This window comes from Streptomyces coffeae (assembly GCF_016741875.1).
GTDB classification, from domain to species: domain Bacteria; phylum Actinomycetota; class Actinomycetes; order Streptomycetales; family Streptomycetaceae; genus Streptomyces; species Streptomyces coffeae.
Window position 1 is genome coordinate 285,255 of sequence record NZ_JAERRF010000006.1, and the last position, 56,291, is coordinate 341,545.

The 56,291-nt window shown below is 71.4% G+C and carries 54 protein-coding genes and 1 riboswitch (1 of these 55 only partly in view); of the genes, 26 read left to right on the forward strand and 28 right to left on the reverse strand.

What is annotated here, in order from left to right:
• Positions 1–354 carry the 3' end of an AAA family ATPase gene (locus JK363_RS12505; protein WP_201874806.1) on the forward strand. It extends 2,448 nt beyond the left edge of the window, so 354 of the gene's 2,802 nt are visible here — the last part of the coding sequence; its start codon lies beyond the left edge, outside the window; it ends in the stop codon at positions 352–354.
• Between the two features lie 70 nt (positions 355–424).
• Here JK363_RS12505 and JK363_RS12510 read toward each other — a convergent pair whose 3' ends face one another.
• The 5 genes from JK363_RS12510 to JK363_RS12530 form a co-directional block, all read right to left on the reverse strand.
• On the reverse strand, positions 425–1,555 hold the full coding sequence (locus JK363_RS12510; RefSeq protein ID WP_201874808.1) for an acyl-CoA dehydrogenase family protein: 1,131 nt from the start codon (positions 1,553–1,555) through the stop codon (positions 425–427).
• Positions 1,552–2,784 carry an acyl-CoA dehydrogenase family protein gene (locus JK363_RS12515; RefSeq protein ID WP_201874810.1) on the reverse strand — a complete coding sequence of 411 codons (1,233 nt, stop codon included), beginning with the start codon at positions 2,782–2,784 and terminating at the stop codon, positions 1,552–1,554. Before JK363_RS12515 ends, JK363_RS12510 begins: the two co-directional genes overlap by 4 nt.
• Before the next feature lie 268 nt (positions 2,785–3,052).
• Positions 3,053–3,487, reverse strand: coding sequence for an acyl-CoA thioesterase (locus JK363_RS12520; protein ID WP_201874811.1), 435 nt, complete (start codon positions 3,485–3,487; stop codon positions 3,053–3,055).
• A gap of 123 nt (positions 3,488–3,610) precedes the next feature.
• Positions 3,611–3,766: a P-loop NTPase family protein gene (locus JK363_RS12525; protein ID WP_201874813.1), complete on the reverse strand. Its 156-nt coding sequence runs from the start codon at positions 3,764–3,766 to the stop codon at positions 3,611–3,613.
• Positions 3,767–3,775: 9 nt separating this feature from the next.
• Entirely contained in the window at positions 3,776–4,330 is a 555-nt protein-coding gene (locus JK363_RS12530) for a CGNR zinc finger domain-containing protein (RefSeq protein ID WP_201874815.1), read from the reverse strand.
• Positions 4,331–4,386: 56 nt separating this feature from the next.
• Between JK363_RS12530 and JK363_RS12535 the strand changes: the two genes are divergently transcribed.
• A complete protein-coding gene (locus JK363_RS12535) occupies positions 4,387–5,754 on the forward strand; it encodes an MFS transporter (RefSeq protein WP_201874817.1) in 1,368 nt (455 codons plus the stop codon).
• On the opposite strand, the gene JK363_RS12540 is transcribed toward JK363_RS12535, so the two are convergent.
• Complete coding sequence (locus JK363_RS12540) at positions 5,714–7,951, reverse strand: ATP-binding cassette domain-containing protein (protein ID WP_236075739.1); 2,238 nt, start codon at positions 7,949–7,951, stop codon at positions 5,714–5,716. The genes JK363_RS12535 and JK363_RS12540 overlap by 41 nt on opposite strands.
• Positions 7,952–8,191: 240 nt before the next feature.
• Here JK363_RS12540 and JK363_RS12545 point away from each other — a divergent pair, with 240 nt between their 5' ends.
• Together JK363_RS12545 and JK363_RS12550 are read left to right on the forward strand one after the other, a co-directional pair.
• Positions 8,192–8,923 carry a MerR family transcriptional regulator gene (locus JK363_RS12545; RefSeq protein ID WP_201874821.1) on the forward strand — a complete coding sequence of 244 codons (732 nt, stop codon included), beginning with the start codon at positions 8,192–8,194 and terminating at the stop codon, positions 8,921–8,923.
• 57 nt (positions 8,924–8,980) lie between these two features.
• Positions 8,981–9,463 (forward strand): VOC family protein, encoded by a 483-nt coding sequence (locus tag JK363_RS12550; protein ID WP_201874822.1) that lies wholly within the window; start codon positions 8,981–8,983, stop codon positions 9,461–9,463.
• A gap of 69 nt (positions 9,464–9,532) precedes the next feature.
• On the opposite strand, the gene JK363_RS12555 is transcribed toward JK363_RS12550, so the two are convergent.
• Positions 9,533–10,498 (reverse strand): serine/threonine dehydratase, encoded by a 966-nt coding sequence (locus tag JK363_RS12555; RefSeq protein ID WP_307821697.1) that lies wholly within the window; start codon positions 10,496–10,498, stop codon positions 9,533–9,535.
• Positions 10,499–10,568: 70 nt separating this feature from the next.
• Here JK363_RS12555 and JK363_RS12560 point away from each other — a divergent pair, with 70 nt between their 5' ends.
• A complete protein-coding gene (locus JK363_RS12560) occupies positions 10,569–11,222 on the forward strand; it encodes a TetR/AcrR family transcriptional regulator (protein ID WP_201874826.1) in 654 nt (217 codons plus the stop codon).
• A 222-nt stretch (positions 11,223–11,444) separates the two neighbouring features.
• Here the strand turns inward: JK363_RS12560 and JK363_RS12565 are convergent, their stop codons facing one another.
• From JK363_RS12565 to JK363_RS12590, 6 genes are all read right to left on the reverse strand, one after another.
• Positions 11,445–12,500 (reverse strand): NAD(P)-dependent alcohol dehydrogenase, encoded by a 1,056-nt coding sequence (locus JK363_RS12565; protein ID WP_201874828.1) that lies wholly within the window; start codon positions 12,498–12,500, stop codon positions 11,445–11,447.
• Entirely contained in the window at positions 12,497–13,360 is an 864-nt protein-coding gene (locus tag JK363_RS12570; RefSeq protein ID WP_201874830.1) for a carbohydrate ABC transporter permease, read from the reverse strand. Before JK363_RS12570 ends, JK363_RS12565 begins: the two co-directional genes overlap by 4 nt.
• Entirely contained in the window at positions 13,357–14,283 is a 927-nt protein-coding gene (locus JK363_RS12575) for a carbohydrate ABC transporter permease (protein ID WP_201874832.1), read from the reverse strand. Before JK363_RS12575 ends, JK363_RS12570 begins: the two co-directional genes overlap by 4 nt.
• 2 nt (positions 14,284–14,285) lie before the next feature.
• Positions 14,286–15,758, reverse strand: a complete 1,473-nt coding sequence (locus JK363_RS12580; protein ID WP_201874834.1) for an extracellular solute-binding protein — start codon at positions 15,756–15,758, stop codon at positions 14,286–14,288.
• A gap of 203 nt (positions 15,759–15,961) precedes the next feature.
• On the reverse strand, positions 15,962–17,857 hold the full coding sequence (gene htpG / locus JK363_RS12585; protein ID WP_236075741.1) for a molecular chaperone HtpG: 1,896 nt from the start codon (positions 17,855–17,857) through the stop codon (positions 15,962–15,964).
• 200 nt (positions 17,858–18,057) lie between these two features.
• Positions 18,058–18,213 (reverse strand): hypothetical protein, encoded by a 156-nt coding sequence (locus tag JK363_RS12590; RefSeq protein ID WP_201874847.1) that lies wholly within the window; start codon positions 18,211–18,213, stop codon positions 18,058–18,060.
• Positions 18,214–18,353: 140 nt separating this feature from the next.
• On the opposite strand from JK363_RS12590, the gene JK363_RS12595 reads away from it, so the two are divergent.
• On the forward strand, positions 18,354–19,349 hold the full coding sequence (locus JK363_RS12595; protein WP_201874849.1) for an ornithine cyclodeaminase family protein: 996 nt from the start codon (positions 18,354–18,356) through the stop codon (positions 19,347–19,349).
• 94 nt (positions 19,350–19,443) lie between these two features.
• Here JK363_RS12595 and JK363_RS12600 read toward each other — a convergent pair whose 3' ends face one another.
• Positions 19,444–19,890 carry a nitroreductase family deazaflavin-dependent oxidoreductase gene (locus tag JK363_RS12600; protein ID WP_201874851.1) on the reverse strand — a complete coding sequence of 149 codons (447 nt, stop codon included), beginning with the start codon at positions 19,888–19,890 and terminating at the stop codon, positions 19,444–19,446.
• A 143-nt stretch (positions 19,891–20,033) separates the two neighbouring features.
• Entirely contained in the window at positions 20,034–20,648 is a 615-nt protein-coding gene (locus JK363_RS12605) for a TetR/AcrR family transcriptional regulator (RefSeq protein WP_201874853.1), read from the reverse strand.
• Positions 20,649–20,769: 121 nt separating this feature from the next.
• Between JK363_RS12605 and JK363_RS12610 the strand changes: the two genes are divergently transcribed.
• Positions 20,770–22,239, forward strand: coding sequence for a cytochrome P450 (locus JK363_RS12610; RefSeq protein ID WP_372444744.1), 1,470 nt, complete (start codon positions 20,770–20,772; stop codon positions 22,237–22,239).
• Positions 22,240–22,241: 2 nt separating this feature from the next.
• Positions 22,242–23,525 carry an APC family permease gene (locus JK363_RS12615; protein WP_201874863.1) on the forward strand — a complete coding sequence of 428 codons (1,284 nt, stop codon included), beginning with the start codon at positions 22,242–22,244 and terminating at the stop codon, positions 23,523–23,525.
• Between the two features lie 32 nt (positions 23,526–23,557).
• On the opposite strand, the gene JK363_RS12620 is transcribed toward JK363_RS12615, so the two are convergent.
• The 5 genes from JK363_RS12620 to JK363_RS12640 all read right to left on the reverse strand — a co-directional run bounded on the left by JK363_RS12620 (position 23,558) and on the right by JK363_RS12640 (position 27,230).
• On the reverse strand, positions 23,558–23,749 hold the full coding sequence (locus JK363_RS12620; protein WP_201874865.1) for a hypothetical protein: 192 nt from the start codon (positions 23,747–23,749) through the stop codon (positions 23,558–23,560).
• 121 nt (positions 23,750–23,870) lie between these two features.
• Entirely contained in the window at positions 23,871–24,839 is a 969-nt protein-coding gene (locus JK363_RS12625; RefSeq protein ID WP_201874867.1) for a DMT family transporter, read from the reverse strand.
• Positions 24,840–24,901: 62 nt separating this feature from the next.
• Complete coding sequence (locus JK363_RS12630; RefSeq protein WP_201874869.1) at positions 24,902–25,369, reverse strand: Lrp/AsnC family transcriptional regulator; 468 nt, start codon at positions 25,367–25,369, stop codon at positions 24,902–24,904.
• Positions 25,370–25,450: 81 nt separating this feature from the next.
• Complete coding sequence (locus tag JK363_RS12635; protein WP_201874872.1) at positions 25,451–26,242, reverse strand: maleylpyruvate isomerase family mycothiol-dependent enzyme; 792 nt, start codon at positions 26,240–26,242, stop codon at positions 25,451–25,453.
• Positions 26,243–26,504: 262 nt separating this feature from the next.
• The gene (locus tag JK363_RS12640) at positions 26,505–27,230 is read right to left on the reverse strand and encodes an SCO2207 family protein (RefSeq protein WP_201874874.1); all 726 of its coding nucleotides are present in this window, start codon (positions 27,228–27,230) and stop codon (positions 26,505–26,507) included.
• A gap of 432 nt (positions 27,231–27,662) precedes the next feature.
• Between JK363_RS12640 and JK363_RS12645 the strand changes: the two genes are divergently transcribed.
• The 14 genes from JK363_RS12645 (at position 27,663) to JK363_RS12710 (ending at position 42,707) form a co-directional block, all read left to right on the forward strand.
• On the forward strand, positions 27,663–30,470 hold the full coding sequence (locus JK363_RS12645; protein WP_201874881.1) for a SpoIIE family protein phosphatase: 2,808 nt from the start codon (positions 27,663–27,665) through the stop codon (positions 30,468–30,470).
• A gap of 439 nt (positions 30,471–30,909) precedes the next feature.
• On the forward strand, positions 30,910–31,587 hold the full coding sequence (locus JK363_RS12650) for a hypothetical protein (protein ID WP_201874883.1): 678 nt from the start codon (positions 30,910–30,912) through the stop codon (positions 31,585–31,587).
• A 139-nt stretch (positions 31,588–31,726) separates the two neighbouring features.
• Entirely contained in the window at positions 31,727–32,350 is a 624-nt protein-coding gene (locus JK363_RS12655) for a DUF4352 domain-containing protein (RefSeq protein WP_201874886.1), read from the forward strand.
• A 52-nt stretch (positions 32,351–32,402) separates the two neighbouring features.
• Positions 32,403–33,185 (forward strand): GntR family transcriptional regulator, encoded by a 783-nt coding sequence (locus JK363_RS12660; protein ID WP_201874888.1) that lies wholly within the window; start codon positions 32,403–32,405, stop codon positions 33,183–33,185.
• 157 nt (positions 33,186–33,342) lie between these two features.
• A complete protein-coding gene (locus JK363_RS12665; RefSeq protein WP_201874890.1) occupies positions 33,343–34,473 on the forward strand; it encodes a TIGR03364 family FAD-dependent oxidoreductase in 1,131 nt (376 codons plus the stop codon).
• Positions 34,474–34,478: 5 nt separating this feature from the next.
• Positions 34,479–35,180 carry a phosphonatase-like hydrolase gene (locus tag JK363_RS12670; RefSeq protein ID WP_201874892.1) on the forward strand — a complete coding sequence of 234 codons (702 nt, stop codon included), beginning with the start codon at positions 34,479–34,481 and terminating at the stop codon, positions 35,178–35,180.
• Between the two features lie 13 nt (positions 35,181–35,193).
• The gene (locus JK363_RS12675; RefSeq protein ID WP_201875064.1) at positions 35,194–36,330 is read left to right on the forward strand and encodes an ABC transporter ATP-binding protein; all 1,137 of its coding nucleotides are present in this window, start codon (positions 35,194–35,196) and stop codon (positions 36,328–36,330) included.
• A 19-nt stretch (positions 36,331–36,349) separates the two neighbouring features.
• Positions 36,350–37,192, forward strand: a complete 843-nt coding sequence (locus JK363_RS12680; RefSeq protein WP_236075742.1) for a 2-aminoethylphosphonate ABC transporter permease subunit — start codon at positions 36,350–36,352, stop codon at positions 37,190–37,192.
• Positions 37,179–37,976: an ABC transporter permease gene (locus JK363_RS12685; RefSeq protein WP_201874896.1), complete on the forward strand. Its 798-nt coding sequence runs from the start codon at positions 37,179–37,181 to the stop codon at positions 37,974–37,976. Before JK363_RS12680 ends, JK363_RS12685 begins: the two co-directional genes overlap by 14 nt.
• 15 nt (positions 37,977–37,991) lie before the next feature.
• Positions 37,992–39,050, forward strand: coding sequence for a 2-aminoethylphosphonate ABC transporter substrate-binding protein (locus JK363_RS12690; protein ID WP_201874898.1), 1,059 nt, complete (start codon positions 37,992–37,994; stop codon positions 39,048–39,050).
• A gap of 186 nt (positions 39,051–39,236) precedes the next feature.
• A complete protein-coding gene (locus JK363_RS12695; RefSeq protein WP_201874900.1) occupies positions 39,237–39,392 on the forward strand; it encodes a hypothetical protein in 156 nt (51 codons plus the stop codon).
• Positions 39,393–39,518: 126 nt separating this feature from the next.
• Positions 39,519–40,757: a phenylacetate--CoA ligase family protein gene (locus JK363_RS12700; RefSeq protein WP_201874902.1), complete on the forward strand. Its 1,239-nt coding sequence runs from the start codon at positions 39,519–39,521 to the stop codon at positions 40,755–40,757.
• A 61-nt stretch (positions 40,758–40,818) separates the two neighbouring features.
• Positions 40,819–41,349 carry a glycine-rich domain-containing protein gene (locus JK363_RS12705; RefSeq protein WP_201874904.1) on the forward strand — a complete coding sequence of 177 codons (531 nt, stop codon included), beginning with the start codon at positions 40,819–40,821 and terminating at the stop codon, positions 41,347–41,349.
• 41 nt (positions 41,350–41,390) lie between these two features.
• A complete protein-coding gene (locus JK363_RS12710) occupies positions 41,391–42,707 on the forward strand; it encodes an MFS transporter (protein ID WP_201874905.1) in 1,317 nt (438 codons plus the stop codon).
• Between the two features lie 28 nt (positions 42,708–42,735).
• On the opposite strand, the gene JK363_RS12715 is transcribed toward JK363_RS12710, so the two are convergent.
• From JK363_RS12715 to JK363_RS12730, 4 genes are all read right to left on the reverse strand, one after another.
• Positions 42,736–43,203, reverse strand: coding sequence for a molybdopterin-dependent oxidoreductase (locus JK363_RS12715; RefSeq protein ID WP_201874907.1), 468 nt, complete (start codon positions 43,201–43,203; stop codon positions 42,736–42,738).
• A gap of 133 nt (positions 43,204–43,336) precedes the next feature.
• Complete coding sequence (locus tag JK363_RS12720) at positions 43,337–44,875, reverse strand: Rieske 2Fe-2S domain-containing protein (RefSeq protein ID WP_201874910.1); 1,539 nt, start codon at positions 44,873–44,875, stop codon at positions 43,337–43,339.
• A 232-nt stretch (positions 44,876–45,107) separates the two neighbouring features.
• Positions 45,108–45,890: a CbtA family protein gene (locus JK363_RS12725; RefSeq protein WP_201874912.1), complete on the reverse strand. Its 783-nt coding sequence runs from the start codon at positions 45,888–45,890 to the stop codon at positions 45,108–45,110.
• A gap of 49 nt (positions 45,891–45,939) precedes the next feature.
• Positions 45,940–46,161, reverse strand: a complete 222-nt coding sequence (locus JK363_RS12730; protein WP_201874914.1) for a CbtB domain-containing protein — start codon at positions 46,159–46,161, stop codon at positions 45,940–45,942.
• A 259-nt stretch (positions 46,162–46,420) separates the two neighbouring features.
• On the opposite strand from JK363_RS12730, the gene JK363_RS12735 reads away from it, so the two are divergent.
• Positions 46,421–46,990: a histidine phosphatase family protein gene (locus tag JK363_RS12735; RefSeq protein WP_307821700.1), complete on the forward strand. Its 570-nt coding sequence runs from the start codon at positions 46,421–46,423 to the stop codon at positions 46,988–46,990.
• A gap of 9 nt (positions 46,991–46,999) precedes the next feature.
• Here the strand turns inward: JK363_RS12735 and metE are convergent, their stop codons facing one another.
• The gene (gene metE, locus JK363_RS12740; protein ID WP_201874918.1) at positions 47,000–49,324 is read right to left on the reverse strand and encodes a 5-methyltetrahydropteroyltriglutamate--homocysteine S-methyltransferase; all 2,325 of its coding nucleotides are present in this window, start codon (positions 49,322–49,324) and stop codon (positions 47,000–47,002) included.
• Positions 49,325–49,484: 160 nt separating this feature from the next.
• Positions 49,485–49,670, reverse strand: a riboswitch (cobalamin riboswitch).
• Between the two features lie 76 nt (positions 49,671–49,746).
• Between metE and JK363_RS12745 the strand changes: the two genes are divergently transcribed.
• Both JK363_RS12745 and JK363_RS12750 read left to right on the forward strand, forming a co-directional pair.
• Positions 49,747–50,307 (forward strand): GNAT family N-acetyltransferase, encoded by a 561-nt coding sequence (locus JK363_RS12745; protein WP_268981024.1) that lies wholly within the window; start codon positions 49,747–49,749, stop codon positions 50,305–50,307.
• Between the two features lie 104 nt (positions 50,308–50,411).
• Positions 50,412–51,752 carry a S1 family peptidase gene (locus JK363_RS12750; RefSeq protein WP_372444746.1) on the forward strand — a complete coding sequence of 447 codons (1,341 nt, stop codon included), beginning with the start codon at positions 50,412–50,414 and terminating at the stop codon, positions 51,750–51,752.
• Between the two features lie 206 nt (positions 51,753–51,958).
• Here the strand turns inward: JK363_RS12750 and JK363_RS12755 are convergent, their stop codons facing one another.
• The 3 genes from JK363_RS12755 to JK363_RS12765 form a co-directional block, all read right to left on the reverse strand.
• Positions 51,959–52,966: an SMP-30/gluconolactonase/LRE family protein gene (locus tag JK363_RS12755; RefSeq protein ID WP_201874922.1), complete on the reverse strand. Its 1,008-nt coding sequence runs from the start codon at positions 52,964–52,966 to the stop codon at positions 51,959–51,961.
• Between the two features lie 76 nt (positions 52,967–53,042).
• Positions 53,043–53,279, reverse strand: coding sequence for a hypothetical protein (locus JK363_RS12760; protein ID WP_201874924.1), 237 nt, complete (start codon positions 53,277–53,279; stop codon positions 53,043–53,045).
• A gap of 164 nt (positions 53,280–53,443) precedes the next feature.
• Positions 53,444–54,085, reverse strand: a complete 642-nt coding sequence (locus tag JK363_RS12765) for a hypothetical protein (protein WP_201874926.1) — start codon at positions 54,083–54,085, stop codon at positions 53,444–53,446.
• Positions 54,086–54,250: 165 nt separating this feature from the next.
• On the opposite strand from JK363_RS12765, the gene JK363_RS12770 reads away from it, so the two are divergent.
• On the forward strand, positions 54,251–56,221 hold the full coding sequence (locus JK363_RS12770) for an APC family permease (RefSeq protein WP_201874927.1): 1,971 nt from the start codon (positions 54,251–54,253) through the stop codon (positions 56,219–56,221).
• Positions 56,222–56,291 lie beyond the last annotated feature (70 nt).

The following is a 56,291-nucleotide window of genomic DNA, read 5'->3' on the forward strand; positions in this document are numbered from 1 at the left end:
CGGGCCCGAAGACGCCGGGACGCCCGCGCCCATCTGCGCTCGGCCGCGGCCACGTTCGACCGGATCGGAGCCGCCCCCTGGGCCGAGCGCGCCCGTCAGGAACTGCGTGCCACCGGGGAGTCCGCCCGCGCGGGCGCGTCCACCCGGGGCACCGGCGAGCGGCTCACCCCGCAGGAGATCCGGATCGCCCGGCTCGCGGCGGAGGGCAGCACCAACAAGGAGATCGCCGCCCAGCTCTTTCTGAGCCCTCGGACCGTCGAGTACCACCTGTACAAGATCTTCCCCCGGCTGGGCATCACCTCCCGGACCGATCTGGCCCGGCTGTACTTCGAGGACCCGCTGCTCTTCGACTGAGAGGCGCGTCCGCGGACACGACGACGGGCCGCCGCCCCATCGGCGGCAGCCCGTCGTCGGGCGCCTCCGCTCAGGCGGCGGGCGGCAGATCCACCAGCAGCGCCAGCGCCGACCGGTGCCGGTCGGCCGTGCCCAGCGCCAGCGCGTCGCTCTTGGCCCGCTTCAGATACAGATGCACCGGGTGCTCCCAGGTGAAGCCGATCCCGCCGTGGAGTTGCAGCGCGGCCTCGGCGGTCTCCACCACCGCCTCCGAGACGAACGCCTGCGCCAGCGACGCCTTCAGCGCGACCTGGGGCGAACCGGCGTCCAGCGCGGCGACGGCGTTACGGGCGACCGCGCGCGCCTGTGAGACCAGCCCGTACAGGTCGGCCAGCCGGTGCTTCACCGCCTGGAACGAACCGACCGGCCTGCCGAATTGATGACGCTCCTTCACATACGCCACCGTGGTCGTCAGACACCACTCGGCCACTCCGAGCTGCTCGGACGCCAGCAGCGCCGCCCCGGTGGTGAGCGCCACGTCCAGCACCCGTATCGCCTCGTCCCCGAGGGCCACCGGCACGGCGGGTGCCGAGCGCAGCGTGATGTCCGCCAGCGGCCGGGTGAGGTCCAGCGAACGGCGCGGGGCGAGGGTCACGGTGTCGCCCGCCGCGGCGAGGTCCACCAGATACAGACCGGGGCCCGCCTCACCGACGGCCGGAACCAGCAGCACCCGCGCGGGAGTCGCGTCGGCGACGCTGGTGACCGTACCGCTGAGGGCGGAGCCGCTGAGCCGCACCGCGTCGGGGAAGGGCAGCCCGGGGCCCGTGGAGAACGGCACGGCCAGTGCCGCGGCCCGCCGGCCCGCGGCCACCTCGGGCAGCACCCGGGTCTCGTCCGCCGCCATCAGCGCGGCCGTCGCGAGCACACTGCTGCCCAGATACGGCACCGGCGCCACGGCCCGGCCCAGCTCCTCCAGGACCACGGCCGTCTCCCGCCAGCCCGCGCCCGCGCCGCCGTACTCCTCGGGCACGCTCAGACCCGTCACCCCCAGCTCGGCGCCGAGCGCGCGCCACAGCTCGGTGTCGTACGGCTCGTCACTCTCGATCCGGGTGAGCAGCGCACCGGTCGGGCAGCGGTCGGCCAGCAGGGCGCGCCGCAGCGGAAGCCGCAGCTCGTCCTCGACCTCGTTGTACAGCAGATCGGCTGCGGGTTCGGTGCTCACCTGGGGAGGTCCTTCCACGGGATGGTCTTGTCGGTCCGGGGCTCCGGCGGCAGTCCGAGCACCCGCTCGGCGATCACATTGCGCAGGATCTCCGTGGTGCCGCCCTCGATCGAATTGCCCTTCGTCCGCAGGTAGAAGAAGCCGAACGAACGGGTGGAGAAGTCGTCGTCGGGCTCCGGCCGCCGGAACGTCCAGTCGTCGTAGCCGAGCCCCTCCTCGCCGAGGATGTCCAGGGCCAGCCCGGACATCCGCTGGTTGAGACCGGCGAACGCGATCTTTGCGGCGGAGCCCTCCGGGCCCGGCTGCCCGGCGGCCAGCTGCTGGCGCAGCCGTTCCGCGGTCAGCCGCAGCGCCTCGGCGTCCACCCAGGCACGCACCACCGGCGAGTGCAGCCCGGCGGTGCGCAGTTCGGGCCGCTCCCGCCAGAGCCGGGCAAGACCGCCGATCAGACCGCCCTCGCGCGGCATTGCTCCGGCGCCGATGGCGACCCGCTCGTTCATCAGCGTGCCGGACGCCACCTTCCAGCCGTCGCCGACCGCGCCCACCCGGTGGGTGTCCGGGATCCGCACATCGGTCAGGAACACCTCGTTGAACTCGGCCTCACCGGTGGCCTGGCGCAGCGGCCGCACCTCGACGCCCGGGGCCCGCATGTCGACCAGGAAGTAGCTCAGCCCCTGGTGCTTGGGCAGTTCGGGAGCGGTCCGGGCGACCAGCAGCCCCCAGTGCGCCTCGTGCGCCACCGAGGTCCACACCTTCTGGCCGCTCACCACCCAGTCGCCGGTGGTCTCGTCCTGCTCGGCCCGGGTGGCCAGCGCCGCCAGATCGGAACCGGCGCCCGGTTCGCTGAAGAGCTGGCACCACACCTCCTGACGGGTGAACAGCGGTCGCAGGAACCGCTTCTTCTGCGCCTCGTCGCCGAAGGCGAGCAGCACCGGGGCGGCCATACCCAGCCCGATGGTGTGCAGGCCCGGGGCGCGTGGCGGCGCTCCGGCCGCTGTGAGTTCGTCGTCCACCACGGACTGGAGGGCGCGTGGCGCGTTCAGCCCGCCGTGTCCGGGCGGGAAGTGCACCCAGGCGAGCCCGGCGTCGAACAGCGCGCCCAGGAACTCCACCGGGTCGGTTGTGGCCGGGTCATGGGCGGAGACGACGGTGTGGACGGCCGACCTGAGCCGGTCGGCCGTCCACACCTGGTCCGTCCGCGCGCTGTGCGCCGGTTGTGCTGATGCCATGCGGATTGCCTTTCGGGGAGGGAGCGGGCGCCGGGCTCGACGGCCCGGCGCACTGATCCGGCGTGGACCCGCGTCCGCCCCCGGGAGCCGCCGCTTCGGCCCCGCTCGGGGGCGGAGCGGGATAACCCCTGGCCGGTCTGACACCGCCGGGGCTCGCGGCCCGGGTTCCGTCCCCACGGCCCGGCCGCCACGTCCAGTGGACCACCGTCCCCGGCCACGACGATGAGTGATCGCTACTCCATCGTGGCCATCCGCCGGGAGGTGTATGTCACTCCCAGGGGTCCAGGTCGACGACCGCCTTACGGGCCGCCTCCAGCAAGTGATCCGGCATCGGGACCGCCTTGCGGGCCACGGTGTCCATATGGACCCCGGTCAGCACGGTCACCGCGCAGAGCTCACCGGTGACCGCATGTTCCATGCGGTGGCAGAAGCGCACCACCTTCGCTCTGGCCTCCAGGAACGCCGAGCGGATCACCACGGTGTCCCCGGCGTGCAGCTCCCGCCGGTAGGAGATCCGCTGGTCCACCGCGGCGGTGCCACGGCCCTCGGAGCGCAGATAGTCCGGAGTGAGACCGACGGAAGCCATCAACTGCCAGGTGGCCTCGTCGAATTTGCCCACGTACCACATGACGTTCATATGTCCCATGTGGTCGCAGTGCCAGGGGTACACCGTGCCCCGGTAGGTGACCGCCAACTCCGTCATACGCGCTTGTCTCCCTGCTCCGCCGTGCTGATCAACTCACGCTACGGGGTGCGCGGCGCGCGGGGGTGAGCAAGGGCTACTCCATCGCGTACGCGCGGAAACCACGGGGAGGGCACAGCGGGTTCAGGCGGGCAGCAGGGCGCTCGCGGCCGGGCGCAGCAGCCGTGGGACCTCGGCCGGTATCTCGGCGGGTGTGATCCACTCGACCTTCGGCACCATCGTGGTGATCTCCTGTGCCAGCCGGGTCTTCCCCACCCCCGGACCGCCGGTGATCCACACACCGCCCCGTCAGGCGCGGGCCCGCCGGTGGGCCGCGACCCGCTCGCGGGTGGCGCACCGCCGGGAGCAGTAGCGGCGCTCGGAGCCACTGCCCAGCGTGAGGAAGACAGCGCGGCAGCTCGGCGAGGCGCACACGCCGCCGGGCGGGCGCTGACGGTCCCAGATCAGCACGGTCAGCGCCATACAGGACGAGGCGAGGAACCACTCGCCCCACGGGGCGTCGTCGTCGCTGTCGAGATGCGGATGCCAGGGGGAGGTGCCGTCGTGCGAGCTGAGCCGGATCCGGCCGGTGCCCTCCCGCAGCAGGGAGTCGAGCACCGACGCGGCGCGGTCGGTGTCCGCCGCGGCGAAGACCTCGCGCAGCCGTACGGCGGCGGCCCGCATCGCGGCCACGTCCTCGGCGGAGAGTTCGAGGGGGGCCGGTTCGCCGTGGGCGAGCAGCACCTCGGCGATGGCGGCGGGCTCGGGGCGCTCCTCGGCCAGGGAGTTGACCAAGGCGGCGGTACGGCGCGCGGTGGCCTGCACCGAATGCCGGGTTGACCAGTCGTCGTGCGAGGGCGGCATGGTCTCAATGTAACGCACCTGGTGGAGTTCTGCGTTACCGCCGTAACGTGCTGCGCATGAAAACGCGTTACCCGCTCGGGAGGTATCTGTTCGGGGCGGCCGCCGCCCGCACCGGGGACGAGACGGCGGGGCCCGCGCTGCTGCTGGCCGGACTCACCCTCACCGGCTCGGCGTCCTCGGCGTCGTCCCTGCTGGCGGGCTTCACCGTCGCGGCGGCGGCCGGCGGACCCGTGGCCGGGGCACTGCTCGACCGGTCCGCCCGGCCGGGCCGGGTGCTCGCCGCGGCCCTCGGCCTGCACGCCCTCGCGCTCGCCGCGCTTCTGCTGAGCCTTGGGCGGGCGCCGTTCACCGGCACCCTCACCATCGCGCTGGGCGCGGGGCTCGTGAGCCCGGTGCTGTCGGGCGGCTGGACCTCCCAACTGCCCCGGCTGATACCGCCGGAGGCCGTACCGCGGGCCAACGCGCTGGACGCCATGACCTTCAGCCTGGGAGCCCTGGTGGGCCCCGCCCTCGCCGGAACGGTCGCGGCCCTGGCCGGGGCACCGGCCGCGCTGACGGTGGCCGTGGGACTGCTCTGCCTGGCGCTGCCCGCGGCCTGGACGCTGCCCGGCGTCCGGCGCCCGGAAGGCCGGGCTTCGTCGCCCGGCTGCCACGCTCCGCCCCCGGACTGCCCGGCCGCGCCGCCCTCACCTCCCGAGCGCTCGGTCCCCGCCGAACTCACCGCCGGGGTACGGACCATCCTGCGGAACCGGGCGCTGGCCCGTGCCACCGCCACATCTGTGATCACCTGCGCGGGCGAGGGCGCGTTCCTCACCTGCTGTCCGCTGCTCGGCGCCGAAGTCCTCGGCGGGGCGGATCGCGGAACGCTGCTGCTGTCCGCCTCCGCCTCCGCCGCCGCCTCGCTCGCCGCGGGCGCGCTGCTCTCCCGCCGCCCCGGGTGCTTGCGTCCCGACGCCGTCATCGGGGGCAGCGCCCTGGTCCTGGCGATGGCGTCGCTGCTGGCGGCCACCGGTCGGCCCGCCGCGGTCATCGCCGCCGCACTCCTCGCCGGGACCGCCGAAGGGCCTGGCCTCACCGCCCTGTTCGCGGTGCGCCACCGGGAGTCGCCGGAGGGGCTGCGCGGCCAGATCGTCACCACCGGCGCCAGCCTGAAGATCACTGGCTTCGCTCTCGGGGCGGGCCTGGCCGGGCCGATCGCCGCCCGGTCCCTCCCCGGGGCGCTGCTGAGCGCCGCCGGATTCGGAGCGCTCGCGGCCCTCGTCCACACACTGATGTCCCGCGGATCCCGCCGCCGTGGCGCACGGGATGCGCGGACACCCTGCGTTGCGGAAGAGCGCCGCGATGCGTCCGGTGGTCCCGGGGACACCCCGGGACCACCGGGGGCTATCCGCGCCCGGTGTACGCCCGCAGATGGCGGGCGGTGAGCGTGGTGCCGGTGTCGACCAGGTCGGCCGGGGTGCCGGTGAACACCACCTGGCCGCCGTCGTGTCCGGCCCCCGGGCCGAGGTCCACGATCCAGTCGGCGTGGGCCATCACGGCCTGGTGGTGCTCGATCACGATCACCGTGTTGCCGTCGTCCACCAGCCGGTCCATCAACTCCAGCAACTGGTCCACATCGGCCAGATGGAGTCCGGTGGTCGGCTCGTCCAGGATGTAGGTCGTTCCGTTCCTCGCCATGTGGATGGCCAACTTGAGCCGCTGGCGTTCCCCGCCGGACAGGGTGGACAGCGGCTGGCCGAGCCCGAGATAGCCCAGCCCCACCGCGAGCAGCCGGTCCAGGATCACCCGGGCATGGCCGGTGGTGAAGAAGTCACGGGCTTCGGTCACCGGCATGGCCAGGACCTCGCTGATGTTCTTGCCGCGCAGCCGGTACGCCAGCACCTCCGGCCGGAACCGCTTGCCCCCGCACTCCTCGCACACCGATGCCACCTCGGCCATCATGCCGAGATCGGTGTAGATCAGGCCGATGCCCTTGCAAGCGGGGCACGCGCCCTCGGAGTTGGCACTGAACAGGCCCGGCCGTACCCGGTTGGCCTTGGCGAACGCCGCCCGGACCGGGTCCAGCAGCCCGGTGTAGGTGGCGGGGTTGCTGCGGCGGGAGCCGCGGATCGCCGACTGGTCCGCCACGACCACGCCCTCCCGCCCCGTGAGCGAGCCGTGGATGAGCGAACTCTTGCCGGATCCGGCGACACCGGTGACCACGGTGAGCACCCCCAGCGGGATGTCCACGCTCACATCGCGCAGATTGTGCGTCCGCGCGCCCCGGATCGGGAGGTGCCCGGCCGGCTGCCGCGCCTTCTCCCGCAAGGGGACCCGGCGGTCCAGACAGCGTCCGGTGAGGGTGCCCGAGGCGCGCAGCCCGGCCAGGTCGCCCGCGTAGGTGATATGTCCTCCGGCCGCGCCCGCCCCGGGACCGAGATCGACCACATGGTCGGCGATCCGGATGGTCTCCAGTTTGTGCTCCACCACGAGCACCGTGTTGCTCTTGTCGCGCAGCCGCAGCAGCAGCTCGTTCATCCGCTCGATGTCATGCGGATGCAGACCCACCGTGGGCTCGTCGAACACATAGGTGACATCGGTGAGTGCCGAACCGAGGTGGCGGACCATCCGCACCCGCTGGGCCTCACCGCCGGAGAGCGTTCCCGACTCCCGGTCCAGGCTCAGATAGCCCAGGCCGATCTCCACCAGGGAGTCCAGCGTCTCCCGCAGTGTCTCCAGGACCGGTCCGACGGAGGTGTCCTCGATGGACCGGACGAACGCGGCCAGATCGCTGATCTGGAGTGCCGAGCAGTCCGCGATCGAGCGGCCGTCGATCAGACAGGACCGGGCCGCCTCGTTCAGCCGGGTGCCGTGGCAGTCCGGGCAGCCGGTGAGCGCGACCGCCCGGTCGGCGAACGCCCGTGCCTGGGGCTGCATCGACTCCCGGTCCTTGGTCAGATAGAGCCTGCGCACCTTGGTGACCAGGCCCTCGTAGGTGAGCTGCTGGGAACCGGTCTTGATCTTGGTGGCGGGCTTATGGAGGAAGTCCCGCCACTCCTCGGGGGTGTAGTCCTTGAGCTTGCGGTCGGGGTCGAAGAGGCCGGACTGCGCCATCACCTGCCAGTGCCAGCTGTCCACCGCGAACCCGGGGACGGTGATCGCCCCCTCCTTCAACGACAGTTGCCGGTCCACCAGTTGATCGACGTCGATCTCGGACACCCGGCCCAGACCCTCGCACGAGGGACACATGCCCTCGACCATGTTGAAACTGAAGGCCATCGGCCGGCCGACCGCGGGGGAGCCGATCCGGCTGAACAGGATCCGCAGCAGGGTGTGGGCATCGGTGGCGGTGCCCACGGTGGAACGGGAGTTGGCGCCCATCCGCTCCTGGTCCACGATGATCGCGGCGCTCAGATTGCGCAGTCCGTCCACATCGGGACGGGACTGGGACGGCATGAAGTTCTGGACGAACGCCGTATAGGTCTCATTGATCAGCCGCCGCGACTCCGCGGCGATGGTGTCGAACACCAGCGAGGACTTACCGGAACCGGAGACCCCGGTGAACACGGTGAGCCGCCGCTTGGGGATGTCGAGGGAGACACCGGTGAGGTTGTTCTCCCGGGCGCCACGCACCTGGATCAGGTCATGGCTGTCGGCGGCCGCGGTGCGGGCCGGGGCAGGGGGCGCCGGGTCCGTTATCGGCTGAGAGCAGGGGGAAAGAACGGAGTTGCTGTGGCTGAGCTCCATGGCTTCAAGTGTTTCATTGAACCGCCCGTAGACAGTTGGGCCGCGATCCACCGTGATCCAGCGGGAGAGCAGGGGCGATAACCTTCAACTCCCCGGGAACCCTGACAGACAAGCCCCGCCGGGAGGGACGTGGCCATGAGCGCCCCGCACACCACACTGCGCCCGATCGATCTGGCGCGCCTGGTGGGTGTCTCCACCCAGCAGATACGCAACTACGTCGACGCGGGGATCCTGCCCCCGGCCGAGCGCACCGACTCCGGATACCGCAGGCTCGACACCCGGCACCGCCGGGCGCTGCTCGCCCACCGGGCGCTGCTGAAGGGGTACGGGCCGGACACCGCCCGCGCGGTGATGTGCGCCGTCCACGACGACGACCTGCCAGGCGCCCTCACCCTCGTCGATGCCGCCCACGCCGCCCTGCACGAACAGCGGCTGTCCCTCCGGGCCGCGGGCGAGGCGCTGGAGACGATCGCCGGGCAGTCGCCGGAGTCCACCTCGGTGCCCCGCTCGGGTCTGCGCATCGGGGAGGTTGCCGCCCGGCTCGGTGTCCGCACCTCCGCCCTGCGGGTGTGGGAGGACTTCGGACTGATCGCCCCGCAGCGCGAGCCGATGACCCACTACCGTCGCTACACCCCCGCCGACGTACGGGACGCGCGCATGGTCAGCCTGCTCCGGCAGGGCCGCTACCCCCTGCCCCAGATCCGGTCCGTCCTCGACGGACTGCGCCGGACGGGCAGCAGCGAGGCGCTGCGCGCCGCCATCGTCCGGCGCCACGAGGAGCTGACCCGGCGCGCCACCGACATGCTCGAGGGCTCCGGACGGCTGCACGACTACATCACGGGACATCAGGTGTCCGAGGACCGATGAGTTTGCCCGGTGGCGGCAGTCGGTACAGGTAAACACTCCCACGAGCAGGAGGCACCGATGGCCACTGACGGATTCACCACATGCCTGTGGTTCGACGGCCAGGCCGAGGAGGCGGCCCAGTTCTACATCTCGGTCTTCAAGAATTCCCGCATCGGCCGTGTGAGCCGCTACACCGAGGCCGGGCCCGGCCCCGCCGGTTCGGTGCTGACCGTCGACTTCGAGGCCAACGGCCAGAAGTTCGTCGCCCTCAACGGCGGCCCCGAGTTCACCTTCAACGAGGCCATCTCGTTCCAGATCCACTGCGCCGACCAGGACGAGGTGGACTACTACTGGAACAAGCTCACCGAGGGTGGTGGCCAGGAGGTCGCCTGCGGCTGGGTCAGGGACAAGTTCGGGGTGTCCTGGCAGGTCGTGCCGTCCGTCCTCTTGGACCTGGTCACCGATGAGGATCCGCAGAAGGCCAAGCGCGCCACCGAGGCCATGCTCTCGATGAAGAAGCTCGACATCGCCGCCCTGAAGAAGGCGCACGCGGGCGAGTGACCGGACGTGCCACCCGTTCGGCTCCGCGCCGGTCCGTCAACCACCCGGACCGCCGCGGAGCCGCCGCCGTCAGCGGGTGGCGCCGCGCGCCAGATCGCCCGGGTCGGTGTTGGCGCCGCACAGCACCACGGCGATCCGCTCCCCGGCGCGGGGGGTGTACGCACCGGAGGTGATGGCCGCGAGCGCGGTGGCCGCGGCGTGCTCCACCGCGAGCCCGCGGTCGTCCCACAGCGCCTGCCGCGCCGAGACGATCGCCTCATCGGGCACCAGCACGGACCGCACCCCGTCCTTGCGGGCCCAGTCCAGAGCCATCGCCGACGCTTGTCGCGCGCCGAGGGAGTCCGCCGCGACCGAGTCGACCGGGACGTCGACCACCTCTCCGGCCGCCAGCGCCGCGTTGAGGGCCCGGCAGCGCTCCGGCTCCACCGCGACCACCCCCACCCCGTGCTCCAGCGCGGACACCGCGACCCCGGTGAACAGACCGCCGCCGCCGACCGACACCACCACGGTGTCCAGCTCCGGCAGCCGCTGGTGGATCTCCTCCATGAGGGTGCCCGCTCCGGCGGCGATCAGCGGATGGTCATAGGCATGCGACCGGAGCGCCCCGGTCTCGGCGGCGTACTTCCGCGAGGCGTCCAGCGCGTCCGCGTACTCGGTGCCCACCTGATGGACCTCCGCGCCGAGCCCGCGCAGCTTCGCCACCTTCACGGCGGGCGCGGTCTCGGGCACGAACACCGCGGCGGGCACGGAGTGGCGCGCGGCCGCCCACGCGCACGCCAGACCGGCGTTCCCGCCCGAGGCGATCACCACACCCGCCTCCGGCAGGCTGCCCGCCTCGGCATGGCCGCGGAGGAAAGTGAACGCGCCACGGGCCTTGAAGGAGCCGGTGTGCTGGAGGAACTCCAGCGCCAGCCAGCCCCGGGCCGCGCCGAGAGCGCCCTCCTCCAGCGGGGCGAGGGCGACGGGCCGGACCTGCCCGGCCACCCGTCGCCCCGCCGCCCGTATGTCCTGATAGCTCACGGTCAACCGGGACACCTCCTGACTGAAACACTGTTTCAACCAGTGTATCTTCCGCTGTTCCGGACCTTCGCTACGCTTGTCCCCCGTGAGGAGCGCGCGCAGCAGACCCCCGGCGGCCGACCGGCCGACGCTGGACGAGATCACGGACACCGCCCTGGCGGTCATCGACGAGGACGGGCCCGAGGCCCTGAGCTTCCGCGCCGTGGCCCAGCGGCTCGGCGTCTCCCACGCCACCGTCTTCCGGCGCTGCGGCGATCTGGACGGACTGCTGGCCGCCTGTGCGGACCGCCTCGCCACCGAGCTGCCCGAGGTGGCCACGGACACCGACTGGGCCACCGCCACCGAGACCCGGTTCCACGGGCTCTACGAGGTGCTCACCGCGCATCCGGGGCTGGCGGCGCTGCGCGCGGGCCATGCCTGGTTCGGACCGCGGATGCTCGGCAGGCTCGTCGAACCGCAGCTCGCCCACAGCCTCGCCGCCGGGATGACACCGCGGGCCGCGATCGAGACCTATCGGCGGATGTATCTGTTCACCCTCGGCGCCGTCGCCTTCGTGGACCACCGCGACACCAAGCGGGCGACGGCCACCGCCCGCACCGCGCTCGCCGCGCTGGACCCCGAGGACTTCCCCGTGCTGACCGGCCATCTGGACGTGGTCCTCCCGGCGCTGACCGACCACCGGATCTACACGGACGGCTTGCGCCGGCTGATCGACGCCGCGGTGGCCGAACACCTGTGACGGCGGACGGCCCCGCGGCGGCGTGCCGGTGAGTGGCCCCGCTCACGTCCGGTGCGGTGTGGTTGCGCCCCGCAGAGGCGCGGGGCTGTGTCGATGTGCGGCTCCGCCGCGTGGGCGCGACCAGCTACGACGCGGCCGCAGTCGCAAGACGGCACGCGGCGCGTCTCGCGGAGCGCTCCGCGCACCCGGACATGGCGCCCGGACAGCGGGGTGATGGTGTGTTCAGCCGGTTCGCGGACGCACCACCGCCTTGAGCGCCGTCGGGTCCTGGGCGCCCACGGTCAGCGCCCGCTCCGCCTCCGCCAGGTCGTAGTGATGGGTGGCCAGCGGATCGAGCCGCACCTCACCGGAGGCCGCCAGCGCGATCGCGGTCGGCCAGGTGTTGGCGTACCGGAAGGTGCCGGTGACCTCGATCTCGAAGTTCTGCACATGCGCGAGCGGCAGTGGGACCGAGTCCCCGCCCATACCGACCAGCACCGCACGCCCGGCCCGCCCGACGGTGCGGATGGCCTCGTCGGCCACCGCCGGTACCCCGGAGCACTCCACCAGCACATCGGGGGTGAAACCGGTGTCGGTGAGCGGGGTGGCGCGCACATCAACGGTGGCGGTGGCGCCCAACTCCCGGGCCGCGGTGAGCCGATGGGGCTCGACATCGGTGACCACGACCTCGGCGGCGCCGAACGCCCGCGCCGTCTGGGCGGCGATCAGACCGATCGGCCCGGCGCCGGTGACCAGCACCCGGGAACCGGCGGTGACACGGCCCTTGCGGCATGCCCACACCCCGACCGACAGCGGCTCCAGCAGGGCGGCCGCCTCGGCGCTGAGAGAGTCCGGCACCGGATGGGCGAAGTCCTCGTCGACGGCCACGTATTCGCACAGGGCGCCGTCCACCGGCGGCGTGGCGTAGAAGGACACCTCGGGGCAGAGGTTGTAGCGGCCATGGCGGCACTGGGCGCACCGCCCGCACGGTACGCCCGGTTCCAGGGACACCAGTTGTCCCGGTGTGTGGCGCCTCGCCCCGGGGCCGAGGGCGACCACGGTGCCGCTGGGCTCATGGCCCAGCACCATGGGGGCACGGACGACGAAGTCGCCGATCCTGCCGTGTTCGTAGTAGTGCACATCCGAACCGCAGATGCCGACCGCTTCGATGCGGACCAGGATCTGGCCGGGGCCGGGGCGGGGCACCGGGCGCCGCTGGATCTCCAGTTGCTTGGGAGCGTGGAGCACCGCGGCGCGCATGGTGTCGGGGATGTCGGAGGGCAGGGCGTCGGCGCTCATTCTCCGGTCACGGCTCCCATGGTCAGGCCGGTGACCAGCCACCGGCGTACGGCAAGGCCGACGAGCATCATCGGGACCACCACGACGGTGCCGATGGCGGTCAGCTGGCCCCAGTCGATACCGGTCTGGGTGACCAGCTGACTCGCGGCGATGGGCAGGGTCTGGGTGCGCGGTCCGCTGAGGACCAGGGCGAAGGCGTAGTCGTTCCAGGAGAAGACCAGGCACAGCACAAAGGTGGTGACCAGACCCGGGCGGGTCAGCGGCAGGACCACATGGCGGAACGCCTGCCACGGGGTGCACCCGGCCACCTGGGCCGACTCCTCCAGCGACGGGGGGAGTTGGGCGAAGAAGGCGTTCAGCAGCCAGATCGCGAACGGCAGATTGAAGCTGAGGTAGGCCAACACCAGACCTGGCAGGGTGTCGATCAGCCCCAGCACCCGGAAGATCAGGAAGATCGGCAGCACTACGGCGGCGATCGGCGCCATCCGGGTGGAGATGATCCAGAACGACAGATGGTGCTTGCCCCGCGCCGTGGTACGGGCCAGACCGTATCCGGCCAGCGCGCCGAGCGCGGTGGCCAGCAGGGCGGAACAGCCCGCGGCGATCAGGCTGTTGCGCAGATACGGCCACAGGTTGTTGCCGCCGCTGAACAGGTTCCGGTAGTTGTCCAGGGTGGGGCCGAACCACACATCGGGGGTGGCCGCGGTGACCTCGGCGGTGGGCTTGAGGGACGACAGCAGCATCCAGCCCAGCGGGATCAGCGTCCATATCAGCGCGATGGCGACAAGAACACGGACCAGGACGCGTGAGCCACGGCTGCCGCGCTCCAGCGGCCCGGCTCCGGTGGTGGAGGCGGTCATCGGGCCAGCCCCTTCCGGTCGAGGAGACGGACGAAGTAGCGGGCGACGACGGTGGTGACGGCCAGCATCAGCAGTCCGGTCACCGCGGCGTAGCCGAAGTCGAAGAAGCGGAAGGCGGTTTCATAGAGCTTGATGGACGCCGTCTTGGTGGCGTCCGCGGGCCCGCCGCCCGTGGTGTTCCAGATGATGTCGAAGTAGCGCAGCGCGTCCATCGACCGGATCAGCAGCGCCACCAGCAGCACCGGGGCGATGGCGGGCAGCACGATATGGCGCAGTGTCCGCAGCATTCCGGCGCCGTCGAGGGACGCCGCCTCCAGCACGCTGGAGGGCACCGAGGTCAGCCCGGCCAGTGCGATCAGAGTGACCAGCGGTGTCCACTCCCAGACGTCCATCAGGGTCACCGAGACAAACGCGGTCGTCTTGTCGCCCATCAGATCGCCGTGGTAGCCGACCTGGCCCAGCATCCACGAGTAGAGCCCGAAGGTGGAGTCGGTGAGGAAGCGGCCCAGCAGTCCGACGATCACGGGCGCCACGAACATCGGGAGCAGCAGCAGGCTGAGCGCGGCGTTGCGCCCGTGCCGCAGCCGCCACAGACAGATCGCCAGTACGGTGCCGAGCACCATCTCGCCGCCCACCGTGAGCACGAAGTACCCGGCGGTTCTGACCCAGGCCCACGCCATGTCGGGGTCGGTGAACAGCCGGGTCCAGTTGTCCGCTCCGGCACCCTCCAGCCGCAGCCCGCCGAGCAGATGCACCCGCGAGAAGCTCATGACCACCACGGCCACGAACGGCAGCAGGGAGACACCGGCGAGCACCAGCAGTCCGGGGGCCATCATGCGTCCGGGGAAGCCGGGGAGGGACAGCCGGATACGGCGGCCGGAGGAGCGCTCGGCCCGGTGGAGGCCGGTCGTCAGGGAACCCATGGTCAGTTCACCCACCCTCGGGCGACGATACGGTCGATACGGCTGCTGGCGGCCCGCATGGCCGATTCCGGCGAGGCGTCGCCCGCGAGCATGCCGGACAGCTGGGTGTAGACGGCGGTGTCGCACTCCGCCCACATGGGGATCTTCGGCCGCAGGCCGATGGTGTCGGACCGCCAGGTCTTCTTGACCGCGGTCGCGGAGAGCATGTTGGCCATCTTCGAGGGCCGGTGCTGGGCCGCGGTGACCCGTGGCATCTCGTAGACGGAGGTACGGGTGGGGGTGCCACCGCCGACTTTGCTGGCCAGGTTGGCCACTTGGGTTTTCGGCGCGGTGGCCCAGTTGACGAAGAGCCAGGCCGCCTGGCGGCGCCGCTCGGGGATCACATCGGACACGGCGATGCCGGTGCCGCCGTACATTCCGGCCGAGCGGGCCGGGCCCTTGGGCAGCCGGGCGTAGCTGACCTTGCCGGGCATGGCGGCTTCGTTGGACGCCGCGTACTCGTGCCAGTTGGGGCACATGGCGATGCGTCCGGCGCGGAAGGCGGCGCCGAGTCCATCCCAGTCCCAGGTGCGGGAGCCGGGGTCGGCGATCTTCAGCAGCCGCTGGTAGAACTCGGCGCCCGCGATCGCGGCGTCCGAGTCCAGCCGGCACGGTCCGGGGTCGAGGGTGCCGATGCGGCCGACCCGGGTCCCGCCGTCGAAGTAGTCACCGCCGTAGGACCAGAGCAGATTGGAGAAGTCGCACATCAGCGCGTCATGCTGCTTGGCCTGGTGGCCGGTGCCGTAGCGCACCGCGTCGGTCTTGTCGTTGAACCATGTGGCGATGGCGTAGTACTGCTCCCACGTTGTGTCGTCGGAGGGCATCGGATCGAACCCGAGGTCGTCCGCCATCCGGTCGCGGTACCGCTTGAAGAGATCGGCGCGGTACTGCCAGACCATCGTCGGGCAGTCGTAGGGCAGCGCGAGGATCTTGCCGTCGCCGCCGAAGCGGCCCGCCGCGTCCAGGTGGGTGGGGATGAAGTCGTCGAAGCCGCCGGGCAGCCGGGGCAGCCCGGGGTCCTCCGCGAACTCCCTGAGGTCGGCGAAGGCCGGTGCGTAGGGGGCCAGCACCTGGTACGGGTCCGCGTACACCACGTCGTACTCACCGTTGCCCGAGGCGAGGTCGAGAGCGACCTTCTGCGCGAGCGCGGACAGCTCGAGCGTGACGATGTTGACGCGGATGCCGGTGAGCTCGGTGAAGGGCTTCAGATCGGCGGCGATCGCGGCGGTGGGGGCGGTGTTCTCGGAGATGAAGTTCACCGTGGTCCCGGCGTACCGGCGCCAGGGTCCGGCGTCGGCGTGGAAAGCGGCGTCGGACCGGCCGCCGCAGGCGGCCAGCAGCCCCATGGCCCCTGCCCCGGCGGCGCCGCGCAGCACGGAGCGGCGGCTGGGCGGTGGGGAGGGCCGCGGTGCGGAGGAGGGTGGGGGAGAACCCATGTCGTACGTCCCTTGGAGTGGGCAGACCCGGGAAGAGGGCCGGCGCGAACTCTGACGGACGACATTGTTAGCAGAAGATCGAGCAAGAGTTAACACATTGTGCGAGATATTTTCTCGCACCCTCTCCGGGGTCTGGACGCCACCAGGGGCGGGCCATCGCGGCCCGCCCCTGGTGATATGCCCGGAATGTTTGCTTTCGGGTGTTACAGCGTCTTCTCCAGCCGTCCGGCCACCAGCTTGATGAAGCGCGCGGGGTCGGTCAGCTCCCCGCCCTCGGCCAGCAGGGCCATTCCGTGGAGCAGCTCCGCGGTCTCGGCCAGCCCGGCGTCGTCCTCGCGCTCGCCGTGGGCCGTGCGCAACCCGATCACCAGCGGATGCGTGGGGTTCAGCTCCAGGATCCGCTTGACCTCGGGCAGCTCCTGCCCCATCGCCTTGTAGATGTTCTGGAGCTGCGGGGAGGCGTCATGGGTGTCGCCCACGATGCACGCCGGGGAGGTGGTGAGCCGCGAGGAGAGCCGCACCTCCTTGACGCTGTCGCTCAGCGTCGTGGTCATCCAGGAGAGCAGATCGGCGTAGTCCTGCTTCTGCCGCTCCCGCTCGGCCTCCGTCTCCTCGTCCTTCTCGCCATCGGTGTCCAGGTCGACCTGGCCCTTGGCGATGGACCGCAGCGGCTTGCCGTCGAACTCCGGGACCGCGTCCACCCACAGCTCGTCGATGGGGTCGGTGAGGACCAGGACCTCGAACCCCTTCTCCCGGAACGCTTCCATATGGGGCGAACTCTCCACCATCGAGCGCGACTCGCCCGTCATGAAGTAGAGGTGCTCCTGCCCCTCCTTCATCCGCTCCACGTACTGGCGCAGGGTGGTCGGCTCCTCCGCGTCCCGGGTGGTGGCGAACGAACAGAGGTCGAGGATCGCCTCGCGGTTCTCGAAGTCGCCGAGCAGACCCTCCTTGAGGACGGGACCGAATTCCTTCCAGAAGGTGGTGTAGCGCTCCGGGGCGCCGGACATCGTGTCCTTCACCGTCGACAGCACCTTCTTGACCAGACGCCGGCGCATCAGCTGAATCTGGCGGTCCTGCTGAAGGGCCTCACGCGACACGTTCAGCGACAGGTCCGCCGCGTCGACCACACCCTTGACGAAGCGCAGATACTCCGGCATGAGCGCTTCGCAGTCGTCCATGATGAAGACGCGCTTCACATAGAGCTGAACGCCGCGCTTGTGGTCCCGCATATACAGGTCCTGCGGTGCGCGGGACGGGATGAACAGCAGCGACTGGTATTCGAATGTGCCCTCCGCCTGCATGCGGATGGTCTCGAGCGGGTTGCTCCAGTCGTGGCTGATGTGCTTGTAGAACTCGTGGTACTCGTCGTCGGTCACCTCGTCCTTCGAGCGCGCCCACAGCGCCTTCATCGAGTTGACCGTCTCGACCTCCGGGGCGGCCGCCTCCTCGGCGCTGTCGTCACCGGCCTCCTCGCTGTCCGCCGCGGGCTTCGCCGGTGCCTCGGCCGCCATCCGGATGGGCCAGGTGATGAAGTCCGAGTACCGCTTGACGATTTCCCGGACCTTCCGGGGAGAGGCGTAGTCGTAGAGCGCGTCCTCGGTGTCCTCCGGCTTCAGCCGCAGGGTGACCGCGGTGCCCTGCGGGGCGTCGTCGGCCGGTGCGATGCTGTAGGTGCCCTCGCCGCTGGACTCCCAGCGGGTGCCCTGGCTCTCCCCGGCGCGCCTGGTCAGCAAGGTGACCTCGTCGGCCACCATGAAGCTGGAGTAGAAGCCGACACCGAACTGGCCGATGAGGTCCTGCGAGGCCGCCGCGTCCTTCGATTCCTTCAATTCCTGGAGGAATTTCGCGGTACCGGAGTTGGCGATGGTGCCGATCAGCTGCACCACCTCGTCGTGCGACATGCCGATGCCGTTGTCGCGCACGGTCAGGGTGCGCTGCTCCTTGTCGACCTCGATGGCGATGTGGAGATCAGAGGTGTCCGCTTCCAGGTTTCCGTCGCGGAGCGATTCCAGTCGCAGCTTGTCGAGCGCGTCGGAGGCGTTGGAGACGAGCTCACGGAGAAAGACGTCCTTGTTCGAGTAAATCGAATGGATCATCAACTGGAGCAGCTGGCGCGCCTCGACCTGAAACTCGAAGGTTTCGATCCCTGTAGTCACTGATTCCCCTCGTGAAATAAGCGTCGACGACATCAAGTGCGGTGCGTCATCACGATCTTATCCAAGGAAGGGGTGGGGAAATGCTGGGATCGAGTGGGGGCGGCGGTACCGCCGCCCCGCACCCGGGAGGGGCCTTGGCGTCAGTCGCCGGGGCGGAACCGGTTCCAGTCCAGGACTTCCGCGACCTCCCGCTGGATCTCCTCCGCGGCCTCGCGGGTCTGGGTGGGCACATCCCCGTGCTCGGCCACCATGCTGTCGTAAATGGGCACGAGGCCGGATGTGTTCGCGGTTGTCATGGTTGGTATGTCTTTCTTGATCAGGATCTGACTCTGCTCGGCTTCCGCTACCCGGCCCGCGCCCACGCATGCGTAGTGATCGCTGTGGCGGGCCTCACGGTGTGCATCGCCACCGCGCGGGCGTCGTTTACGCTGCCCCCATGCTGATCCTCGGCCAAGATGACGTCGCCGCCCTGCTGGACACCGATGCGCTGATCGACGCGCTCGCCGCGGCCATGGCCGACCTCAGCGCCGGGCGCGCCGTCGTCCCCGCCCGCACCGGGGCGGCACTCCCCGAAGACCCGACGACGATGCTGGTGGACATGCCCGCCTATGTGCCCTCGACCCGGGCGCTGATCAGCAAGTCGGTGTCGGTGTTTCCCGGCAACGCGGGCGGCCCGGTCCCGGTGCGGCAGGGCGTGATGCTGGTGTTCGACCCCGACACCGGAGCTCCCGCGGCGCTGATGGACGCCACCTGGATCACGGCGGCCCGCACCGGAGCCTGCTCCGCGCTCTCCGCTCGGCTGCTGGCCCGTGAGGACGCCTCCGTGCTGGCCGTCCTGGGCACCGGGCCGCAGGCGCGGGCCCATGCGCTCGCCGCCGTCCGGGTGCGGCCGATCCGTGAGATACGCGTCGCGGGCCGGGACCGCACCAGGACGGCGGCGTTCGCGCAGGAGATCGCACAGGAGGCGGCGGTGAGCGGGGCGGCGGTGCGTGCCGCGGCGTCATACCAGGAGGCACTGGACGGTGCCGATGTCGTCTGCGCGGCCACCTACGCCGATGAACCGGTCGTCCGCCGCTCCTGGATCGCACCGGGCACGCACATCACCTCGGTCGGCTACAACCCGCGGGGGCGGGAGATCGACGACGCCACCGTCGCCGACGCGCTGCTGTTCGTGGAGTCCCGCGCGGCGGCGCTGTCCGCCGTTCCCCCCAACCGCGATCTCGCCGACCCGATCGACAGCGGTCTGATCACCCCCGGCCATGTCCGGGCCGAGTTGGGGGAACTGGTGGCGGGAACGGCCGTCGGCCGTACGGAGGACACCCAGATCACCCTCTACAAGTCGGTGGGCGTGGCCGTGCAGGACGCTGCCGCGGCCGCACTGGTGCTGGCCGCCGCGCGGGAGCGCGGAGTGGGGCGGAAGGTCTCGCTCTGACGCCGGACCTCAGGGGGAGGACAGGAACAGTCAACCGCCGATGCCCCTGCGGACACCGGCGGTCGGATCGTGCGTGTGTCTGCGGGGGCGTGTCTCAGTGCGGCGTGGCCGCGGGTTCGAGTACGAAGACGGGGATCTGCCGCTCCGTCTTCCGCTGGTAGTCGGCGTAGTCGGGGTACGCCTGGACCGCGCGCTCCCACCACAGCGCCTTCTCGTCGCCTGTGACCTCGCGTGCCGTCATGTCCTGGCGCACCGGGCCGTCCCGCAGCTCCACGCGGGGATCGGCCACCACGTTGTGGTACCAGACCGGGTGCTTGGGGGCGCCGCCCAGGGAGGCGACGATGGCGTAGCGGCCGTTGTGCTCCACCCGCATCAGCGGTGTCTTGCGGATCTTGCCGCTTTTCGCGCCCCGCGTCGTCAGCAGCACGACGGGCAGGCCCCTGATCGTCGTGCCCTTGGTGCCCCCGGAGCTCTCGATCAACTCGACCTGGTCACGCACCCACTTCTCCGGGCTCGGCCGGTATTCGCCCTCCAGCGGCATGGTCCGCCTCCTCGTCGGTCGGTCGCCGGTCGCCCGGCAACATGGGTCCGGTGCGCCGCACCGGCGGTGACACTCCCGTAACACCGACCGCCCGCCCGGTCATTCCGGAGCGCCTCGACCGCCCGCGCACCCACCCGGGCGGCTCACGGGGCGGGTGCGAGCGCCCCCATCAGCGCCCGTGCGCACAGCTCGCGCACCTGCTCCCGGGACGGGCCGGGCTCGTCCAGCCACTCCAGACAGACGGCGACCATGAAGGCCAGCCAGCCGCGTACCGCGAGACGCAGCGCGCGCGGGTCCCGGGGCGGGTCCACCGCCGAGGGGTCCACCGCGAGGGCTTCGAGGATCTGCTCCTCCACCCCCGCCAGGTACTCCTTGTGCACCGCGCGCACCGTCGGATCGCCCGCCGCCTCCGCGCGGTGGAAGGTGCGGAAACCCGAGGCGTGCTGCTCGACATGGGTGAGGAAGGCGTCCAGACCGGTGTTGATCTGCTCCTGGAACGACAGTCCGGGCACCGCCTCCGTGAGCGTCAGCATCCGCTCGCTCTCCCGGCGGACCACCGCCGCGAAGAACTCCCGCTTGGTCGGGAAGTAGTGATAGAGCAGCCCCCGGGAGACTCCCGCGATCTCGGCCACCCGCTCGACCCACACATCGTCGTAGGGGTGCTGGGCGAACAGCCGCGCCCCCACCGACAGCAACTGCTCCTTGCGCTCCTCGGTGCTCATCCGGCGACGGGTGCGCCCACAGGGGTTGGCGGCCATGGCAGCACCCTACTTGACGCCGGTTCAACACCAGGATCAGACTGAGCGCGCTATTGAATCCACGTATAACAAGCGGCGGGAGCCTCCCCATGGGCCGCCGCGCACGAGGGAGATGGCACACATGGCGCAGATGACGGGGGCGGCGGACGGCGCCACGGTGCCCAGCGGATTCCGCGGCGCGGAGCTGGGCTGGCCCGAGCTCCACCGCATCCCGCGTCCGCCGCGCCGGCTGCCACTGCTCGGCGATGTGCTCGGGGCCAACCCGCGCACTCCGGTCCAGGACTCGATGCGGCTGGCGCGCCGTCTCGGCCCGGTGTTCCGGCGGAAGGCGTTCGGCCGGGAGATCGTCTTCGTCTGGGGCGCGGAGCCGGCCGCGGACCTGGCCGACGAGTCCCGGTTCGCCAAACACGTCGGCCTCGGGGTCGCCAATCTCCGCCCGGTGGTGGGCGACGGGCTGTTCACCGCCTACAACCACGAGCCCAACTGGCAGCTGGCACACGACATCCTGGCGCCCGGGTTCAGCCGCACCGCCATGGAGGGCTACCACCGGGCGATGCTGGACGTCGCCGCCCGGCTGACGGACACCTGGGACGGCCGGGAGAAGGCGGGCGTCGCGGTGGACGTGCCCGGCGACATGACGAAGCTGACGCTCGAGACCATCGCCAGAACCGGGTTCGGCCACGACTTCGGCTCCTTCGAACGCGACCGGCCGCACCCCTTCGTCTCCGCGATGGTCGGCACGCTCTCCCACGCCCAGCGCCGCAATGTCCTCCCGCCCGGAGCGGCCCCCCTGATGCGGCGCGCCGAGCGGCGCAACGCGGCCGACATGGCGTACCTCAACCGCACCGTCGACACCATCGTCGCCGCCCGCCGCGCCGACGGGGCCCTGCGCGGACACGCCGACCTGCTGGACCGGATGCTGGAGGTGGCTCATCCGGAGACGGGTGAGCGGCTGTCCGCGGAGAACATCCGCCGCCAGGTCATCACCTTCCTGGTCGCGGGCCATGAGACCACCTCCGGCGCGCTGTCCTTCGCCCTGCACTACCTCGCGAGCCACCCCGATGTCCTGGCGCGTGCCCAGCGCGAGGTGGACCAGGTGTGGGGCGACACCGGCGAGCCCGGGTACGAGCAGGTGGCCAAGGTCCGCTATCTGCGCCGGGTCCTGGACGAATCGCTCCGGCTGTGGCCCACCGCTCCCGCGTTCGCCCGCGAGGCGCTCCACGACACCCTGCTCTGCGGGATCCACCCCATGCGGCGCGGCGCCTGGGCACTGGTACTGACCGCGATGCTGCACCGCGACCCCGCGGTGTGGGGGCCGGACCCCGAGGCGTTCGACCCGGACCGCTTCGCGCCGAAGGCGGTACGCGCCCGGCCCGCCCAGGTGTTCAAGCCGTTCGGCACCGGGGCGCGCGCCTGTATCGGCCGCCAGTTCGCCCTCCACGAGGCCACCTTGGTGCTGGGGCTGCTGGTGCGCCGCTACGATCTGCACCCCGACCCCGGCTACCGGCTCCGGGTCACCGAGCGACTCACGCTGCTGCCGCAGGGCCTTACGCTGCGACTCAGCCGCAGGAGCCGCGCCGCCCGGGAGTAGCCATGAGCCAGCCGCCGACCGAGTCCGAGGTGCCCGGCTCCGCCGGTCCACCGTCGGAGCTGGGACGCCGGCTCGGTGTGTTCGACGCGGTGGTGGTGGGCCTCGGCGCGATGCTCGGCGCCGGGATCTTCGCCGCCCTCGCCCCCGCGGCACACGCCGCGGGATCCGGGCTGCTGATCGGCCTGGCGGTGGCGGCGGTGGTGGCGTACTGCAACGCCACCTCCTCCGCGCGGCTGGCCGCCCGCTACCCCGCGTCGGGCGGCACCTATGTGTACGGCCGTGAGCGGCTGGGGGAGTTCTGGGGCCACCTGGCCGGATGGGCGTTCGTGGTCGGCAAGACCGCGTCCTGCGCGGCGATGGCGCTGACCGTCGGGGCGTACGTCTGGGAGGACCACGCGCGGGTCGTGGCGGTGGCGGCCGTGGTGGCGCTGACCGCGGTCGACTACCTCGGTGTTCGCAAGGCCGCCTGGCTGACCAGGGTCATCGTGGCCGTTGTGCTGGCGGTACTGGCCGCCGTGGTGGTCGGCGCGCTCACCTCCGGCGCGGCCGACGCTTCCCGGCTCGACCCGGGCGGCGACACCACCCCCGGCGGGGTGCTGCGCGCCGCGGGGCTGCTGTTCTTCGCCTTCGCCGGGTACGCCCGGATCGCCACCCTCGGTGAGGAGGTGCGCGATCCGGCACGCACCATCCCGCGCGCCGTACCGCTGGCGCTGGGCATCACCCTGGCCGTCTACGCGGCGGTCGCGATCGCGGTGTTGAGCGTGCTGGGCGCCGACGGGCTGGCCGGGGCCTCGGCCCCGCTGGCCGACGCCGTCCGCGCCGCCGGGCTGCCGGGTCTGGCGCCGGTGGTGCGCGTGGGCGCCGCGGTGGGCGCGCTGGGCTCGCTGCTGGCGCTGATCCTGGGAGTCTCCCGGACCACCCTGGCCATGGCACGCGACCGGCGGCTGCCGTCACCGCTGGCCGCGGTCCATCCGCGGTTCGCGGTGCCGCACCGCGCGGTGGTGGCCGTCGGGGCTGTGGTGGCGGTCCTGGCGGCCACGGTGGATCTGCGCGGGGCGATCGGATTCTCGTCGTTCGGCGTGCTGGTCTACTACGCCATCGCCAACGCCGCGGCCTGGACCCTCGCCCCGGCCGAGGGGCGTCCGGTACGCGCGGTGCCGGCGCTGGGGCTGGCCGGGTGTGCGGCCCTGGCCTGCGCCCTCCCACTGACCTCGGTGCTCTCGGGGGCCGCGGTACTGGTCCTCGGGGCCTGTCTGTACGGGTTGCGGAGGGCGCCGGCGTCGTGAGTGTGCTGAGGTCGGATGGAAGTCGGTGGGGGCTATGCCGCGAGGGGATGTCCGGCGGTGTGACCAGGGGTGGGGGAGGGGATGCTGGACTCCTTGTCGCCGTCCCGCTCCACCGCGGCCGTCGCACCGTCCGCCCGGCTTCCCCGGGCGGGGAACGTCAGGTCCGGTACCTCGACCAGAGGCGGCAGATCGGGGGTGAGCAGGGGCTGCTCATTTCTGTCCATGAGCGACGGGTACCCACGCGCGCCGGGCTCATCCTGCGATACCGGTCACACTCGGACATCACGGTCAGTTCATGGCCGGGGACACCGGGGAAGCGGGACACCTCATCCGTACACCGGGATGTCAGTCGGTCGGGGACGGCTCCTCGCGGGGCGCGGTGGTGGGCTGGGACACCGCCACCACCGTGGTCGGCGCCGGGCGCGGGCGGCGCCGGGAGACCCCCACTCCGGCCAGGCACAGCGCGCCGCCCGCCAGGGTGAGCAGCCCCGGCACCTCGTCCAGGAACAGCCAGGACATGAGCACCACCAGCGCGGGCACCACATAGGTGGTGGAGCCCATCTTCCCCGCGGTGGTACGGGCCAGGGCGAACGCCCAGGTGGTGAAGGCGAGGGCGGTCGGGAAGAGCCCCAGATAGACCACGTTGAGCGTGGCGGACAGCGGCGCGTCCGCGGCTTCCGAGACCAGGGCGCCGGTGAATGGCAGACAGGCCACCGTGCCGATGAGGCAGCCGAAGGTGGTCACCTGGAGCGCCCCGGCGTGCCCCAGCGCGGGCTTCTGGGAGACGACACCGGTCGCGTAGGACACCGCGGCCAGTACACACAGCAGCACCCCGAGCACGGACGACCCGCCCGACCCGGACATCGACAACCCCACGACCACAGCACCGCCGAAGGACACCGCCATCCCGGCCAGCAGCGGCCGCGGCAGCCCCTCGCCCAGCAGCTTGCTGCTCAGCAGCGCGATGAGGATCGGCCCGATATTGACGACCATGGCCGCGGTGCCCGCGTCGACCTGCTGCTCACCCCAGTTGAGCGCCACCATGTAGAGGCCGAACCACAGGACTCCCGAGCTGATGATGCCCGGCCAGGCGGCGCGGGCCGGCAGCCCCACCCGGCGTATCAGACTGATCGCGCCCAGCGCGAGGGTGCCGGTGAGCAGCCGCCCCAGCGCCAGGGCGCCCGGGGAGTACGCGTCGCCCGCGCTGCGGATGGAGACGAAGGCCGAGGCCCACAGGAGAACGGTGACGGCTGCCGCTGCCAGCGCGGGCCATTGCTGGTCGGAGCGGGTGTCCGTGGTATTGCTGATCGTCATGGCGGCGAGGCTGGGCCCCGTTCCTTTCGGCTCTCGACGAACGATGGCGAACGCCGGTACGGCTAGGGCTGCTTGGGTTCCTTGGGCGGCTCGACGGGGCCGCGGTAGGGCAGGGTCCGGCTGAAGACCACGCTGGTGGTGGTGGAGCCGAACCGGGCCAACTCGTCCACGACCTCTTCCAGATGACGCATGGAGGTCGCGGCCACGCGCACGGTGTAGCAGTCGTCGCCGGTGGTGCGCAGACACTCAAGGATCTCCCGGCGCTCCTCGAGCACCCGGTGCAGCGGCTGATGCTGATGAGCGGAGTACTTCAGGCGCACCAGCCCCAGCAGTGGGAAACCGGCCTTCTCCAGGTCGACTTCGGCCCGGTACCCGGTGATGACGCCCAGTGACTCCAGCCGCTTGACGCGGTCGGTGGTCGCGGAGGCGCTCAAGCCGACCCGGCGGCTCAGCTCGGTGATCGGCAGCCGGCCGTCCTGCTGGAGTTCGGACAGGATCGACCAGTCAGTGGCATCGAGACTCTCGGTCATTCGGCCACCGTACCGGCAGATCCACGGCGAGAACACCCTGAAGCCGTGAAAAGTCTGTCGCCTGAGGCCGGTGCGGGCTGCTCAGGCGAAGCTCACCCGCTCCAGCCAGAAGTCCAGCAGCTCGCCGTCACCGAGGACCTCGATGCCCTCGCCCCGGGCGGGGCGCCGCTTGTAGACGAGGAGCAGCAGATCGGTGAGCGGAGCGCGGACGGCCACCGCGGCTTTCTCATGGGCGCGGCGCCAGACGATGGCCTCGCCGGTGAGGTCGACCACCCACTCCGCCCGCGACTCCGGCGCGGTGTCGGTGGCGTGGAGATGGAGGGTGCGGCCGGGGCCGAGCAGTTCGCGCATCCAGGGGTGGACGTCGAAGTGGAACGGCAGCGAGCCCAGCTCCATCCACTCGTCCAGGGCGTCGAGCGCGACCTCCTCGTCGAGGGTGAACTCCGCGCCGAGCGCCAGGGCCGCGTCCGCCCGGTGCAACGCCGTCTCGTAGGCGAACCGGCGGGCGTAGAAGCGGGCGGTGCGGTCGGGGACCGGGGTCCACAGCTCCGCTTCGGGCCCGGCCTCGCGCAGGGCGTCCGCGAGCCCGGCGGCGCCCTCGGTGAGCCACGGGCCCAGCACGGCGGGGTCCTCGTGGGTGTACTCCGACAGGTCGCGGAAGTGGTGGTCGGGGATCGGCCCGGTCGCCCGGGTGCGGACGAGCGTCTCGGCCCAGCGCTGGCCCCCGCCGAGATGGCGCAGCAACTGACCGGCGTTCCAGCCCGGGCAGGAGGGGACGGGAGTGGTCAGATCGGCGCTCTCGATATGGGAGGTCAGCAGCCGGGTCTGGGTGACGATCTCCGAGCAGTGGCGGTCATGGCTCAACAGCGTCATACGGTCACGCTAAGCGCGCCGCGGAAAGTACCGCGAGGCGCCGTCGTTCGTCTGCGGCCGCGTCGTGGCTGGTCGCGCCCACGCGGCGGAGGCGCACATCGACACAGCCCCGCGCCCCTTCGGGGCGCAACCGAACCGCACCGGACGTGAGCGAGGCCGCTTAGTTCGCCTCACCGGCAATCAGCCGTGGCAGGACCGGCAGTAGAGCTCGGCGGGGGCCGCGGCCCCCGCCGCCGCGCGCAGCGGCGGCGGGGTGGCGGAATCAGCCCACGCGCTCGATCCGGGCATTGCGGATCAGGTTCTTCCCGGGTTCGCGGACCTGCTCGAACGCGGCGTTGTTGAGCAGGGCGCAGCTGCCCGAGGTCGAGGTGACGGAGACGGTGGTGGACTTGTCGTTGTCCAGGTTGGTCACCTTCAGCTTGGTGCCGACCGGGAAGTCGCCGCTGGAGGCGGCCGGGGCCCCGGCCTCGCCGGACAGCGTCACGGTCGAGCCCTTGCACACGACCTCGCCCGCGGCGGCCTCGCCACCGGCGTCACCGGCGCCGCCCGCCTGCTCGTCCGCGCCCCCGCCGGCCTGGTCACCGGCACCGCCCTCGTTGCCCGCGGCCTGGTCGCCCGCGCCGCCCTCGTTGCCCATGCCCTGGTCGCCGGCGTCGGCCGGTGGTTCGGCCCCGGCCTGGCCGGCGCTCTCGCCGACTTCACAGCCCGACGCCTCCTGCTTGCGCTTGATCTCCTCGATCACGGCCTCGCGGTTCTCGATGCGCGCCTGGGACTGCGCGTCCGGCTTGGCCTTCTGGTCCGCGATGAACTTCTCGTTGTTGGCCAGGGCCTGAGCCAGCCCGGCGCAGGCCGAGGAGGACTGGGCCGCGCCCTCGGTGCTGGCGTTGCTCGTCGCCGCCATCACCCCGGCGCCGGTGCCTGCCAGGGCGAGCGAGCCGACCAGCAGGCCGAGCTTCTTCTTGCGGCTGAGGGTCCTCTTGCGTGTCATCTCCGACTCCTTTTTCTGACTGCCCGCATCTCCATACGGGCGGGATACGGAGTCGTTTCAGAGCGTTCGGAAATTTCTGCCACGAATATTTTTGAGGATTGAACGGAAGGGGCATTCCGGGCGGTACCTTAAAGAAGTCTTAAGCCTTAATGAAGGCTTAAGGTGGAATGCCAGGAGCAGCGCTCGGCCAGGTCAGCACCCTTGTGAGTGCCGGTGGTGGCTCGGATGTGCCAGTAATTCCGGACCGCTGGAAGGTGCGTCGGAAGGTGGTTTTACGGATCCGTCGGGGCGGCCCGGTCATGCCGTTTTCCGGTAGGCAACCGGCACCGGCGCCCGCCGGGGTGCCTTCCGTTCCCGCCGGGCGGGTGCGCCGCGGTGGAGACCGGCCGCCGAAGATCAACGCAACGCCCCGTGTGATGTAGGGTTTTTGCTATGAATGGGCGACTTGCCCTGCTTGCCGCTGTGGATCGGAACACCACGGAGAGCGAAGCCTTCCGGCTGGCCCTTCAGCACGCGGTGGCCGAGCTCGGCGGTCTCGGCGGCATGGTCCACCTCCGGGGCCCCATGTCCGCGCTGCGCCTGGTGTCCTCGGCCGGGCTGCCCCCGGCGTACACCCTGCCCTGGGAGATCGTCGACCAGGAGGGCGAGGCCGCGCCCGCCCAAGTCGTCCGCCGGGGTGACCAGGTCTGGGTGCCCGAGTCCGCGCCGGAGGTGTCGGGCGGCCCCGGGCCCCGTACCGGTATGGCCGCCGTCCCCGTCTTCGACGGTGACCGCACCGCCGGGGCGGTCACGGTGGTGAGAGGGGGCCGCGGAGAGCCGACCGATGAGCAGTGGGCGTTTCTGCGCGCTGTGGCCGCATGGGCCGAGGAGCGGATGAGCCAGGCGCCCCCGCCGGTCCGCCCGCCACAGGAGGAGTCGATCGGCAGCCACCTCACCGCCGCCCGCCGGATCGTGGAGGTGGGCACCTGGGACTGGAACATCCGCACCGGCGAACTGGCCTGGGACGAGGCGGCCATGAAGGTCTTCGGCACCGACCCGGCCGACTTCGTCCCCAGCGTCGAGAGCTGGATGAAGATCGTCCATCCCGAAGACCTCCCCTCCACCCTGGCCGCCGCCCAGCAGGCGATCCGCGATCGCGGCATCTTCGAGGCCGAGTACCGGGTGCGCCGTCCCGACGGCAGCTACGGCTGGACCCAGGCTCGCGCCCGGGTGATCGTCGACGACCGGGGCGAACCGGTCCGGATGGTCGGCCACGGATGGGACAGCAACGAGGCCCGCTCGGCCTCCGACGCGCTCAGCCGCGCCCTGCGCCATATGACCGACGGCTTCCTCGCCCTCGACGACACCGGGCGGATCACCTTCGTCAACCTGGAGGCGGAGCGCACCCTCGGCTCCTCCGAGGCGGAGCTGATCGGCCGGGTGCTGTGGGAACTGCCCACCCTGCGGCGGGTGTCCGGCCTCGAGGAGCGCTGTCGGCAAGCCACCGACACCTGCACCCCGTCCGGATTCGAGATCGAGCTGCCGGACACCGGACGCTGGTACCACCTGCGCCTGGTCCCCGCGCCGGGCGGCACCACCTGCTACTTCTCCGATGTCACCGAGCGGCGGCGGCATGACGCCGAGCGCCAGGCCGCCGAACGCGCCGCCGCCCGCCGCGCCACCCGTATCTCCGAACTGACCGCCGCCCTCGCCAAGGCGACCACCTCCCGGGACGTGGTGGACGCGGTGGCGCGCCGGGTGCTGCCGCCCTTCGGCGCCAGCGGTCTGATCGTGCAGGCCATCGAGGAAAACCGCGGCTACAACGTCGGAGCCGTCGGATACTCCCGCGAGTTCCTGGCGGAGATGGACGGCAACCCCGTCTCGGAGTCCACCCCGATCGCGCACGCGATGCGCACCGGAGAACCCCTCTTCGTCTCCTCCGCGCAGGAGTACGCCGACCGCTTTCCGGCGCTGGCCGACCGTCCCCACGCCGTCGGCAAGCAGTCCTGGGCGTTTCTGCCGCTGACCGCTTCCGGTCGGCCCTTCGGCGCCTGTGTGATCAGTTTCGACCGGCCGCGCCGCCTCAACGGCGAGGAGCGCACCCTGCTGACCGCGATCGCCGCCCTCGTCGCCCAGGCCCTGGAGCGTGCCCGGCTCTACGACGCCGAGCACATCCGGGCCCAGGAGTTGCAGCGGGGTCTGCTGCCCCGGGAACTCCCTTCGCCGCCCGCCTGCCGGGCCGTTGCCCGCTACCTCCCCGCCGGACAGGGTATGGAGGTCGGGGGCGACTGGTACGACATCATCCCGCTCTCCGCGGAACAGGTCGCCTTCGTCATCGGCGATGTGATGGGCCACGGGCTGTCCGAGGCGGTCACCATGGGGCGGCTGCGCACCGCCGTGCACACCCTCGCCCATCTCGAGCTGCCGCCCGACGAGCTCATGAGCCATCTCAACGAGATCGTGGTCGGCCTCGGCGCGGACTCCTACGCCACCTGTCTGTATGCCCTGTACGACTCCACCACCCGCTGCTGCACCTTCGCCCGCGCCGGACATCCGCCGCCCGCCGTGGTGCACCCCGACGGCACCGCGTACTTCCCCGGCGTGATCCCCGACCCACCGCTGGGGGCCGCCGTGCCGCCCTTCGACACCGTCGAACTGACCCTGCCCGAGGGCAGTCTGCTCGCCTTCTACACCGATGGACTCGTGGAGTCGGCGGAGCGTGACATCGACGAGGGCATGGCGCGGCTCGCCCGGCTGTTGCGCGATTCCCGCACGCTGGATCTGCACCGCGTCTGCGACGCCGTCACCGCCGGTCTGCTCCCGGTCGAGCAGCAGAGCGCCGACGACGCCGCCTTGCTCGTGGCCCGGGTGCACGCCCTGTCCGCCGCGCAGATGGCCTCCTGGCCGCTCCCGGAGGATCCGCAGGCGGCGGGGGAGGCCCGTAAGCACGTCCGTGAACAGCTCACCCTCTGGGGTCTGGACGAACTGGCCATGACCACCGAGCTGCTGGTCAGCGAGTTGGTCGCCAATGTGGTGCGGCATGCCAAGGGGCCGGTGCGGCTGCGGCTGCTGCGCAGCGCCAGTCTGGTCTGCGAGGTCTCCGACGGCAGTCTGACCACTCCGCGGATCCGCCGTGCCCTGGAGACGGATGAGGGCGGCCGCGGACTTCAGTTGATCTCCGCGCTCTGCCAGCGCTGGGGCACCCGTTACACCGCCACCGGTAAGTGCATCTGGACCGAGCAGACACTGCCCCCGTGCTGACCGGCGCCCTTGCCCGTGGTGTGCGTCCGCCTCTGCCGTGTGGGGCGGCGGGGAGAGCGGGGAGGGCGGAACGTGCCACCGTCGACGGGGGGACCGACGCGCACTCAGGTACGGTGCGGGGCACCGTGAACACGTCGGGCCGCGGTGCTCGGCGTCGACGGTGCTGGTCATCGCGCCGGGCCCGCCCGTACGGCGGAGTGCCCGTTCCGCGGCTCTCTCCGCCGCGCGCAACCACTCTCACCCCGCCCCGGCCACCTGCGCAATTCCCTTGTCGCGCCTCTGACACCGGATCGCCATGGTTTTGACGCGACCTTTACGTCCGCGCACCGCGCGGTGTCCGGCGCTCCCGGCTGCCGGTAACCGCCCGTTGAGCAGTGGCGACAGCCGCCCCGATATCTTCGTGGGACCCCATGGCCCCCATGTACCGAGGTGAACTCCGGTGGAGTTGAAGCCGTATGAGCTCAAGCGGATCGAGGGACGGCTCGACTCCCCGGCCGACTGGGGCACCTGGTGCCGGATCGGCCGGATTCCCCCACCACCGGCCGAGGTCCGCATCGCCGCCGGAGGCGGGCGCCTGCGGCCCGGGTTCATCCGTCCGCATGTGCTGCTCGGCTATCTGCTCGTGGCACCGCTCATCCTGCTGGGCCTGGCGATCCCTCTCGGTCTCGCCCTGCTCGGGGGCGCCGTGGACGCCGTCCACCGGGCGTTCTCGGCCACCGTGCGGGAGAAGGCGCGCCGTGAGCGGGAGGAGCGGAAGGAGAAGGAGGAGCGGGACGCGGCGGAACTGACCGCGCACCGGCTCGACGAGACCTTCGACGGCGACTGGAACGGCCGCGCCGGACAGCTTCTGCTGCGCTGGTACGGGATGTCCCGATACCCCCGGAGGCTGCTGCTGCGCACCGACACCCAGCTGGTGATCGCCGGACCACGGGGGCGGGTGAGCACCGGAACCCTCAGGAAGTCGCGGGTGCTGGAGCGGATACCTCGGGAGGAGGTGGCCATCGAGACCCCGCTGCCCGAGCGGTCCGATCTCAACCGGCTGCGTTTCCAGGATGGTTCATGGCTGGGTGTCACCTATGTCCAGGACGAGGGGCTGCTCGGTCAGCTCAGCTTCTAGACCGCCGTGGCCGCGCCGTGCCCGCTGATGGGCGTGTTGCCGGGCGCGGCATTTCGGTCTGATCCCTACACAACGTCCCGCTCGCCCGATACAGTACCTCTCCCCCCACGAGCACCAACCACCACATACAGGGGGACGTATGTCCATCCGCACCGCGGCGCTCCTCGTCGCCGCCCTGGGCCTGTCGCTGACCGCATGCGGCACCGAGGGCGGTGGCACCACCGTGGACGTCACACCCCAGGCCGGGTCCTTCTCCTCGGCGGCCGAGAGCCCGGAGGGCGCCGGCGCCGCGGACACCCCGCGGGATGAACCCACCACCGGTGGATCCCTGGGCCCGGGGGTGTCGACCGTCGGCGACACCATCAGCCTCAAGGGTGCGGAGGACGGCGAGAAACTGGATGTCACCCTGGTGAAGTGGCTCGACCCCGCCAAGAGCGCCGACCGCCACACCATCCCCTCCCTCGGCAAGCGCTGGGTCGCCGCGCAGATCCGGCTCGTCAACACCGGCTCCGCCACCTACCGTGACAGCCCGCCGGACTGCGTCCGGGTCGCGGACGCCGAGGGGCGGCGCTACGACGCCACCGTCGCCGATATCGCCGCGGGATCCTCGATGGCGACCCATCTGAAGCTGGCCACCGGCGCCAAGGCCGTGGGCTGGGTGGTCGCCGAGGTGCCCACGGGGGCCGCGGTGACCTCGCTCCAGTTCATCCCGAGCGGTGGCGCCGCCGACGAGACCGGCCAGTGGGCGGTCCGCAAGGGCTGACGCCGCGGGGCCGTCCGCTCCGCCGGGGCCGCCGTCTGCGACGATCACTGACGTGGACTACCCGAATGATCAGGCCCCCGGCGCCCCGGTCCGTGCCGGTATCCCCGAACACGGCCGTGTGCCCAAGTACTACGCGGTGAAGACACAACTCGCCGCACTCCTGGACGACCTCGGCGAGGGTGGCCTGCTGCCCACCGAGCGCGATCTGTCGGAGCGGTACGAGGTCGCGCGCGAGACCGTACGGCAGGCGCTGCGCGAGCTGCTGCTCGAAGGCCGGGTGCGGCGGGCCGGACGGGGCACTGTGGTGGCGGGGCCGAAGCTGGCGCAGCCGCTGGCGCTGGCCAGCTACACCGAGGGCGTGCGGCGTCAGGGGCTGCGCCCGGGGCGTACCCTCATCTGCCTCGACCGGTTCCCGTGTCCGCAAGGGCTGGCGGACGAGGCCGGGCTCGAGCGCGGCGAACCGGTGTGGCACCTGGAGCGTGTGCTGCTCGCGGACGATGAGCGGGTCGGCCTGGAGAGCACCTATGTCGCGGTGGCGCGGGTGCCGCGGTTGGACACCGACTTCGACCCCGATTCGTCCTTCTACGGCTATCTCCGCGACCGGCTCGGCATCTCCTTCGGCGACGCGGACGAACGTCTGGAGACGGTGCTGGCCACGCCCCGCGAGGCGCTGCTGATCGGGACCCCGCCCGCGCTGCCGATGCTGCTGATCCACCGGGTCTCGCGGGACACCGAGGGGCGCCCGCTGGAGCGGGTCCGGTCGCTGTACCGGGGCGACCGCTTCAGCTTCACGACTCATCTCGGACAGCCGCTCGGAACGGACGACAAAAACTAACGGGAGAAAACCCACCAAGAGGGGCGTCCGGCAGATCAGGGCGCCCCTTTTTCTGTTACGGAATGATAACGGGTCTAGGCCAAGATTGGGTGCCCGTTCACCATGGCGTTGCCAACCGGATGAGCCCGGTCCACCCGACCAAAGGAGCGTCACAGACATGCGAGTGATAGTCGTCGGAGCCGGCGTGGTGGGAACCATGCACGCCTGGCACGCCGTGGAACGCGGCCATGAAGTCCTGCACATCGAACGTGAGACGGAGGCCAGGGGCGCCTCCCTGCGCAACTTCGGTCTGGTGTGGGTCAGCGGCCGCGCCGGTGGCGAGGAGCTGGAGACCGCATTGCGCGCCCGGGTCCTGTGGGAGAGCGTCGGCGACCGGGTCCCCGCCCTGGGCTTCCGGCCCAACGGCTCCCTCACCGTTGTCCGCGACGAGACCGAACTCGCGGTCGCCGAGGCCGCCGCCCAGCGCTCCGACGCCGCCGCCCGCGGCTACAAGCTGCTCGGCCCCGACGAGACGCGTCTGCTCAACCCGGCCCTGCGCGGTCCGCTGCTCGGCGCCCTGTGGTGCGAGCGCGACGCCGCGGTCGAACCGCGTACCGCCCAGCGGGCGCTGAAGACTGCGCTGCTCGCCTCCGGCCGCTACACCTACCTCGGCGGGCGCGAGGTCCGTGAGGTGCGCGACGGTTCGAGCGGCCCCGCCGTCCGCGACGACCACGGCGATGTGCACCGCGGCGACACCGTGGTGCTGTGCACCGGAGCCTGGCTGGGCGGGCTGGTCCGGGAGCTGGCCCCCGAACTGCCGGTGCGCCGGGTCCGGTTGCAGATGATGCAGTCCGCGCCGCTCGGCGAGGAGCTGACCACCTCCGTCGCCGACGCCGACAGCTTCCGCTACTACCCGGCCTACGGCGGCGCAGCCCTGGACACCCTGGCCGCCGCCCGGCCGCAGCCGCCCGTCGCCGCCGAACACCGGATGCAACTGCTCATGGTGCAGCGCAAGGACGGCGGGCTCACCATCGGCGACACCCATGAGTACGAGGACCCCTTCGACTTCGACGTCGTCGAGGACCCGTACGACCACCTCACCGCGACCGTCGAAGGTGTCCTCGGCCGCCCCCTGCCGAGGATCCACCGACGCTGGGCCGGGGTGTACGCGCAGTGCACCGACACCTCTCGGGTGATCCACCGGGAGCAGGTACGCGACGGAGTGTGGCTGGTCACCGGGCCGGGCGGCCGCGGAATGACCTGCGCCCCCGCCATCGCCGAGACCACCGCAGACGAACTGGGCTGGTAGGAGACATGACCGAGAACCACAACACCCCCGCCATCGACCTCGCCGTGCTCGACATGGCCGGTACCACCGTCGCCGACGGCGGCCTGGTGGAGCAGGCGTTCGCCGCGGCCGCCGAACGGCTCGGCGTCACCCCCGGCTCCCCGGAACACACCCGCCAACTCGACTATGTCCGCGCCACGATGGGGGAGTCCAAGATCTCCGTCTTCCGCCATCTCTTCGGTGACGAGGGTCGCGCCCAGCAGGCCAACACCGCCTTCGAGGAGGCCTACCACGACCTTGTCGACGGCGGGCGGTGCACCGCGCTCCCCGGTGCCGCCGAGGCCATCGAGACCCTGCGGAAGGCCGGGACCAAGGTGGTGCTCACCACCGGTTTCTCCCGCGCCACCCAGGACCGCATCCTCGACGCCCTCGGCTGGCGGGAGCTGGCCGATCTCACCCTGTGCCCCGCGGACGCCGGACGCGGCCGGCCCTACCCCGACATGGTGCTCACCGCACTGCTGCGCACCGGCACCGACGACGTCCGGTCGGTCGCGGTCTGCGGCGACACCTCGTACGACATGCTCACCGGGCGACGCGCGGGCGCGTCCGTCGTGGCGGGCGTCCTCACCGGGGCACACGGGCGGGAACAGCTGACCGGGGCCGGGGCGACCCATGTGCTGCCATCGATCGCCGGTCTGCTCGAGCTGCTCGCCGTCCGGGCGGCCTGAGATGACCGCCGCCATGTCCGTGGCCGCGCCGGCCGCCGTCGACACCCGCCCGGCCGGGATCCGCTTCGACCAGGTGTCCGTCGCCTACGGCAAGCACACCGTGCTCGACGGACTCGACCTGACCGTGGAACCCGGGGAGTTGATGGCCCTCCTCGGCCCGTCCGGCTCCGGCAAGACCACCGCCCTGCGTGCGGTCGCCGGATTCGTCCGGCCCGTCTCCGGACGGGTGTTCCTCGGCGATCGGGACGTCACCGCGCTTCCCCCGCACCGGCGGGGCATCGGGATGGTCGTCCAGGGCTACGCCCTCTTTCCGCACATGCGGGTCGCGGACAACGTCGCCTTCGGGCTCAAGGCCCGCAAGTCGCCCCGCCGCGAGATCGCCGAACGGGTCGCGGAGGCACTGGAGATGACGGGCATGGCGGCGTACGCCCGGCGGTATCCGCGCGAGCTGTCGGGCGGACAGCAGCAGCGTGTGGCCATCGCGCGCGCCCTGGCGATCCGTCCCTCGGTGCTGCTCCTGGACGAACCGCTGTCCGCGCTCGACGCCCGGCTGCGTTCCGGGATGCTCGCCGAACTGGCCCGGCTGCACCGCGAGTTGCCCGATGTCTCGATTCTCTATGTCACCCATGACCAGATCGAGGCGCTGACCCTCGCCGACCGGATCGCGGTGATGGACCACGCCCGGCTCCAGGACTGCGGCACCCCGCAGGAGCTCTACCGGCGCCCGCGTACCGCCTTCACCGCCTCCTTCGTCGGCAACGCCAATCTGCTGCCGGTGACCCTGGGAGAGGAGGGGCCCGACGGGACCGTCGGCGCCGCCCTCGGCGCCACCCGGCTGCGGGTCCACGGCGGTGGGGCGCCCGCTTCCCCCGGTGCCACCGCCACCCTGTGCGTACGTCCGCATCTGGTCGGGCTCGGACCGGGCCCCAACACCCTGCGCGGCACCGTCGCCGAGGTGCAGTGGCGCGGCGCGACGCACCGCCTGCTGGTGGACATCGCGGGCATCCGGCTCAAGGCCGACGTCCGTGAACTGCGCACCCCGCCCGCGCTCGGAGCCGAGGTGGAGCTGCACTTCGCTGCCGAGGACGCGGTGCTGCTCCCGGCCACCGCCGCGCCCGAAGCGGTCCCGGGCGGTGGCGGCCATGGCTGAGGTGGTGCGACGGCCCGCCATGGCCCGGAAGACCGGGGGACGTTCGGTGTCCGGCCGACTGTGGGCGCTGCCGCCGATCGCCGCGCTCGGGGTGTTCTTCCTCCATCCGCTCGCCCTCGTCGTCCAGCAGTCCTTCACCCCGGACGAGGGCGGCACCTCGGCGGAGCCCTACACCGAGCTGTTCGCCGCCGAGGTCTTCCACGAGGCGCTGACCACCACCGTCTGGATCGCCCTCGCCTCCACCGCGGGCTGTCTGGCGCTCGGTTTGTCGCTCGCCCTCGTCATCGCCTTCGTCCCGTTCCCCGGCGGGAAGGCGGTGTCGAAGTTCATCGATGTCTTCCTCTCCTTCCCCTCCTTCCTGATCACCCTGGCGCTGCTGTTCCTCTACGGCACCACCGGCGTGGCCAATGGGCTGTGGACCGGCGCCACCGGCGCGGCCACCGGACCCTTCGATTTCCTCACCACACCCTGGGGTGTGGTGCTCGCCGAGATCACCTACTTCACGCCCTTCGTGATGCGTCCGCTGCTCGCCGCCTTCTCCCAGCTCGACACCGCACAGCTCGATGTCGCGTCCTCGCTCGGCGCACGCCCGCTGCGGATCGTGCGGCGGGTGATCCTCCCCGAGGCGCTGCCCGCGCTCGCCGCCGGAGGCAGCCTGGTGCTGGTGATGTGCCTCAACGAGTTCGGCATCGTGCTCTTCACCGGGGCCAAGGGCGTGACCACCCTGCCGATGCTCGTCTACACCAAGGCCATCCTCGAGTCCGACTACCCCTCCGCCTGCGCCGTCGCCGTCGTCAACGTCCTTCTCTCGGTGGGGCTCTACGGCCTGTACAGGGTGGTGAGCCGTCGTGCTGGTGCATAGCCGCGCCGCCCGCTGGGGCGTCTGGACCGTCTTCCTGCTGCTCTTCCTGCCCCTGTTCGCCCTGCCGCTGCTCGTCATCGTGGCCGCCTCGCTGTCGCGCTCATGGAGCGGTGTGCTGCCGTCCGGGCCGACCGGCGGCCACTACACCTCCGCCGTCCACGGCGACGCGCTCACCGCGCTGACCACCAGCCTGATCACGGCCGTGGCCGCGAGTCTGCTGGCCCTGGCCGCCGGTACCTGGGCCGCGCTCGCCGCCTCCGGTGCCGGGCGGCGGACGCGCCGGGTACTCGACGCGCTGTTCATGCTGCCGGTGGCCGTGCCGTCCGTGGTGGTCGGTCTCGCCGTGCTGGTGGCGTTCAGCAAGCCGCCGATGCTGCTCAACGGCACCCCGTCGATCGTGATCGTCGCCCACACCGTCCTGGTGACCGCCTTCGCCTACCAGTCCGTCTCGGCGGCCCTGGCCCGGCTGGACCCCGCCTACGAACAGGCCGCCGCGGGTCTGGGCGCCCGCCCCGGCTATGTGCTGTGGCGGGTCACCCTGCCCCTGCTGCTCCCGTCGCTCACCGCGGCGGCGGGGCTGTGCTTCGCCCTGTCCATGGGCGAGCTCAGCGCCACGATGATGCTCTATCCGCCGGACTGGCTGCCGCTGCCGGTCCGGATCTTCTCGGCCACCGACCGGGGCTCCCTCTTCACCGGCTCCGCGGTCGCCGTCGTCCTCATGGGAACGACGCTGCTCGTCCTGCTCGCCGTCTCCCGCATCCGCACCAGAGCCACCTTCCGCTAGGAGAAGCGAAACGTCATGTCCCGCGCACTCAAGCCGATCGCCGCCGTCGGCGGGGTCCTTGTCCTCGCCGTGTACCTCACCGCCTGCGGTGGTGCCACCGCCGATCCCCACGCCAAGGTCGTCACCGTCTACAGCGCCGACGGGCTCAAGGGCGAGAGCGGTGACGGCTGGTACGACAAGGTCTTCAAGGACTTCGAGAAGCAGACCGGTATCAAGGTCGAGTACGTGGAGGGCGGCTCCGGCGAGATCGTGCAGCGCGCCGTCCGCGAGAAGGCCAACACCCAGGCCGATGTGCTGGTCACCCTGCCGCCGTTCATCCAGCAGGCCGACGCCAAGGGGCTGCTGGACCGCTACGCGCCGAAGGGGGCGGACACGGTCGCCGCCTCCGACAAGTCCGCCGAGGACACCTGGACCTCCGTCGTCAACAACTACGCCGGGTTCATCTACAACAAGAAGCAGCTGAAGACCGCGCCCACCACCTGGGAGCAGCTCCTCGACGGTTCGTACCGCGGCAAGGTGCAGTACAGCACCCCCGGGGTCGCGGGTGACGGCACGGCGGTGGTCATCAAGGCCATCCATGACTTCGGAGGCAAGGAAGCGGCGCTGGACTATCTGAAGAAGCTCCAGTCCAACAATGTCGGCCCGTCCTCCTCGACGAGCAAGCTGGCGCCGAAGGTCGACAAGGGTGAGATCCACGTCGCCAACGGCGATGTCCAGATGAACTACGCCCAGTCCCGGTCCATGCCGAACCTCGGCATATGGTTCCCGGCCAAGCGGGGCGGCAAGCCCACCACCTTCCCGCTGCCCTACGCCGCCGGGCTGGTCAAGAACGCGCCCCATGAGGGCAACGCCAAGAAGCTGCTGGACTTCATGCTCACCGAGGCCGCTCAGAAGCAGGTCAGTGGGATCGGCGGCGGATTCTCGGCCCGTACGGACATCAAGGCCACGGACGCCAACGCCCGCGCGCTGGCGGAGATCATGAAGGGTGTCCAGATCTTCCACCCGGACTGGAAGGACATCGACGACCACCTCGACGCGTACATCGACGGCTGGAAATCGGCCACCGGCAGCTGATCTCCCCGGATCGAAGCGGTCCATGGCGCTGAGTGGCGCGCCATGGACCGTTTTTCTTTGGCCAACTGGCTTGATTTGACTGTCTGTTGACACTCCATTGACGATTCTTTTACTGTCTGAACGCGGCGGCAGCAACATCAACTTTAGCCGCCCACCGTTCCCCCTTCCCCATTCCGGAGGTGTCAGATGGAGCAGCTGATCAAGAAGATGGCTCAGGACGAGGTCTGGAAGAGCTGGGTCGCCGCCAACTCCGCCCAGGGCGGTGCCAAGGACGGCTGCATCAGCGCGTCCTCGAAGGAGGGCTGCATCAGCGCGGCGGGCAAGACGGGCTGTATCTCCTGACCCGTCGCTCTCCGAGCGCGACCGGGGTGGGGCGGACGGGCTCAAGCGGACCGGCGGCCCCACCCCGGCATGTCCACGCCCCGCCCGTGCGGGGCCTTCGTCTCTTCGAGGACGCCCAAGGTGGCCATGGACGACCAGCCGACACCCGACATCATCGACCAGGTACGGAACATCCCGCTGTACCGCGAGTCGATCGAGCGGGGACACTTTCCCGTACTGGAAAAGACCGAGATAGCCCGCGACTTCCCGCACAACTGGATGACGCCGGAGCTCGCCCGCGCCCTGGAGACCGGCGCGGCGGAGTATGTGCTGTCCACCGGCACCAACCACGCCCGGATGCGGCTCATCCGGCCCCCGTACTTCCTGCTCCACTCCTACTACCGGCTGTGGAGCGAACATCCGGACATCGCCCACACCTGGCACGACGGATGCCAACGGGTCTCGCTGACCACCGTGCTCGCCACCGAACACGTCGCCCGGGTCAATGCCGCCAAACACGGAGGCGAACCGGAGAAGGTCCCCTCGCCGGCGGAACGGCGGCTGGACGACCGCACGCTCTATCTCAACCTCCGGCTGGACCCCGCCCTCTGGGAACGCGCGGAGGTGGAGCGGATGCTCACCGAGATCCGCAGTGTCTGCGCAGCCCACCCCCAGGGCCGCTATCACCTCGACTGCTCCGGCTACCACCTGGCCCATCTGGTGCGCAAGGCGGACCAGTGGGGGATGTGGGACGACTTCCCCCGGCCCGCCAGCATCATCCATGCCTACGAGTACACCCCGCGCGGCGTACGGCGGTATCTGCGCGAGCACTTCGACTGCCCTGTCATCGACCTCTTCGGCAGCACCGAGCTGGGTTATCTCTACTACAGCGACCGCGACGGCCGCTATCACCCCTATCTGGACCGGATGAGCGTCGAACTGCTCCCCGTGGCGCCCGGCAGCGACATCCACCGGCTTGTGGTCACCAGTGTGCGCAATCCTCATATGCCGCTGATCCGCTACAACTCGGGCGACTGCGTCCGCACCCTCGACGGCTCGTCCGACCCCGGAAAGGTCGCCGCCTTCTGCGGCCGTGAGAAGGAACTGCTGGACACCGCGCGCGGGCCGGTGGCACAGGCCGACCTCGACGACCGCATCGACTCCGTCTCATCCCGGATCTTCCTCCACCAACTGGTGCTCACGGGGGAGAAGGAGTGCCGGTTGCGCTACACCACCTTCGACGACCGCCCCCTGGAGGCCGAGGAGACCGCCGTCCTGGAGCACGGTACGGCCCAACTGACCGGACTCCACTGCGTCCTGGAGCACCGGACCCACCTGCCCATCGGCAGGTCCGGCAAGTACGCGTGGCTCGCCACCGAGCGCTGATCCCCGGGTACCGACCCCCGAGCACCGCCCACCCGCCCCCCGACCACACCACGGACGGCCCATGACCCCACAGAGCACCCAGCCCCAGGTATCGGCGAAGGAGCTGACCGGCCTCCTCGGCGAACGACTGCACCACGAGGTGGTGGGCTACGCCACCGGCAGGACCGACGCCGGACCGGAGTACGCCGAGCGCCAGGTCCTCGAATGCCTCCGCTACCTCTATCTCGTCTCCCGCCACCGCGACCGGCTCAGCGGGCTCTTCCTGCCGGTCGAGCAGGAGATCGACGAGATCTGGCACTTTCTGATCCTCCAGACCCGGGAGTACCGCACTCTGTGCGAGGAGCGGCTGCCGGGTCGCTACTTCATCCACCACCGAAGCATCGCCTACGGGGACTACCAGCGGGAGCCGGGCCGGGAGCGGGCGATCGAGGAGGCGCTGCGCTGGATCCCCCTCTACTGTGCGGCGTTCGGGCCCTTCGACGAGGGCGCGCTGCCGCACTGGACCGTGGTGCGCTTCCTCCACACGCGGATGAACATGTCGCTGGAGGAGATCTCGGCGCTCGAACCGCTCGAACCGCTCGCCGCCGGATAACCTGCCGACGGCCGAACGCCGGCCATGTGAAGGGGGAGACCATGAGTGTCACACCGGCCGGGCGGACCGCCCGCGCCTCCGCGGAGCCGGGGGTCATACCCGAGCAGCGACGGGTGCTGACCGTCCTGGTGACGGCCCAGATCCTCAGCGGTGCGGGGATGGCCGCGGGCATCACGGTGGGGGCACTGCTCGCCGAGGACATGCTCGGCACCACCGGACTCGCCGGTCTGCCCGCCGCCCTGTTCACCTCGGGCGCCGCCCTGGGGGCCATGGCCATCGGGCGGCTCTCCCAGCGCTGGGGCCGCCGCCCCGGACTGGCTCTCGGCTATGCCACCGCGGCGACGGGGAGCCTCGGTGTGGTGGTGGCGGGCACCGTGGACAGTGTGCCGCTGCTCTTCCTCTCCCTGGTGCTCTACGGCGCGGGCAGCGCCACCAATCTGCTCGCGCGCTATGCCGGAGCCGATCTGGCGCCACCCGAGCGGCGCGGACGGGCGGTGAGTACGGTTCTGCTGGCCACCACCTTCGGGGCCGTCCTCGGGCCCAACCTCGTGGGCGTCACCGGGGACCTCGCACACTCCTGGGCCATGCCACGGCTCGTCGGTCCCTTCCTGCTGGCCGCCGTGGCGTACACACTGGGCAGCTGTGTGCTGGCGGGGTGGCTGCGCCCCGATCCGCTCCGGTTCGCCCGCGAACTCGCCGAGTGCCGGGCGGCGTCGGAAACCGGCGAGGGGACGGACGCGGGGACCGATGGTCCGGCCACCGGTCCCGCCACCGGGAAGGCCGGTGGGCGCCCCGCGCCCGGTGTGATCACTGGTGCCACGGTGATGGTCGTCGGGCAGCTGGTGATGATCGCCATCATGACGATGACCCCGGTGCATATGAAGGATCACGGCCACAGTACCCAGGCAGCCGGGCTGGTCATCGCGCTCCATGTGGGAGCGATGTTCCTGCCGTCGCCACTGAGCGGTCTGCTCGTGGACCGGGTCGGGAGACTGCGCGTCGCGGCGGCGGGCTCCGCCGTGCTGCTGTCCGCCGGGCTGCTCGCCGCGCTCGCCTCCCCGCACAGCGTGCCCGCCCTGGCCACCGCGCTGGTCCTGTTGGGCCTGGGCTGGAACATGGGGCTGGTGAGCGCCACGGCCATCATCACCGACGCCGTACCGCTGGACAGCAGGGCGGCCGTCCAGGGGCTGGTCGACGTCGGGGTGGCCATCGCCGGTACCACCGGCGGGCTGGCCTCGGGTCTGGTCGTGGCGGGCGGTGGCTACGGCTGGCTGGCGGCGGGTGGTGGCATCTTCGCGCTGACGGTCATTCCGGTCCTGGCCCTGGCCACGCGGCCCCGGCCCCGGCCACAGACCTGACACCGGTCCGCCGGTACCGGGCCCGCTCTCACACCACCGGATAGCCGCCGTCGACCCGGATGGCGGTGATCCCGCTGATATGCCGGGCACCGCACCGGTCCTGGGGCAGCACCAGCTGAGGGCCATGGCGGTCCAGCGGGGTGTCATCGATCCGGGTGGCAAGCAGCACCGGCGCCTGCCCGAAGTCCGGGTCGATCTCACCCCAGGACAGCAGGGCGCGATGACCGTCCGCACCGCTGACGGCGATGAGAAAACGCAACCGGTCCTTGCGCCGGGTCCGGTCGAACCCAGGCCCCGCGCCGAGGAGGACCTCATGCAGCAACGGGCCCTCGAAACGGTGCCGCTGGACACTGCTGGTCGCGCAATCGAAGCTCACCTGCGCTCGATGCTGGGGCCAGTTGAGCAGATCGGCCACCGTCAGTCGGGCCGGGCGGGCGAGATCGCCGGTGAGGACGACCGCGGCCAACGGACCGGCGGGCGCGAGGGACTGGCTCATGGGCATCCACCTCCCGGATGACGGTACCCGCGGCGCCCGTCCGCGCAAACGCATATGCATATCGAATCCCCTGCTCGAACAGCAGATGCGAGCACCTGTCGCGCAAGGTGCTCGCATCTGCGGAGAGTTGGAATCAGCGGACCGGAGTGGCCCTGATGTCATGGCCGTCGGCCGTCAGACAGCGCCCGGTGGACAGGTCATAGCGCCAGCCGTGCAGCGTGCAGGTGAGCACGTCGCCGTCGATCTGCCCGAACCGGCCGAGATCGGCGCTCAGATGGGGGCAGCGGCGCTGGATCCGCCAGCCGCCGGTCTCGATGTCCTGGCCGTCGTCCTGGCTCGCGTCGTAGTAGTTCTCCACGTACTCGATGCGCTCCATGGACAGGCACTTGAAGAACACATACAGGAACTCGTTGTAGGGCCCGATCCGGCTCGCGGTGAACCGCATCGACAGCAGCAGACTGTTGGACCAGTCCACCTCACGCCGCGCGATGTTGGTGGCCACCAGATCGCCCGTGGTGGACAGGGTGTAGCGGCAGCGCTCTCCGTCCCACAGCCGAACCTCCCGCCCCGGGAAGTCGATCACGATCGGCACCTCTCCCACATCCAGCCGAGCCGGGCCGCCCACTCCCGTGCAGATGTGCTCCGCCCGCGCCAGCAGCGGCTCCCACCACTCCTTCAGCTGCGCCAGCAGCTGGTCGCGGGGCAGCTCGGGGGAGCGCGCGGCGCGTTCGGCGGCCAGCACATCCTGCTGTCTGCGGGCGAAGTCCCGCAGATAGTCGCGCTTGTTGCGGAAGATGTGGTCGATCTCCTTGTCGGTGTAGCGGTGGGTGAGCTTGCACGCGGTGTCCTCCGGCTCCGCGACCGTGCCCGGCAGCAGCAGATGTGCCGGCACCTCCGGCCGCGCCCCGGCCAGTTCACGCAGGAACGCCCGCTGGTCGACGAAGATGCTCTCGCCGTCCCGGCCGGTGCCGTTGTGCTCGAACAGCGCCTCGTCGAGGAAACACGGCGGTCCCGCGTTGGGGAACACATGCTTCGCCTGCACCGCGTCGATGTAGCGCAGCGCCCGATCGAACTGGCCCTTCCGCTTGCGTGCGGCGAACTCCTTCTTCGCGGACAGCGGCAGCTGGTACACCATCGGATACCAGATGGCTCCGGAGAACTGCACGAAATACGCGTCCACCTCGCCGAACTCCCGGATGGCCGCGATGTCCAGCGGATGCGCGTCGTTCTGGTTGAGCAGGACGGTCTGCCCGTCGTCGAGCGAGAGCGCGGAGTCGCCGATGGGCCCGTCACCGGGGCCGGTCAGCGCGGTGATCATGATGCGCAGGCCGTCGCGCTCCACCGGGACACCGGTCCGGGTGCGCAGGAACCGGGTGAATCCGAGGTCCCGCAGTTCACGCTCCAGTTCATCGGTGGCGAAGGCCGGAAGCAGCACCGTGAGGTCCTTGCGGACATGCCGCCGCAGATTCTCCGCGTCGAAGTGGTCCCGGTGCAGATGGGAGACGTACAGATAGTCGGCCGACCGCCCGTAGTGCGCCCAGTCCAGGTCGGTGTTGTCCGGGAACGGAAACCATGAGCCGAAGAAGGCGGGGTTGACCCAGGGGTCGCAGAGCACCGAGCCCGCGGCGGTCTCGATGAACAGTCCAGCATGCCCCAGTCCGGTTACGCGCATACCACAGCACCCCAGCCAGCTAGGCAACATCGGATATGTCAACCGTGTCTGGGTTTTCTGGGATCTGCACCCGTAGTTGCGCCCCGCGGGTGGCGGCGGTCCGCCACCCGGGTCACCGCGGTGCGAAGGGAGGCACCAAGGCCCCGTCACCGGGTGCCGGAAACGCGATGGGCCGCCGCCACTTCCGGTGGGATCCGGAAGCGGCGGCGGCCCGAGCGTTCGGCCGCGGGGGTCAGCGGGCGGCGGTGGCGGCGCTGTTCGCGCCGGTCGCCTCCGCCGTCCGGGCAGCCGTACCGGCCGCCGGACGCGGGGTGAGCTGACGCTCGGCGAGATGGCCGAAGATCAGCCCGAAGGAGGCCCACAGGGTGCACTGGACGGTGAGGGCCGCCAGCCGGAACTGCCACAGCAGGGTCGCCGGGAAGTGCTCGGGCACATTGCTGTACGACGGGAGGAAAGCGTAGGCCAGCCCGACGGCCGCCACGAAGGCCACCGAAGCGGCCACGGTGGCGTTCCAGTTGCCCAGCCGCGGTGCGAGCCGCTTGCCGAGGATGACCGCGGCCACTGACAGCAGCACGCCCAGCACCACCATCAGGAAGTACAGCGCGGTCCGCTGGTCGAGGGTGGACGGGTCGCCGACGGCAGGTGGATTGGCCGGATACTTGAAGAAGGGCACCAGGTACACCGCCACCAGCGCGCCGAGCGAGACCAGCGCGGCGGTGGCGCGCGGCCCGAACCGTCCGATGCGGCCGAGGGCCACACAGACGGCGAGGGACGCGATGCCGCCGAAGGCGACACCGTAGATCAGCACACCGGTGGCCAGACCAGCGGTGGACTGCATGGTGCGGCTGACGAGTTCGACGCCGCCGTGCTCATGGCTGTGCGCCTCCTCGAAGGAGATCGCCGAGTCGATGCGCGGCTCGCCCAGCAGATACGCGACGACGAGGGCCAGCGCCCCGGCGGCGAGGCCCGCGAGCATGCCCCGGACGAGCAACGCCCGGACGGATATGGAGTTCATGACGGTTCCGCTTCCCCTGAACTGGGATGTGACGAGGGTGGGGTCGGGGTCAGTGGCAGGGGAAACCGAGCAGGTGACGACCGTCGTGCACCCACTCGTGCACATCCTCGCCGGAGACGAGAGCGGTGGCACCCTGCTCCGCGCCGACGAAGTAGAGCAGGACCAGCATGAGGATGCCGAAGAAGACGGCCCAAGGGGCGATGGCCTTGAGTGAAATCGGGGTGATCTCCGGCACCGGCTGGGCGCTGGGTGCGGGAACGGACTGAGCCATGGTCGAACCTCCTGGGGAACACGCGTCCCGGTCGTGGGTACTCGAACGACGGCGCCGGGTCTGACTCGTCCGGCGGCGGCCCCCGGGTGCGGGGTTCTCCGACGGACACACAGTGGCGCGACCGTGCCGGGCTCTCACCGGACTTCCGTCGCGCCGTCGTTGTCATGAGACGGTAGCGCGTGACAGTCGTTCACCGCTACGGCGCGATACCAGAATGTGCGCCCCTACATGGGCGAATGGTGCAGACGAGGGGGACAAGGTGGTGCGTATCACGCTGGTGACGCCCGCGGTCAACGCCGCGTTGCGGCAGGTGAGGTTCGACGACGCCCCGCCGGACCCGTCGGCCGCCCGCCGCGCCGAGGCCGCCGCGGGCTCCCTGCCGCGCCACGACATCAGCCTGACCGCCCCCTCCGAGCGCTGCCGCTCCACCGCGACCGCGCTGGGTCTGGACGCCGCGGTGGAGAAGGGGCTGCGCGATCTGGACGTGGGCCGCTGGCGGGGCCGCTCGCTGGACGAGGTCGGCCGCCGGGCACCGGAAGAGGTGGCTGCCTGGCTGGCCGATCCGGCGGCGGCCCCGCACGGTGGCGAATCACTGCTGGAGCTGCTGGACAGGGTCGGGGGCTGGCTGGAGGGCCGGGCCGGGCACGAGGAGAGCGTGCTCGCCGTCGCGGACCCCCCGGTGGTCCGGGCGGCGCTGGTACACGCCCTCGGCGTGCCCGCCCCGGCCTTCTGGCGGCTGGACGCCGCCCCGCTGACCGCCACCGAACTCAGCGGCCGCTCCGGGCGCTGGAATCTGCGCTGCGGGCGGCCGCTGACGGCGGCGGAGTGAGCCGGACCCTCAGCCGGTGCGGCCCGGCAGTGTGGCCCGCACCTCCCGGGCGGCGGCCACCAGGTTCTCCAGCGAGGCCCGGACCTCGGGCCAGCCACGGGTCTTCAGCCCGCAGTCCGGGTTGACCCACAGCCGTTCGGGCGGAACGGCCATGAGCCCCCTGCGCAGCAGGGCGGCCGCCTCATCGGCCCCCGGCACCCGCGGTGAGTGGATGTCGTAGACGCCGGGGCCGACCTCGCGCGGATATCCGGCCCCGGCCAGCTCCCCGGCCACCCGCATATGCGAGCGCGCCGCCTCCAGGCTGATCACATCGGCGTCGAGGTCGTCGATGGCCTGGAGGATGTCACCGAACTCGGCGTAGCACATATGGGTGTGGATCTGGGTGTCCGGGCGCACCCCGGAGGTGGTGAGACGGAACGCCTCGGTGGCCCAGGCCAGGTAGCCGGGGCGGTCGGCGGCCCGCGGCGGCAGAGTCTCCCGCAGGGCGGGCTCGTCGACCTGGATGACCGAGGTGCCGGCCGCCTCCAGATCGGCCACCTCGTCGCGCAGGGCGAGCGCCACCTGCCGGGCGGTCTCCGCGAGCGGCTGGTCGTCGCGGACGAAGGACCACGCCAGCATGGTGACCGGGCCGGTGAGCACCCCCTTGACCGGCCGGTCGGTGAGCGACTGGGCGTACGCGGTCCAGCGGACCGTCATCGGCTCGGGGCGGGAGATGTCCCCGGCCAGGATCGGCGGGCGGACATAGCGGGTGCCGTACGACTGGACCCAGCCGGACCGCGTGGCCAGATAGCCGGAGAGCCGCTCCGCGAAGTACTGCACCATGTCGTTGCGCTCGGGTTCACCGTGCACCAGGACGTCGATCCCCGCCGTCTCCTGGAAGGCGACCACCTCCCGGATCTCGGCCCCGACCCGCTCCTCGTACCCGGCGGTGTCCAGCCGTCCGGCCCGCAGCTCCGCACGGGCGGTGCGCAGTTCGGCCGTCTGCGGGAAGGAGCCGACGGTCGTGGTCGGCAGCAGGGGCAGCCGCAGCCGGGCGCGCTGGGCGGCGGCCCGATCGGCGTACGGCAGGGAGCGGCGCGCGTCGGTGGCGGTGACGGCGGCGGTACGGGACCGTACGGCGGGGTCGCGCGTCAGCGCGGACCCGGCGCGGGAGGCCAGATCGGCGCGGTTGGCGGCGAGCTGTGCGGCGATGGTGTGCGTACCGTCGGCCAGCCCGCGGGCGAGGGTGGCGATCTCGGCGGTCTTCTGCCGGGCGAACGCCAGCCAGCGCGCGATCTGCGGATCCAGCTCGCGCTCGGCCCCGGCGTCCAGCGGGACGTGCAGCAGCGAGCAGGACGCGGACACATCCACCCGGTCGGCGAGGCCCAGCAGGGTGCCCAGGGTGGACAGCGAGGCGGCCAGATCGTTGATCCACACATTGCGGCCGTCCACCACCCCCGCGACCAGCCGCTTGCCGGGCAGCCCGCCCACCGCGGCGAGATCCTCGACCTGGGCGGCGGCCGGTCCGGTGAAGTCCAGCGCCAGCCCCTCGACCGGGGCCTTGGCGAGCACCGGCAGCGCCTCGCCGAGCCGGCCGAAGTACGAGGCGACCAGCAGCCGGGGCCGGTCGGTCAGGGCGCCCAGCTCACGGTAGGCGCGGGCGGCGGCGTTCAGGTCGGCCGGGGTGCGGTCCTGGACCAGCGCGGGTTCGTCCAGCTGGACCCAGGTGGCACCGGCCGCCCGCAGATCGGCCAGCACCTCCGCGTACACCGGGAGCAGCCGGTCCAGCAGGGTGAGCGGGGCGAACGAGCCGTCCACCCCGGGGGCGGGCTTGGCGAGCAGCAGATAGGTGACCGGGCCGACCAGGACCGGGCGGGCGGTGTGGCCGAGTGCCAGGGCCTCCGCCAACTCGGCCACCTGACGGGCGGAGTCGGTGCGGAAGACGGTGTCCGGCCCCAGCTCCGGCACCAGATAGTGGTAGTTGGTGTCGAACCACTTCGTCATCTCCAGCGGGGCCACCTCGCGGGTGCCGCGGGCCATGGCGAAGTAGCCGTCCAGCGGATCGGCTTCGACGACGGCGCGGTGGCGCTCAGGGACGGCGCCCACCATCACACTGGTGTCCAGGACGTGGTCGTACAGCGAGAAGTCACCGGTGGGCACCTCGCGCACCCCGTCATCGGCGAGCCGGCGCCAGTTGGCGCGGCGCAGCCCGGCGGCGGTGCGGTGCAGCTCCTCGGCGGTGACCCGCCCCTTCCAGTACCCCTCGACCGCCTTCTTCAACTCCCGGTTCGCCCCTTGGCGGGGATAGCCGTACACGGTCGCCGTGGCGGTCGTGGCCGCGGACTCGGTTGTCACGGAACTCTCCTTCGCGAGCACTCGTCATGGGGTCCCGGGACCGGGCCGAGGGTGCGAAGGGATGGCGAGGACGGCGTGACACCGAAGGTGCCCGCCCGCGCCGCCGACCCGCCCTCGAGGTCACCGAGACATCCGCGCACGGCCGTCCGCGCACGGGCAGTGGCAGGTCTTCGGACTCACGGGCGCGCCTGTCGATCCTTCAGGCACCTACTGGCCGTCGCTTCCCAGACCCGGCCGGGCCCAGTGCGTATGACGGCGGTCGTTCCCGCTCACCGCTGCGGGGCAGTCCCGGATTCCCACCGGGTTCCCTCTTACGACGCGCCTGCCTGGCGGACAGGGCGAACCAGCTGCGCGGCCCAGCCTAGGCGCTCGGCGCGGCCGGGGGAAACGGCCCCGCCGGCACGGGAGTTCGCTCCAGCGGAATGATCTCTACAAGTCATCGCGACCGATGTGGGAAGAGGGAGCTGAACCGCATGTCCCAGGTACGCCGGGCCCATGTCTCCGATCACCGCGCGATCGTGGAGCGCGTCCAGACGTGGTGGGGTGACTCGCGCACCCCCGAACAGGCCCGTGAGCTGTCCCTGTTGCTGCCCAAGCTGTTCCTCCAGTTCTTCTCCGGCACCAGCCTGGTCCGGGAGAACGCGGACGGATCCGTCGCCGCCTTCCTGGTCGGCTTCTACTCCGCCGACAACGACGAGGAGGCGTACATCCACTTCGTGGGCGTGGACCCGGCGTTGCGCGGCCGGGGCGTGGCCCGCGAGCTGTACACCGAGTTCTTCCGGCGCGCCGCCGAGGCGGGCCGCCGTGAGGTCCGCGCCATCACCTCCCCGCAGAACACCGGCTCCATCGCCTTCCACCGTGCCATGGGCTTCGCCCTGGAGCCGGGCGACCGCGAGCTCGACGGCCTGCCCATGCACGGCGACTACGACGGTCCGGGGCAGCACCGGGTCTGCTTCCATCGGCCGATTCCGCGCACGAAGTGAGCATCCCGCGCTCGCGGTGAGCGCCACGCCGGTCCGGCCCGTATAGGGGGAGGGTCCTCGCCGTCCGGGGCCCGGGGCCGGATCGACGTGAAGGAGGCAGGGTGGTGAAGCACACGCGGCGACGCGTGCGCCGTGGCGTACGGTTCGCGGCCGTCGGGGCGTTGGTGGCGGGTGGACTGATGGTCTCGCAGTCCGTGTCGAACGGATCCGTCCAGGGGGCGGTGGGAGGCGATGCGCCCAGGGTCCTGGGAGACCGGGACGCGGGCCTCGGCGGGCGCCTGGAGACCACGCTCGGCGCCTCCCGTACCGCCGGGAGCTGGGTCGGTCCCGACGGCCGCATGGTCGTCGCGGTGACCGACGAGGAGGCCGCCGCCGAGGTCACCCGGGCCGGGGCGCGGCCCAAACAGGTGCGCTACAGCATGAAGGAGCTGGACTCCGCGGCACGGACGCTGCGCGCCGCACCCCGGGTGGCCGGAACCGCGTGGATGGTGGACCCCACCTCCAACAAGGTGGTGGTGCTCGGCGACAGCACCGTCTCCGCCGACCGCTGGTCCCGGATGAAGGGCGTCGCCTCCGAGGTGGGCGGGGAGGTACGGATGGAGCGCACCACCGGTGCCTTCACCACCAGAACCACCGGCGCCGCGCCCATCTTCGCCAGCGGAAGCCGCTGTTCGGCCGGGTTCAACGTCACCGACGGACAGAACGGCTACATCCTGACGGCCGGACACTGCGGCCCCAACGGCACCAGTTGGTTCACCGACACCTCGGGGAAGACCGGTATCGGCACCACGGTCCAGAGCAGCTTCCCCGGCAATGACTTCTCTCTGATCCGCTACGACAACCGCGCCCTGGACCAGAGCGGAGTGGTGGACGTGGGCGGCGGCCGGACGGTGCGTATCACCGGTGTCGCCGACCCCGTGGTGGGCCAGGAGGTGTTCCGCAGCGGCAGCACCACCGGACTCCGCTCCGGCAAGGTGACCGGGCTGAACGCCACCGTCAACTACCCCGAGGGCACCGTCAGCGGACTCATCCGCACCACCGTGTGCGCCGAACCCGGAGACAGCGGCGGGCCGTTGCTCGCCCAGGGCGTGGCGCTCGGGGTCACCTCCGGCGGCAGCGGCGACTGCGACAAGGGCGGAGTGACGTTCTTCCAACCCGTCACCAAGGCGCTCACCGCACTCGGGGTGACCATCCCGGGCACCAAGACCGGCGGTGCCAAGGCGGGCGGTGCGCCGGTCGGCCCCGCGGCGGGCAGTGCGGCGGCCCCCGGCGGCACCGGGGCCGAGGACCGCTCCCTGTCCGTCGACGGTGTGGTGAACCGCCTCCGTGACCTCGGCCCCGGTGCGCTGATCATCGGCGCCGGACTGCTGGGCCTGTTGTCCACCCTGACCATCCCCGGCCGGCGGCGCCGCTACCGCGACCACTACTCCACCGGCTGGGGGTGATCCCACGGACCGGGGCGACGGCGCGCTCGGGGCATCCCGCGAACGATCCGCTCGGCGAGCGCGCCGTCGCCCCTCCCTCCTCCCGCTTGCGTACGGTCGGGGCGTGCGTACCGCCGGACGAACCGGGCGTGCGTACCGCCGAACGGCGGCGACGAGCAGGAAGGGCGCGCGGCGACCACCGGGGCCGCGGTGCGGGTGGACGGCGGTTATGTGGACGCGATCGTGCCCTGAGCGCCGGACCCCGGACCGGGCTGGGGACCGGGCACCGGCGGGGAGCCCAGGTCGCATACCGCCACCCCCCGTTCCACCAGGCTCCCCAGCACCAGATGGCGGCCGGTGACACAGACGCTCGTGGCCATCCGGTACGGGGACCGGCGGTGCACCAGGTGGTGGGCCACCCGGCCGTCGGCGCCCACGGCAAGGATCCGTACCGTCGGCCGCGGGCCGGGGGCGAAGCGCCGCACCGCCCGCCACGCCGCCCTCCTGACGGCGGGTGAGGCCCGGTGCAACCAGTCCACGGCGGGCTCCCGCGGTCCGGCCAGGGCGACCCAGAACAGCCCGCCGGGGCCACGGGTGAGATTGTCCGGGAAGCCCGGCAGACCGCCGAGGAGGGTGTCCCGCCGCCCGGCCCGGGGACCGGTCAGCCACAGACGGCTGATCCGGTAGGCGCCGGTCTCCACCACGGCCACGAACGACTCGTCCTCGGCCAGCGCGACGCCGTTGGCGAACTGGAGTCCGTCCAGCAGCACCTCCGGGCGGCCGCCCGGAGTCAGCCGGAGCAACCGCCCGGTGCCCCGGTGCTCGAGGATGTCGCCGAGCCACGCCTCCAGGGCGTAACGGCGGCTGGAGACGGTGAAGTAGACGGTGCCGTCCGCCGCCACGGCCACATTGGAGCAAAAGCGGAGCGGTTCGCCGTCCACCTCGTCGGCCAGCACCCGTACCGCACCGTCGGCCGGGGAGACGGCCAGCAGTCCGCGGCGGGCGTCGCACACCAGCACCCCGCCGTCGGGGGAGGGGGCCAGTCCCAGCGGTCTGCCACCGGTGCGCGCGATCACCTCCGACCCGGCCCGGTCCCGCGCGGGGGACAGCGTGAGCCGCCGGACCGCCCCGTCCGCGGTCCCGGTCAGGATCCGGCCCTCGGTGTCGAGCGCCACATGCTCCGGCCCATGCGCCTCGGGGGCCAGCACCCGCGGATACGGCAGTGGTTCGGTCATCTCGCCTCCGGGATACCACAGCGGAGACGGCCCCCGCCGTCACGGGAGCCATCTCGGACGAAGGGGCGCCGCGGACTCACATGGTGTGGTGGTGGTGCCGGTGTTCGGGGTCCTCGACCACCGGTGTCGCCGTCGTCGGCGCGATCACACGCCGACGCTTGTAGACGCTGACGTACGCGGCCATCCCGATGACCCCGACGGCCATCAGGATCAGGCCCACCAACTGGACGTTGAAGCCATTGGCGTCCCAGTCCGTAGCGAAGGTGAGGATACCCCCCACCGCGATCATGAGTATGCAACCGCCCAAGCCCATGAGTAGTGCCTCCGTACACAAGTCGGCTGATCCGGGCTGCCGCGAAGCCGGGTACCCGTACCCGGCGGTGTCATTCCCCTGCGCCCGCACCAGCCGCCGCGACGCGAGGGCCGGATCGCTCCCCTCGGGAGCGATCCGGCCCATGGAGCGTTTCCGGCCAGGGGTCACCCGGTGGCGCCACCGGGTGAGGAGGGAACCGTGGGGAGCGCGGTGAACAGATCGAGACCCATCGCCGCGGCGATGAGCAGCCCGAGGATGCCGAGCAGCACGGCGCCCCAGGCCACCGCCGTGATCCACGGGGCGGCGGCCGAAGCCGAGGAGGTGTCCGGCGCCGAGGGGTGGCGGCGCGTCAGTACCACCGCGGCGATCACCACGGCGGCCAGCGCGAAGATCCCGTTGACCAGGGCGGCGGTGTGCCACGGGGTGCCGTACAACGCGGCGATCTGGTCTCCGGCCGAGCCGGACTGGGCCGCGATCTGCCCGGTCAGCTGCTTGCGCTCCTGCATCATCGTGCCGAGCCAGGTGCCGCTGACCGAGGCGAAGCCCAGGCCCGCGGCGACGACCGCGGCGGCGCCCGGGAGCACTCCGGGGGTGGCCGCCCGCGGCGCGGGCTGATCGTCCCGGTCATCCCCGGCGGGATCGTGGTCGGGGTGGTGGTCGTCCGTGGCGTGATCCCCGTCAGGGGATTCCGTGCGGTCCTCGACCGCCTCCGGGGCACCCTCCGCCGTCTTCTGCCCGGCGTCCTCGGGTGCATCCCCCGCCTTCACGGGGTCGGTCGAATGGTCGGTCCTGGTGGTGGTGTCCATGGGGCGGACCGTAGGGACCGAAGATGAGAGTCCGCTGAGAAAGCGATGTCATCCCAGCGCACCGGATCGACGGCGCCGACCGGGTGGAGACCGGCCGGTCCGCATACGCTGGCCGCAGCGTCTCACCGTTGGCCGAAAACCTTCGCTGGACGACAGGAGCACACCGTGGCCGGCCCCACCCACGACGGCGCCGTATCCGACGGCGGCCCGCGGCACCGCTTCCGCGCGTGGCTGCTGGAGGGGCTGACGGACATGGCCAGGCGCCAGCCCGGACCTCATGCCCAGCCGGAATCCGCGGACAAGGGACACCCCTGGTGGCGGGTGATGTGCCTGACCGGTCTCGACTACTTCTCCACACTGGGTTACCAGCCGGGTATCGCCGCGCTGGCGGCCGGACTGCTCTCCCCGCTGGCCACCGTGGTGCTGGTGGTGGTCACCCTGGTGGGCGCGCTGCCGGTCTACCGGCGGGTGGCCGAGGAGAGCCCGCACGGTCAGGGGTCGATCGCCATGCTGGAGCGGCTGCTCACGTTCTGGAAGGGCAAGCTGTTCGTCCTCACCCTGCTGGGCTTCGCCGCCACCGACTTCCTCATCACCATCACCCTCTCGGCCGCCGACGCCACCGCCCACCTGGTGGAGAACCCCCATCTCACCAGCGCCCTGCACGGCCATGAGGTGGCCGTCACACTGATCCTCGTCGGCATGCTGGGCGCGGTGTTCCTCAAGGGGTTCACCGAGGCCATCGGGATCGCGGTGGCCCTGGTCGGGGTGTATCTGCTGCTCAACGCCGTGGTGGTGGCGGTCGGACTGTGGCATGTGTTCACCGCCCCGCATGTCATCCCCGACTGGTCGAACGCCCTGACCGCCGAACGCGGCAGTCCGCTGGTGATGGTCGGGGTGGCCCTGATCATCTTCCCCAAGCTGGCGCTGGGCCTGTCCGGGTTCGAGACCGGCGTGGCCGTGATGCCGCATATCGAGGGCAAACCCGGGGACACCGAGGAACGCCCCACCGGGCGGATCCACGGCGCCCGGAAGCTGCTGACCACCGCCGCGGTGATCATGAGTGTCTTCCTGATCACCTCCAGCTTCATCACCACCCTGCTGATCCCGCAGAAGGCTTTCGAGGAGGGCGGCCCGGCCAACGGCCGCGCCCTGGCCTATCTCGCCCACGAGTACCTGGGATCGGCCTTCGGCAGCGTCTACGACGCCTCCACCATCGCCATCCTCTGGTTCGCCGGGGCCTCGGCCATGGCCGGGCTGCTCAACCTCATGCCCCGCTATCTGCCGCGCTACGGCATGGCTCCCCACTGGGCGCGCGCGGTCCGCCCGATGGTGCTGGTCTTCATCCTCGTCGCGTTCCTGGTCACCTGGATCTTCGAGGCGAACGTGGACGCCCAGGGCGGCGCCTATGCCACCGGTGTCCTGGTGCTCATCACCTCCGCCGCCATCGCCGTCACCATCGCCGCCCGGCGGGCCCGGCAGCGCGGCTGGAGCCTCGGCTTCGGGGTCATCTCGCTGGTCTTCCTGTACACCACGGCGGTCAACGTCATCGAGCGGCCCGACGGCGTCAAGATCGGCGCCTGTTTCATCGCAGGCATCATGGCCGTGTCCCTGCTCTCCCGTGTCGCCCGCGCCTTCGAACTGCGGGTGACCAGCGTGACCTTCGACGCCATGGCCGAGCGGTTCATCCGCGACATCGCCCACCGCAGGATCCGCTTCATCGCCAACAAGCCCGAACGCCGCGACCTGGCCGAGTACCGCGAGAAACAGCACCAGATCCGCACCGACAACGACATCCCGCCGGAGGAGGACATCATCTTCGTCGAGGTCACCGTCGCCGACCCGTCGGAGTTCGAGAGCGAGTTGCGGGTGTGCGGAGAGGTCGTGCACGGACGCTACCGGGTGCTCACCCTCCAGAGCGCCACCATCCCCAACGCACTGGCCGCCCTGGTGCTGCGGGTGCGGGACGAGACCGGACAGCGGCCGCACATCTACTTCGAGTGGACCGAGGGCAATCCGCTCGCCCACTTCCTGCGCTTCTTCCTCTTCGGGCAGGGCGAGGTCGCGCCTGTCACCCGCGAGGTGCTGCGGGAGGCCGAACCCGACCGCGCCCGCCGCCCCCATGTCCACGTCGGCTGAGCGTCAGCGTTCCGTCAAGGCCGGGCCGTCCGGCGTACGGAACGCGTCAGCACAACAGGCACCGGACCCC

Coding starts and splice junctions, on each gene's coding strand:
- JK363_RS12515 (WP_201874810.1), bottom strand. CDS start 2,784: ATGGCATCAGCACAACCGGCGCACAGCGCGCGGACGGACCAGGTGTGG.
- JK363_RS12520 (WP_201874811.1), bottom strand. CDS start 3,487: ATGACGGAGTTGGCGGTCACCTACCGGGGCACGGTGTACCCCTGGCAC.
- JK363_RS12530 (WP_201874815.1), bottom strand. CDS start 4,330: ATGCCGCCCTCGCACGACGACTGGTCAACCCGGCATTCGGTGCAGGCC.
- JK363_RS12535 (WP_201874817.1), top strand. CDS start 4,387: ATGAAAACGCGTTACCCGCTCGGGAGGTATCTGTTCGGGGCGGCCGCC.
- JK363_RS12545 (WP_201874821.1), top strand. CDS start 8,192: ATGAGCGCCCCGCACACCACACTGCGCCCGATCGATCTGGCGCGCCTG.
- JK363_RS12550 (WP_201874822.1), top strand. CDS start 8,981: ATGGCCACTGACGGATTCACCACATGCCTGTGGTTCGACGGCCAGGCC.
- JK363_RS12565 (WP_201874828.1), bottom strand. CDS start 12,500: ATGAGCGCCGACGCCCTGCCCTCCGACATCCCCGACACCATGCGCGCC.
- JK363_RS12570 (WP_201874830.1), bottom strand. CDS start 13,360: ATGACCGCCTCCACCACCGGAGCCGGGCCGCTGGAGCGCGGCAGCCGT.
- JK363_RS12575 (WP_201874832.1), bottom strand. CDS start 14,283: ATGGGTTCCCTGACGACCGGCCTCCACCGGGCCGAGCGCTCCTCCGGC.
- JK363_RS12580 (WP_201874834.1), bottom strand. CDS start 15,758: ATGGGTTCTCCCCCACCCTCCTCCGCACCGCGGCCCTCCCCACCGCCC.
- htpG (WP_236075741.1), bottom strand. CDS start 17,857: ATGATCCATTCGATTTACTCGAACAAGGACGTCTTTCTCCGTGAGCTC.
- JK363_RS12590 (WP_201874847.1), bottom strand. CDS start 18,213: ATGACAACCGCGAACACATCCGGCCTCGTGCCCATTTACGACAGCATG.
- JK363_RS12595 (WP_201874849.1), top strand. CDS start 18,354: ATGCTGATCCTCGGCCAAGATGACGTCGCCGCCCTGCTGGACACCGAT.
- JK363_RS12600 (WP_201874851.1), bottom strand. CDS start 19,890: ATGCCGCTGGAGGGCGAATACCGGCCGAGCCCGGAGAAGTGGGTGCGT.
- JK363_RS12605 (WP_201874853.1), bottom strand. CDS start 20,648: ATGGCCGCCAACCCCTGTGGGCGCACCCGTCGCCGGATGAGCACCGAG.
- JK363_RS12610 (WP_372444744.1), top strand. CDS start 20,770: ATGGCGCAGATGACGGGGGCGGCGGACGGCGCCACGGTGCCCAGCGGA.
- JK363_RS12615 (WP_201874863.1), top strand. CDS start 22,242: ATGAGCCAGCCGCCGACCGAGTCCGAGGTGCCCGGCTCCGCCGGTCCA.
- JK363_RS12620 (WP_201874865.1), bottom strand. CDS start 23,749: ATGGACAGAAATGAGCAGCCCCTGCTCACCCCCGATCTGCCGCCTCTG.
- JK363_RS12625 (WP_201874867.1), bottom strand. CDS start 24,839: ATGACGATCAGCAATACCACGGACACCCGCTCCGACCAGCAATGGCCC.
- JK363_RS12630 (WP_201874869.1), bottom strand. CDS start 25,369: ATGACCGAGAGTCTCGATGCCACTGACTGGTCGATCCTGTCCGAACTC.
- JK363_RS12635 (WP_201874872.1), bottom strand. CDS start 26,242: ATGACGCTGTTGAGCCATGACCGCCACTGCTCGGAGATCGTCACCCAG.
- JK363_RS12640 (WP_201874874.1), bottom strand. CDS start 27,230: ATGACACGCAAGAGGACCCTCAGCCGCAAGAAGAAGCTCGGCCTGCTG.
- JK363_RS12645 (WP_201874881.1), top strand. CDS start 27,663: ATGAATGGGCGACTTGCCCTGCTTGCCGCTGTGGATCGGAACACCACG.
- JK363_RS12655 (WP_201874886.1), top strand. CDS start 31,727: ATGTCCATCCGCACCGCGGCGCTCCTCGTCGCCGCCCTGGGCCTGTCG.
- JK363_RS12665 (WP_201874890.1), top strand. CDS start 33,343: ATGCGAGTGATAGTCGTCGGAGCCGGCGTGGTGGGAACCATGCACGCC.
- JK363_RS12670 (WP_201874892.1), top strand. CDS start 34,479: ATGACCGAGAACCACAACACCCCCGCCATCGACCTCGCCGTGCTCGAC.
- JK363_RS12675 (WP_201875064.1), top strand. CDS start 35,194: ATGTCCGTGGCCGCGCCGGCCGCCGTCGACACCCGCCCGGCCGGGATC.
- JK363_RS12680 (WP_236075742.1), top strand. CDS start 36,350: ATGGCCCGGAAGACCGGGGGACGTTCGGTGTCCGGCCGACTGTGGGCG.
- JK363_RS12690 (WP_201874898.1), top strand. CDS start 37,992: ATGTCCCGCGCACTCAAGCCGATCGCCGCCGTCGGCGGGGTCCTTGTC.
- JK363_RS12695 (WP_201874900.1), top strand. CDS start 39,237: ATGGAGCAGCTGATCAAGAAGATGGCTCAGGACGAGGTCTGGAAGAGC.
- JK363_RS12700 (WP_201874902.1), top strand. CDS start 39,519: ATGGACGACCAGCCGACACCCGACATCATCGACCAGGTACGGAACATC.
- JK363_RS12705 (WP_201874904.1), top strand. CDS start 40,819: ATGACCCCACAGAGCACCCAGCCCCAGGTATCGGCGAAGGAGCTGACC.
- JK363_RS12710 (WP_201874905.1), top strand. CDS start 41,391: ATGAGTGTCACACCGGCCGGGCGGACCGCCCGCGCCTCCGCGGAGCCG.
- JK363_RS12715 (WP_201874907.1), bottom strand. CDS start 43,203: ATGAGCCAGTCCCTCGCGCCCGCCGGTCCGTTGGCCGCGGTCGTCCTC.
- JK363_RS12720 (WP_201874910.1), bottom strand. CDS start 44,875: ATGCGCGTAACCGGACTGGGGCATGCTGGACTGTTCATCGAGACCGCC.
- JK363_RS12725 (WP_201874912.1), bottom strand. CDS start 45,890: ATGAACTCCATATCCGTCCGGGCGTTGCTCGTCCGGGGCATGCTCGCG.
- JK363_RS12730 (WP_201874914.1), bottom strand. CDS start 46,161: ATGGCTCAGTCCGTTCCCGCACCCAGCGCCCAGCCGGTGCCGGAGATC.
- JK363_RS12745 (WP_268981024.1), top strand. CDS start 49,747: ATGATCTCTACAAGTCATCGCGACCGATGTGGGAAGAGGGAGCTGAAC.
- JK363_RS12755 (WP_201874922.1), bottom strand. CDS start 52,966: ATGACCGAACCACTGCCGTATCCGCGGGTGCTGGCCCCCGAGGCGCAT.
- JK363_RS12760 (WP_201874924.1), bottom strand. CDS start 53,279: ATGGGCTTGGGCGGTTGCATACTCATGATCGCGGTGGGGGGTATCCTC.
- JK363_RS12765 (WP_201874926.1), bottom strand. CDS start 54,085: ATGGACACCACCACCAGGACCGACCATTCGACCGACCCCGTGAAGGCG.